Source organism: Ruegeria sp. CG4 (assembly GCF_056537185.1).
This window is the reverse complement of the sequence record NZ_JBQFRB010000001.1, coordinates 226,122-283,792: the sequence shown is the minus strand read 5'-3', so window position 1 is coordinate 283,792 and position 57,671 is coordinate 226,122. Positions and strand designations below refer to the sequence as shown.

Sequence of the window (57,671 nt, the reverse complement as noted above, 5' to 3'; positions counted from 1 at the left end):
CCTGCGTCGGCCTGGTGCTTGCCTATATCGTGCTGGGCATCCTGTTCGGTACCGGTGCCGGTATCATCGGGGCCATCTCGCAACAATTCCTGCCTGTCTGGGTGTCACTGATCATACTTTACGCCATGTCGATCGCCTTCAAGCGGCGGCTGGGTCTGTACGGCAAACTGTACGACAGCCCAATCGGCATGATCGGTTTTGGCCTTGTCATGTTCTGGGTCTTTACCGGGATCTTCGGAGCGATGGACCTGATCGTGACGCACGACCCGCTGGCGCAAGTCTCGGGTATGAAGAACAAGGTTCCCGGCACTCCGCTGCCAAACCTGGAGGAAGGCGAATTCGCCTGGTATCTGCTGGGTGGAGACAATCTGGCGCGCGATGTGTTCAGCCGGATGGTCAAGGGCGCCTGGATCGTTGTGCAGATCGCACCACTGGCCACCATGTTTGCATTCATGGTCGGGATCACGTTGGGTCTGCCGGCCGGTTACTATGGTGGACGGCTGGATACGTTTCTGTCGTTCCTCGCCAACCTGATCCTGGCCTTCCCCGTGATCCTGCTGTTCTATCTGCTGGTCACCCCGGAGATCGTCGCGACAGGAGTGCCGAACTACATGGCGGCCGTCCTGTTCCTGTTCCCGATCCTGTTCCTTGGGGTGCTGCTGAACTCACGCTATTACACGCGGCCAAAATTCCGAACGCCACTTCTGATCGGAGTATTGGGCGTTGCGATCTGGTTGTATCTGTCGCTGATTTCGACAGGCGGTTACGTGATCAACACCGATGACTATCGCATCTGGGGTCTGCCGACTTATCTGGATCTGTTCGATATTCCGGGCGGTATTCTGGTCGTGTTCGTTTCGGTGGTCTTTGTGAACTCACCAACCGTGTTCCGTATCGTCCGTGGCCTCGCGCTGGACATCAAGACACGCGACTATGTGGCGGCGGCGCAAACCCGGGGTGAAGGTCCCTGGTACATCATGCTATGGGAAATCCTGCCAAACGCGCGCGGCCCGCTGATCGTCGATTTCTGTCTGCGTATCGGCTATACCACCATCCTTCTGGGAACGTTGGGTTTCTTCGGACTGGGTTTGCCGCCTGAAAGCCCGGACTGGGGTTCGACGATCAACGAGGGGCGCAAGCTGTTGTCGATCTATCTGCACCCGGCCCTTCCGCCCGCGCTTGCGCTCTTGTCACTGGTTCTTGGTTTGAACCTGCTGGCAGATGGTTTGCGCGAAGAAAGTCTGAAGGACTGATGTGATCGAGGCCGGGGGCCCTGCCCCCGGACCCCCGGAGTATTTTCGAAAAGATGAAGATGGTCGCTTGAACAGCTTCATCAGGGAGTAGGAAACGATGAACAAACTGGCGGAATATGACGGCCCGATCCTGGAGATCGACAAGCTGTCGATTTCATTCTTCACCCGCCTGCGGGAAATACCCGCCGTAATGGATTTCTCGGTCAGTGTGCAACCGGGCGAGGCTGTGGGACTGGTGGGTGAGTCCGGTTGCGGGAAATCGACCGTTGCGCTGGGTGTCATGCAGGACCTGGGGAAGAACGGGCGTGTCGTCGGTGGTACGATCAAGTTCAAAGGCCGCGATTTATCCCAGATGACCACTGAGGAATTGCGCGACATTCGCGGCAACGAGATCGCGATGATCTATCAGGAGCCGATGGCCTCGCTGAACCCGGCAATGAAGATCGGCAAGCAGCTGATGGAAGTGCCGATGATCCACGAGGGTGTGGGCGCTGAAGAGGCCTATGCCCGTGCGCTGGAGGTGGTCACCGATGTGCGCCTGCCCGACCCTGAGCGGATGCTGAATTCATTCCCGCATCAGCTGTCAGGCGGTCAACAACAGCGGATCGTGATCGCCATGGCGCTGATGTCGAAACCAGCACTGCTGATCCTTGACGAGCCGACGACCGCACTGGACGTGACGGTCGAGGCGGCGGTCGTTGAACTGGTCAAGGATCTGGGCAAGAAATACGGCACCTCGATGTTGTTTATCTCGCACAACCTCGGTCTGGTTCTGGAAACCTGCGACCGGCTGTGCGTGATGTATTCGGGTGAGGCTGTCGAGCGCGGTTCGATCAAGGATGTGTTCGACGAGATGCAGCACCCCTATACGCAGGCGTTGTTCCGGTCGATACCGCTGCCGGGGGCGGATAAGAATTCGCGCCCGCTGGTCGCCATTCCCGGGAATTTCCCCTTGCCCCATGAGCGGCCTCCGGGATGCAACTTTGGTCCGCGCTGCGATTATTTCGAGGAAGGGCGCTGTGATGCGCAGGACATCCTGATGCAGGCGGTGCCCGGCAATGACCGGCACCACACGCGCTGTCTGAAATTTCAGGAGATCGACTGGAACGCCCCGATCACTGTGGGCGAACAGAAGGAAAAGGCCGAGATCGGCCGAACCGTTCTCAAGATGGACAACCTCAAGAAGTACTACGAGGTTGCGGCGAACGCCCTGTTCGGCGGCGGCGAGAAAAAGGTGGTGAAAGCCAACGAAACGCTGAGTTTCGAGGCGCATGAATCCGAAACGCTGGCCATTGTGGGTGAATCCGGTTGCGGCAAATCCACCTTTGCCAAGGTCCTGATGGGGCTTGAAACGGCCACCGACGGTCAGATTCTTCTGGATAACCGCAATATCGAACAGGTCCCGATCGAAGAACGTGACGCAAAGACCGTTGGCGAAGTACAGATGGTGTTCCAGAACCCGTTTGATACGCTGAACCCCTCGATGACGGTGGGGCGTCAGATCATTCGCGCTTTGGAGATCTTTGGCGTCGGCAACTCCGAGGCAGAGCGCAAGAAGCGGATGCTGGAACTGCTGGATCTGGTGAAACTGCCCCGCGCATTCGCCGACCGTATGCCGCGTCAGTTGTCGGGTGGCCAGAAGCAACGGGTCGGTATTGCCCGTGCCTTTGCCGGTGACGCGCGCATCGTTGTGGCGGACGAGCCCGTTTCCGCGCTTGATGTGTCGGTGCAGGCTGCCGTGACCGATCTGTTGATGGAAATTCAGCGCAAACAGAAGACGACGCTGCTGTTCATCAGTCACGATCTGTCGATCGTGCGCTATCTCAGCGACCGTGTGATGGTGATGTATCTGGGCCATGTGGTCGAACTTGGGACCACAGATCAGGTCTTTGCGCCACCATATCATCCATATACCGAAGCCCTGCTGAGCGCGGTGCCCATCGCGGATACGTCGATCCAGAAGGAGCACATCGTTCTGGAAGGCGATATCCCATCGGCCATGAACCCGCCGCCGGGATGCCCGTTCCAGACCCGCTGTCGGTGGAAGTCACAGGTTCCGGATGGGCTGTGCGAGCAACGCGTCCCGCCCGTCCAGACACTGGCAGACGGTCATCAGGTCAAATGTCATCTAGCCGAGGATGTCCTTGCCCGGATGGAGCCGGTCATCAAGATTGCCGCAGAATAGACAACGTGAATCTATTGACAAAGGCCGGTCGTCAGACCGGCCTTTGCTTTTTTGCGCCGCATATTTTTGGACGGCGCCCGGGATATGTTGTGAGTGGTAGCCCCGGTCAGAATTGTGCTCACCCGGTCAGGACGTTGTTTCCGAAATGCATGAATTCCTGATCCATGCCTGCGACCTCGCCGGCCTCCAGTTTCAGACCGGCACTGTCGAGCATCGTATGGCTCTTTTGCGCCTTCACCCATTCATCTGCGGACTGCAACGTTGTCAGCGTGTATGACGTCACTTCGTTCAGGTAATGGGTCGGGATGATTACCTTGGGTTTCAGCCCGGCCACGATATCATTGCCCTGATCATAACTGAGGATGTGCTGGGATCCGTCCACCGGCAGGGTGAGAACATCCACCTGCCCGATGGCATCCCAGAATTCCTGCGGCGGATTGTGGCGGTTGTCGCCCCAGATCAGGGTGCGGATCCCGCCGGTTTCGACGAGGTAGACGACCATGTCCATGTGGCCGACATTGTTCGGCGGGCAGGCCTCGGCTCCGAATTCCGCCAGCGCATTGGTCCAGTCATACCAGCCCGGCGCAACGCAGGCATGCTTGTCCGCAAACCCGGTAATCTTGAGATCGGCAAATTCAAAGTTTCCGACCATCCTGTCCAGCACCATGGTCGAAGTCGGCCGTTCGATCGCATCATGATCGAAATGCGCGTGGGTCGACATGGTTATGTCCACGGATATCTGCGGAAACTCATTGCGGAACCAAAGACCCCATGCACCGGACGGATCGTCACGCCACGGGTCGAACAGAACCGTCGCCCCGTTTGGCGATGTGATCTTGATTGCGCAGTGACCGTAATAATCAATCCCCACAGCGCCGGTCGAAGCCTGACCGGTCGAGCCCTGCAGGTCGATGACGTGGTTGTTGTTCCCGGGCTGAAGCCAGGCTTGCGATTGCGCCTGTACCGGCGATCCGGCAACCAGAGACACCCCTGCCCCCACACCTGCCGCACCAGCAGCCAGAAAGAATGATCGGCGCGACAGGCCGGGTGCCAGTGTGTCCCGTGATCCATTCATGATTGTTGGCTTCAGATCCTTGCGATCCATGTGTTGACCTCCGTGTTGGTTAGGTGCGGTACGATCCGCACCTTCACAGGCAGGCTAACAAGCAAAGGTATCCATTCTCAGACGAGAAATATCGGGGGGTAATAAGGGGGCGTTCCCCATATTCAACCTTCACGAAATCGTGAGCAGATGGCTGCGCAGGTTCTGATCGCGGCCTTCTAGGCCAAGTTTCTTGCGAATGTTGTTGCGGTGAAAATCAATAGTCGAAGTTTCGCGGCACAGAACCTTGGCTATGTCCTTGGTGGTCTTTCCCGTCATAACAAGCTGGGCGATTTCAATTTCTGTCGGTGTCATGATCGAAAACGCGTCCGACAACTTGTCAGAGATATCCGAGGTGATCTGTTTCAGATTATCCTCGGCCAGATCCAGATACGCGTGAGAGGCGTCTTCTGCGTTCAGATGATCACGCAGTTTGTGCAGATACGGAAGAACCATGGCCCGAACCTGCTCGACAATCTTCTGGTCCCGGTTTTTCCGGTCGTCGTCGAGGCTGGACAACAAAACGCGCAAGGCTGTGTTGGTCTCTCGCAGTTCTTTCGTGCGGGATTGAACCCTGTCTTCCAGTTGCGCCAGCGTCTCATTCAGTTTCGCCTCAAGCGCGCGGCGCAGATAAACCTCCTGCAACAAAGCCAAATCAGCTTCGACCATGCGGGCGAACTGGATCAATCCCTCGCGGAAAAGCAGCGCGCGGCGGTTGCGGTGGCGGTCCAGCACGCAGATCGTTCCGAATATCTCGCCGTCCGGCCACTTCAGCGGCAACCCGATATAAAAGGACATGCCGTGTTCAAGGTCTTCATTTTCGTTCCAGACCGGGTCACATGTCGCGTCCTCGACAACCAGTTCGCCGTCGCGTTCGAAGACGCCCTGACAATACAGCTTCGGGTGCAGTTGAAAGTTCATGCCGACGGGATAGGGGTTTTGCGGGTGATCGGACGTGACCAGAACCCTGTGATCGGGCGCATCCGTCTTCATGATCAGGCTGGCCGGAACATCGGCGAGCTGCGCCACAAGATCCACCAACCGCTGCCAATTGGCCATTGTACCTTGCGGGATGTCCGGGCGATTGTGTGGCATCGGATGCCTCGTTGGTGGTGGAGCTTTCCCTCTCAGGTTAGGCCGACCGTAACCCGGCGATCAAGAATCCGCCCCTCCGCAGTGCAGCGAGGACTGTTCAGCCGCCCCAGATCACCTTCACGTAGTTCTGGGTCTCCGCATAAGGCGGTATTCCACCGTGCTTTTCCACGGCCAGGGGGCCGGCGTTATACGCCGCCAGAGCCAGCGGCCAGGATTTGAACTTGCGATATTGCCACGACAGGTACCGCGCGCCACCTTCCAGATTTTGCTTTGGATCAAGCGGATCAACCCCCAGCAGATTGGCGGTCTGCGGCATGAGTTGCGCCAGCCCAAGCGCCCCCTTGTGGGACTTCGCAGTAGGGTTCCAGCCACTTTCCTGCTGCACCAGCCGCAGGAAAAGATCTTCGGGGATACTGTGCTTGCGCGCAGCGTCACGGGCCAGCGCCAGATATTGCCCCCGGTATTTGCCGGTATAACGTTTGTTGAATTTCCCCTGGGCGGATTTCGGTTTGAGCCGCTCGGACCCGCGGTACTGGGTCGCGGACCTGCTATCCAGGACTTTGGCCTGCTTTAGGAATATGTCCTTGCGGCTTTTGCTGGACAACGTCTGCGCACTGGCTGGAACCGACGCCAGCAACAGGCCCAGAACAAAGAAGCCACCAATCATAGACCGCATTTATGCTTATCCTGCTCACTCAAAACTCTGCCGGAGTATAGGTATTCCAGCCAATAATGAAAGCTTGGTAAACAAATCCTGAGAGTTTTCCCGCCGGGTGTTGTAACCATCAACTCGGTTTCAACCGGATCGCAGTCCGTATAGGGTCGCTCAGGAACACAGGCGCCAGATTCGGGCGCGATCAAGTCAGAACAGTACGGGGAAATACATGGCGGGTTCAGTCAACAAGGTCATTCTGGTCGGTAATCTTGGCCGCGATCCTGAAGTGCGAACATTCCAGAATGGCGGCAAGGTCTGCAACCTTCGCATCGCCACGTCCGAGACATGGAAGGACCGCAATACAGGTGAGCGGCGCGAACGGACCGAATGGCACACGGTTGCAATCTTCAACGAAGGTCTGGTTCGCGTGGCCGAGCAGTATTTACGCAAAGGCTCGAAAGTCTATCTTGAAGGTCAGTTGCAGACCCGCAAATGGCAGGACCAGTCTGGCCAGGACCGCTATTCGACCGAAGTTGTTCTGCAAGGGTTTGGCTCTACCCTTGTGATGTTGGATGCCCGCGGTGAAGGCGGCGGTGGTGGATATGGCGGAAGCCAGTCCGGTGGCTATGGCGGTGGTCAGGCCGGCGGAGGCTATGGCGACTCCTACGGCGGCCAGTCCAGCGCACCGGCCCCTGCATCAGGCGGAATCGACGACGACGAGATTCCGTTCTAAGCATAGCGGAGACATATCATGACATGGTCCTTCTCTCTCGGCCGGCTGCTCGGGTCCGAACTGAGGGTCCATGGCACCTTTTTCCTCTTGCTCGCCTGGATCGGGTTCGCGGCCTATACGCAGGGTGGATGGAACGCAGCCCTGCAAAACATCATCTTTGTCCTGCTGCTGTTTGCCTGTGTGGTGGCGCACGAGTTCGGGCACGCGCTTATGGCGCGGCGGTTCGGCATCAAAACCCCCGACATAACCCTTTTGCCCATCGGTGGCCTTGCCCGGCTTGAACGCATGCCGGAAAAGCCTATGCAAGAGGTCTGGGTGGCGCTGGCCGGGCCGGCGGTCAATATTGTGATCTGGTTTGTGCTGGTCACTTTTGGCGCCAGCATGCCCATTGAAACGATGGCCCAGATCGATTCGGTCCACATCGGACTTCTGAACCGGTTGGCCTATATCAATCTCCTGCTTGCTGCGTTCAACATGATCCCGGCATTTCCGATGGATGGCGGACGCGTGTTCCGGGCCCTGCTGTGTCTCAAGATGGACCGGGTCAAAGCCACCCGCGTCGCAGCAATGGGCGGGCAAGTTGTGGCGATTGGTTTGGGCTTTCTGGGCCTGAATACAGGCAACCCCATTCTGGTGCTCATAGCTGTCTTTGTTTTCATCGCGGCCAACGCGGAAAGTCAGGATGTCGCAATGCGGTCTGTGGCCCGGCGGGTATTGGCGCGCGACGCCATGATCACCGAATTTCATCCGCTTTCGCCCGACGATACGCTCGACACTGCGGCGCAGGCCGTCATTCATACCACGCAGCACGAGTTTCCGGTGATTGAAGCCGACGGAACCCTATTGGGGTTCGTGACCCGCAACCGCCTATTTGCCGCTCTTGAGGGAGATCGTCCCAGATCAGACCCTGCCACTTCGATTATGGAGACGGAGATTCCGTCGGTTCAATTGACAAGTGGCCTGGAAACCGTTCTGGACGGTCTGCACAAAGGCGCACCCGCAATTGCCGTCCGAACTGCCGGTGGGCGCATGATTGGGTATATCACACGCGAAAATATTGGTGAGCTGATGGTTCTGCGCGGTCGCTGAAAGCACCTTACAATCAGCTGATTGAAAGAGCATCCTCAAGCACGGACAGGACCGCATCGCGCGGAACATCAGAGGTCACAAAAGCCTGACCTATCCCGCGCGCCAGAATAAATCGCAATTGTCCATCAATGACCTTCTTGTCCTGCGCCATCAGATCCACCAACGCCTCGGCCCGCGGCAATTCACCGGGAATGTCAGCCAGATCCGTTTTCATCCCCATCGCCTGAAGATGCGCCCGCACCCTGCTGGGATCTTCCTGCGAGCATAGCCCCAGCCGTGAGGACAGTTCAAAAGCCAGGGCGCACCCAATAGCGACACCTTCCCCATGCAAAAGCCTGTCCGAGTATCCTGTTGCTGCCTCTAGCGCGTGACAGAATGTATGACCAAGATTCAGCAAGGCTCGATCACCCTGCTCAGTCTCGTCGCGCGCAACGATGTCGGCTTTCATCTGGACAGATCGGGTAACGGCGTGCACGCGGGACTGCATATCGCCCGACGACACCGAAGGCCCGTTCTTTTCAAGCCACTCAAAGAACGCGGCATCGCCCAACAGGCCGTATTTTACCACTTCCCCGTAGCCCGAAAGAAAATCCCGCTGTGTCATGGTGCCCAAGACCGAGGTATCCGCAAGCACCAGTGAGGGCTGGTGAAACGCGCCAATCAGGTTTTTGCCTTGGGGTGCGTTGATGCCCGTCTTTCCACCGACCGAGCTGTCGACCTGCGCCAGCAGCGAGGTCGGGATCTGCACGAACCGCACACCGCGCCGCAACACCGCAGCGGCAAATCCGGCCAGATCGCCGATGACGCCACCGCCGAGTGCGACAACGACATCGCGCCGTTCGATCTTTTCCGCCAGCAGCCATTCGACCGCACGTTCAAAATGAGGCCAGCTTTTTGTCGCCTCGCCGGCGGGCAGTGCCAGCGCGCTCATGCTGATGCCTGCAGATTGCAACCCATCGCGCAAACCATCCAGATGCAATGCGGCGACATTCTCGTCCGTCAGAACCGCCACTTTTGGCCGATGCAGCAAGGGCGCGATAAACTCACCGGACTTCGCCAACAGATCAGGTCCAATCTCAACGTCGTAAGACCGATCTCCAAGTTCCACATTTACGGTTTGATGCATTTATTTTTGTTCCAGAACGTCCGGGCGCGTCATCAAAGACTCGATTACCCGGTTCACCATATTGTCGATCGAAATTTCGCCGTCCGAAACAACGGTCAGATCAGCCTGCGCATAGACCGGCACGCGATCTTCATACAGGGCACGCAAGGTCGCGTGGGGATCAGCCGTGCGCAGCAAGGGGCGCGTGTCTTTGTGCCGGACACGGTTCCACAACACATTCAAATCGGCGCGCAGCCAGACCGACACCCCACGTTCGCTGATCATCCGTCGGTTATCCCCCGACAAAAATGCGCCACCGCCGGTCGAGAGGATGCCTTTTTCCTCATCCAGAAGACGCCCGATGACCTGGCTTTCCTTGGTCCGGAAAAAGGATTCACCATCGCGCTCAAAGATTTCCGGGATCGTCATATTCGCCGCCGATTCGATTTCGGCATCGCTGTCTAGAAAGGGCACGCCAAGCCGCGCAGCAAGGGCGCGACCCACGGCCGTCTTTCCTGCACCCATCATTCCCACCAAAACAACCGTTTTGTGCAGTGCAAAGCCTGCTGACGGGTCAACCGTGCGGGTGTTATGCTTAATTTCGCTCATTTCACCGTGAATGACGTGATCTTGTGAAAATTGCCAGTTATAACTTGGTCAAAATCAAAAATTGAGGCAGCGTTGAGCCATGGGCCGCTTGATCAAGTTCGTTATATATATCATTTGCCTGAGTTTCATCGGGCTGGTCGCCTATACCTATGTTGGCCCCTACTTCGGCGCGGACTTCTCTGCCCCGCAAAGTGAAATACGCGAACCGGTTGATTTGGATGCGAATTAAAGCAGCGGCGGTTTTGCTGGTTCTGGCTGGTACGGCGCAAGCGCAACAGGAACCTCTCTCGGCCATTGACTGGTTGACCGATCCGCCCGAAAACCTGCCAGGTACAGTTCTGCTGGAACCCCCGGTTACCCAGACCGGCATTCAGCCCGACGTCCAGGTCACACCGCTCGAGGCTTTGTCGCAACCGCTGGGCCTCGTGTCATCATCGGTCACCGGGCTGCCCGTCGATCTGTGGCAGAACAGCGATCCAGATCGTTTGGCCGAGCTGATTGCGGATGTTCCGGTCAAATACAATGCAGCCATGCAAAGGTTGCTGTTCACCCTGCTGCTATCTGAAGCGCGGGCGCCCTCGGGACCAGAAGCGGAAGAAACGCTGTTATTGGCCCGCCTGGACCGGCTGATGCAATTGGGGGCCGCTGATCCTGCCCAGTCTCTGGTTCAGCTTGCCGGACCAACCGATAGCCAAGCGCGATTTCAGCGTTGGTTTGACGCCACACTTCTGACTGGCGACGAGGACCGCAGCTGCACCGCTTTGATTGCACAGCCTTATCTGTCGACCGACTACGCTGCTCAAATCTTCTGCAAGGCGCGCCGCGGAGACTGGGTCTCGGCCGCGCTGACACTGGAAGCCGCGCATGCGTTGCAAATTCTGCCCGACGAAGATCTGGCGGTTCTTGATCGCTTCCTTAGCCCTGAACTGTTTGAAGGGGCCGCCTATCTGCCGCAGCCTGAAAACCCCGATCCGCTGAGTTTCCGGCTGTTTGAAGCCATTGGCGAACGCTTGCCCTCGGCCCCTTTGCCCCGAGCATTTGCAAACGCGGACCTGCGCGATGTTGCAGGCTGGAAAGCCCAGATCGAGGCAGCCGAACGTTTGACGAGAATCGGCGCTTTGACCCCCAATCAGTTGCTTGGCCTTTATACCGAACGCAAACCTGCGGCCTCGGGCGCGGTCTGGGATCGGGTTGCGGCTGTTCAACGGTTTGAAAGCGCGCTTGAAACCGGGAACCGCGACTCCATTGCCGAAGCCCTGCTGACGGTCTGGAACCAGATGCACGACATCGGGCTGGAAGTTCCTTTTGCCGAACTGTTTGCCGAACGGCTGTCACGGGTTACGCTGCCAGATGAAGCATCCGAAGCCTTGCGCTGGCGCATTCTGCTTTTGTCTGAATTGTACGAAGCCGCTGCAATTGACATACCGGAAACGGAACAAGGAACACAGTTTCTGGCAGCACTGGCGCAAGGTGATCCCGGTCGTGCCAAATCACCATCTCCACTTGCAGACGCCGTTGCCGAGGGGTTTGTCTGGGCCGCACCAATCCCATCCGACATCGAAACCTTGCTGGCCAATGATCAGCTGGGCGAGGCCATTCTGGAGGCCATGACCCTCTTTGCCCATGGTGCACGCGGAAATCTTGTGGACCTGACCGCTGCCATCGCCACTTTGCGCCGCGTCGGACTTGAAGATACAGCCCGTCGCGCGGCGCTTCAGTTACTGATCCTTCAAGGAGTTTGAGAATGGCATCCCCGGCCACTCAGGACTTGTGGATTTCCACCTTCTTACAGGCTCAGGCGGCCGAGCTTGGGGCGGCAACCAACACCTTGCTGGCCTATGGGCGCGATCTGAAAGATATTGCGGCCTGGCTGGAGCGCCGGTCCTCGAGTTTCGCCGACGCCGACAGGGACCGGATCGAAGCCTATCTGATTGATTGCGATGCGCAGGGGTTGTCCCGCTCGACCCGCGCGCGGCGATTATCGGCCATCAAGCAATTGTACCGGTTCGCCTTCGAGGAAGGTTGGCGCGACACCAACCCGGCCATTCAGATCAAGGGTCCCGGACGGCCCAAACGATTGCCCAAAACGCTGGATGTACCCGAGGTCGACAGGCTGCTGGACGCTGCACGCCAGACCGGACGCACTGTCGCGGATCGGGTTCGCAATACCTGCCTGATGGAGCTTCTTTACGCCACGGGAATGCGTGTGACCGAGCTGGTCTCGCTGCCGGTTTCATCGGCGCGTGGCGATCCGCGCATGCTTCTGGTTCTGGGCAAAGGCGGGAAAGAGCGGATGGTGCCCCTGTCCCCGCCTGCCCGCGATGCGTTGGCGGCATGGCTGCCCCTGCGGGACGAGGCCGAAGACCAAACGGTCGCGAAAGGTGGGCAAAGATCCCAGTTTCTGTTCCCGTCCCGGGGCAAGTCCGGCCATTTGACACGGCACAGGTTCTTTTTGCTGGTCAAGGAACTGGCGGTTCAGGGCGGTGTTTCGCCCGAAAAGGTCACACCGCACACTCTGCGCCATGCTTTTGCCACCCACCTCTTGGCCAATGGCGCAGATCTTCGGTCGATCCAGACCTTGCTGGGTCATGCGGATGTGGCGACCACGGAAATCTACACTCATGTTCTGGACGAACGCCTGTCAGAACTGGTGTTGGAGCATCACCCGCTGGCGAAAGACCCGGACAACAAGGGCTAAACCCTTGATCCGGAGGGGTGGCACCCCCATAACAATCGCAACCGCATCAACAATAAAGAACAATGGAACCCACTTCTTTACTGATCGACGGCGCTTTTTGGTTCACCACCGGCGCAATCCTATTTTTGCTTGTTCTGTCAGGCTTCTTTTCGGGATCCGAAACGGCGTTGACCGCGTCATCCCGCGGCAAGCTGCGGGTACAAGCCGACAAGGGATCACGCGGTGCGCAAAAAGCGTTGGACATTACCGACGACAATGAACGCCTGATCGGTTCGGTTCTGCTGGGCAACAATCTGGTCAATATTCTTGCCGCCTCGCTGGCAACGGCACTTTTTACGCGACTGTTCGGCGAAAGCGGTGTGGCGCTGGCAACGCTGGTGATGACCTTGTTGGTTTTGATCTTTGCCGAGGTTCTGCCAAAGACCTATGCCATCACGAACGCGGAAAAAGCAGCCGCCGCGGTGGCTCCGATCATCGGAATCGTGGTGACGGTGTTTTCCCCTGTCGTCGCGGCGGTGCGTCTGCTGGTGCGCGGCGTGTTGCGCCTGTTTGGCGTTCAGATTGACCCCAACAGCAACATCCTTGCCGTGCGCGAAGAAATCGCCGGCGCCCTGCATCTGGGTCATTCCGAAGGCGTGGTCGAAAAAGAAGACCGGGACCGTATTCTGGGCGCGCTTGATCTGGGCGATCGCGCGGTGGAAGAGATCATGCTGCATCGATCCAATATCGAAATGATCGATGCGGACGACGCGCCCGAAAAAATTCTGAAACAATGTCTGGAAAGCCCGCACACCCGCTTGCCCGTCTTCCGCGACGAGCCCGAGAACATTGTCGGCGTCGTGCACGCCAAGGACCTGTTTCGCGCCATGTATGCCCAGGTGGGCGGACACGACGGCGACACAGACCGGCTGAAGTCCTTCGACATCTCCAAGGTAGCCACCGATCCGTATTTCGTTCCCGAAACCACTACTTTGGACGATCAGATGCGGGAATTCCTGCGCATGCACAGTCATTTTGCGCTGGTTGTCGATGAATACGGCTCGCTCCGCGGCCTGATCACGCTTGAGGACATTCTTGAAGAGATCGTGGGCGAAATCGCCGATGAGTTCGATCTGGACGAAGAAATAGCGATTACGCGGACCGATGACGGGCAGTTTCTGGTCGAAGGCGCGATGACGATCCGAGACGTCAACCGCGCGATGGAATGGACCTTGCCCGACGAAGAGGCCAACACCGTCGCCGGCCTGGTCATTCACGAGGCGCAGATGATCCCGACTGTCGGACAGGTCTTTTCCTTCCACGGGTTCCGCTTTGAAGTCACCGCGCGGGAAGGCAACCGGATCACCGGGCTGAAGATCCGCCCACTCTGAAGCAGGATGCTATACCAGCCAGCCGCAGGAGTCCGGCCTCCCAACGCAATCGATTGTTTGCGTGCCCAAGCGACACCCAATGTCGTATTTGGCGTTGCATCCCCTGCCCGCCGATACAGACTGGCATAAAACCTTGTGGAGCAAATCATGAATCTCACAACCCGGGTTGCCGTGATCGGCGGCGGTGTCGTCGGATGCTCGGTCCTGTACCACCTGACCAAACTTGGGTGGTCAGATGTTATGCTGTTGGAACGGTCAGAGTTAACCAGCGGATCCACCTGGCACGCGGCCGGGGGGTTTCACACACTGAACGGCGACACCAATATGGCTGCCCTTCAGGGCTATACCATCCGCCTGTACAAAGAGCTGGAAGAGATCACCGGCATGTCCTGCGGGCTGCATCACGTGGGTGGTGTCACGCTTGCCGATAATCAGGACCGGTTTGACATGCTTCTGGCTGAACGGGCCAAACATCGGTTCATGGGACTGGACACTGAAATCGTCGGGCCCGAAGAAATCCGCAAGATTGCGCCGATCACCAACACCGAAGGCATCATCGGCGCGCTGTATGATCCGCTCGACGGGCATCTTGACCCGTCCGGTACGACCCATGCCTATGCCAAGGCGGCCCGGATGGGCGGGGCCGCGATCGAAACCCATTGCATGGTTCGGGAAACCCGGCAACGGCCTGACGGCACATGGGATGTCGTCACCGACAAGGGTACGATCCACGCCGAACATATTGTCAACGCTGGCGGCTTGTGGGCCCGCGAGGTCGGGGCGATGGCGGGTATCTATTTCCCGCTGCATCCGATGGAGCACCAATACCTCGTTACCGACTCGATCCCGCAGATCGAAGCAATCATTGACGCAGGCGGCGAACACCCGCATGTGATGGACCCCGCTGGCGAAAGCTATCTGCGGCAGGAAGGACGCGGTCTTTGCATCGGTTTCTATGAACAGCCCTGCAAGCCTTGGGCCGTGGACGGAACCCCGTGGGAGTTCGGCCACGAATTGCTGCCCGATGATTATGACAAAATCACTGACAGTATCGAATTTGCCTATAAACGCTTCCCCGTTCTGGCCGAAGCGGGCGTGAAATCCGTGATCCACGGCCCGTTCACCTTTGCACCTGACGGGAACCCTCTGGTCGGGCCGGTGCCGGGCATGCGCAACTACTGGTCAGCTTGTGGCGTGATGGCCGGGTTCAGCCAGGGCGGTGGCGTTGGCCTGACGCTGGCGCAGTGGATGATCGAAGGCGAACCCGAACGGGACGTCTTTGCCATGGACGTTGCCCGCTTTGGCGATTGGATAAGCCCCGGCTACACCCGCCCGAAGGTGATCGAAAACTATCAAAAAAGGTTCAGCGTCGCCTACCCGAACGAGGAACTGCCCGCTGCGCGTCCAAACCGAACCACACCGATGTATGACATTTTCAGCAACATGGGCGCGGTCTGGGGCCAGCAATTCGGGCTGGAAGTTCCCAACTACTTTGCTCATGGCGATGAACCGGACTACGAAACCCCGTCTTTCCGTCGTTCTGACGCATTCGAGGCCACTGGCCGCGAGGTGCGCGCGGTTCGTGAAGCCGTAGGTATCAACGAGGTTCACAACTTCGGAAAATACCGCGTCACGGGACCTGATGCCCGGGCCTGGCTGGACCGGATCATGGCGGGACGAATTCCGCAAGCCGGGCGGCTGTCCCTGTCTCCGATGCTTTCTCCCAAAGGAAAACTGATCGGTGATTTCACCATTTCCTGTCTGGGTGAAACAGAATTTCAACTGACCGCCTCTTACGGCAGCCAGGCGTTTCACATGCGTTGGTTCCGGCAGAACCAAACCGGAAATGTCGAGATTGAAAACATCAGCGATCGCCTGAACGGATTTCAGGTTGCAGGCCCCCTGGCCCGCGATGTTCTGGCAGCCTGTACGCGGGACGACGTATCAGGCCTGAAGTTCATGGATGTACGCCGCATGACGGTGGGCATGACCGACTGCATTGTTCAGAGGGTCAGCTATACCGGCGATCTGGGGTACGAGGTGTTCTGCGACCCGATGGCCCAACGACAGTTGTGGCAGACCTTGTGGCAGGCCGGTCAACCGTTTGGATTGGTGCCGTTTGGTATGCGCGCGATGATGAGCCTGCGTCTGGACAAGTTTTTCGGCTCGTGGATGCGTGAGTTTTCACCGGATTACACTGCTGCGGAAACCGGACTGGATCGGTTCATCTCATTTGCAAAAAACACTGATTTCATTGGCCGTGCGGCAGCCGAGCGCGAAAAGGAAGCCGGTGTCACACGCCAGCTTGTAGCCTTTGAAGTCGACGCGGAGGACACAGATGTAAACGCATACGAACCGATTTGGCTGGACAACGAAGTTGTCGGGTTCTGCACGTCCGGCGGGTATTCACATTATGCCGGTAAGTCCGTCGCCCTGGGGTTTCTGCCCACCGACCGTGTCCACGACGGACTTGAAGTTGAAATCGAAATACTTGGCCAGATGCGCAAGGCGCACGTGATCTCAAAACCGCTGTTCGATGCGGATGGTATGCGGATGCGGGGATGACTCGGGGCTGCAGCCTCAGCATGATGGCGGAATGACTCAAATACCCGTCATTCTTCTGGCCGCAGGGCAATCCAGCCGCATGGGCGGTGCAGACAAGCTGATGCAAGATGTCGATGGCATCCCACTGTTGCGCCGCTCAGCCCGGGCTGCGTTGGCAGTCGGGCCGGTCTTTGTTGCGCTGCCTCCCGCCCCGCATCCGCGTTACGGTGTCTTGAGGGGACTCGATGTTCATGCGGTGGAAATCCCGGATGCCGATGAAGGCATGAACGCCAGCTTACGCGGTGCCATGGCCGCAATCCCAGCCGAAGCCGAAGCCGTCATGGTTCTGCTGGCGGACCTTCCGGAACTAACAGGCAATGATCTGGAGGCGGTCGCGGCCTGTGTCACAGCTCATCCGGACAACCTAATCTGGCGTGGTGCAACAGAAAACGGAAAGCCGGGGCACCCTGTCATTTTCGACAACAAGCTTTTTTCGTTACTGAGCCAGCTCAAGGGCGATGAAGGTGCGCAATCCGTTGTGCGTGCACATTCCGACAGGGTTCATCTGCACCGTCTGCCCGGACGCAACGCGCTGCTGGATCTGGATACACCAGAAGACTGGGACGAGTGGCGCAGAACACGGCACCCGAAATAGACGCGGCCCGGTCGTTGTCGACCGGGCCGGTTGCCCAAAAGCAAGACTACCACTTTTCACCAATTCCAAAAGCGCGACCCAACCACCTTACAAGGCTATCGGGTATTACGCTGCCGAACCTAAACAAGACCCCCTCGTTAACATGCCGCTCAGCGCTTCTGGTACTGAGTAAGCCTTCAGCACCCCCTAGTGCTTCTGGCTCCCCCTCGCTTGGACAATTTCATCGTCGCTTATCCGACCCTTTCAAACAATCTAAAATTGGAAGAAACGGTTAATTTCGAGGAATTCAGGTAGTTTTTGCGCAACATCTCGCTTATTGAAGCTCAACTTTAACGCGATTACGCTCTTATGGCCAAGTTACAAACCGATGTTTTATGATTGCTTGGAGTGATCAATTACGGCAAAAAGAAAATGCGTTATACTCAGGTCTAGTCAGTAGATAATATCTCTTCACAACCTGAAAGCGATTTACTGATCCGCACAACTTTGCGCGACCCCTTTGTTTACCAAACAGATTCAATTCACCAGTTTTCATCCATTGACAGCGATTTTGGCAACAATACACCGATTCGTGAGCTGCGATCCCTTTTCACGACCGGTATCGGTTGACCTGATTGGTAACAAAGGAAGGCCCGAATGTGGCTGAATTAAGATTTCTTAATCTCGCGATCATGAAAGCCCAAACCTGAAGCGGCATCTTCTGTCTCAACGCGCGGGTGTAACCGCGTGATGTTAACAGGAGAACTAAATGAGCATCCGAAAATCCTCGCTTCTTTTGCCACGTACGTCTGGCTGGATCGGCGCCAGCGCCCTGGGCGCAACCATGCTGGCTTCGACCGCCCTGCCGTCGTTTGCGGATGAAGCCCTGGCAGACCTGGTCGAATCCGTTTCGCCATCGGTCGTGACCATTATCGCCAAACAACAGGCCGCCCCTACCCCGGTTCAGGGAAAGGAGTTTGATTTCGAAGGCCACCCGTTCGGTGAGTTCTTCAAGCGCTTCGGCATGCCTGAAGGTTTCGATGCCCCCCAACGCGGCCCGGCCCAGGGGCTGGGTTCGGGATTTGTGCTGGATGAGGACGGCTACATCGTCACCAACCACCATGTCGTAGACAATGCCGCCACGGTTACGGTCCGTCTGAGCGATGACCGAACCTTCGAAGCCGAGATCGTGGGGACAGACCCCCTGACCGATATCGCCGTTCTGAAAATCGACGCGGGCGAGGACCTGCAGGCCGTCAAGATGGGCGATAGTGAAGTAATCCGCGTCGGTGAAGACGTGGTCGCTATCGGCAATCCGTTCGGTCTGCATTCGACCGTGACCACCGGTATCGTTTCGGCCAAAGGCCGCAACATCTCGCAAGGGCCATATGCTGAATTCATCCAGACGGACGCGGCCATCAACAAAGGCAACTCGGGCGGCCCGCTGTTCAACATGGAAGGCGAAGTCATCGGCGTGAACTCGGCCATCTACTCACCCAGCGGCGGCTCGGTCGGTCTGGGCTTTGCCGTAACCTCGAATATCGTCGAACACATCACCGCCGACCTTTTGGATGATGGTCAGGTAAGCCGCGGCTGGTTGGGTGTCTCGATCCAGAACGTAAGCCCCGAACTCGCGGCCGCATTGGGGATCGATTCGTCAGCAGGCGCACTTGTGTCGGATGTCGTACCCGGCAGCCCCGCGGAAGGCGCCCTGCAGCAGGGCGACGTGATCCTCAGCTTCAATGACCAGAGCGTCGATTCCAGCAGCGAGCTTCCGCTTCTTGTCGGCACGACCAAGGTCGGCACGGACAGCACGCTGACCGTGTTGCGCGACGGCAAGGAAGAACAGGTCAAACTGACCATCGGACAGCATCAGTCCGCATCGGCGGAACCCGACAAGGCGGTTGACCAGACCCTGTCCGGTACGTCCCTTGGTGTGACAGTTGCCCCGCTGACAGATGCCGCGCGGGCCGAAATGGGTGTTGACCAATCCGTCGAAGGTGTCGTTGTGACCGACATGTCGCCGGACAGCCCGGCTGAAAAAGCAGGGCTTCGGCGCGGCGATGTCATCGTCAAACTGGGCGGTCAGGACACGGTCACTCCGGAGGCCCTGAAGGCGGCGCTGGACAGCGAAAAGACTGATCCTGCGCTGGTTCTGATCAATCGCGGTGGCAACCAGATCTTCGTCGCGGTCGAAATCGCCTGATCTGAGACATGCGCGTGCCACGTGATGGGGAAATTTGGCGCGCGCCTCGCCGGCGGGTCTGAATTGTCCGCAGCCTGCCGGCACTGCCGGGTGTGCCTGGTCGCACCCGGCATGTGCTTTATCTGAAATTTGTGTTTAAATCCCGGCAGAAAGGAACCTCGATCATGAGCAGACGCCTTCTGATCGTCGAAGATGACGAAGAGACGCGGGACTTTATCGCCAAGGGGTTTGGCGAAGAAGGATATGTTGTCGAAACTGCGGCCGATGGCCGTGAGGGGCTGTATCACGCAACCGACGGAGGATTTGACGCTGTCGTCCTTGACCGGATGTTGCCGGGTCTTGACGGGCTGTCACTGATCAAATCCATGCGCGCCGCCGGGTTGAAGACCCCCGTTCTGATGCTGACCGCCATGAGCGCTGTTGACGAGCGCGTCAAAGGCTTGCGCGCCGGTGCCGACGATTATCTGGTCAAGCCATTCTCGTTTCAGGAACTGCATGCTAGGATTGAGGCCCTGTTGCGCCGCCCTCAGGAAGCCGAAGAAAACCCGACCCTGAACTGCCGGGACCTTGAAATGGACCTGTTGACCCGCAAAGTCACGCGCGACGGTCGTGAAATTTCCCTGACCCCGCGCGAGTTCCAGATCCTGGAATTCTTCCTGCGCCGCAAGAACCGCGTGGTGTCCCGCACCATGCTGTTGGAAGGCGTGTGGGATTATCACTTTGATCCCAACACCAATGTCGTCGATGTCCATATCTCGAAACTCCGCCGTCAGTTGGATGAAGGCGACGCCCAGCCCCTGATTGAAACTGTCCGGGGGGCCGGTTACATGATCTCTGATGGCTAACCTGCGACTATCCCTGCGAAATTCCCGTACACGGCTTGTTTTGGCCAGCATGATCCTCAGCACATTGCTGACTGCGACTGTTCTGGGACTGGTCTATTTGACGGCAAACAGAACGATCGAAGGCGAAACCCGGTCTGTCGTAACCGCCGAGTTGACCGGACTGGCGGATGAATACGACAGACGCGGCATGATCGGATTGATTTCAGCCATCGATCGCCGCCTTGCGAACGCCGCCGAACGCGACGCTTTGTATTTGTTGACGGACAGGTTTGGAACACCTCTTGCCGGTAATCTCGCACAATGGCCCGACGATGTGACTGCAGGAAGCGGCTGGGTCGATCTTCAGGTGCGGCAAACCGAATCCAATCAGTTTGTTCCGATTTCGGCGGCATCGGTCCGGCTGCCCGGCGGTGAAAGGCTTCTGGTTGGACGGGACGCGTCCGCCAGACAGCAATTCGACCGCGTTCTGTTTCAATCAGTGGCGCTGGCCCTGGCCATTGCACTGGTCCTGAGCCTGCTGACCGGATGGTTGTTAACCCGGCTGGTGTTTTCCCGTCTCAAGGATGTTGCGGACACCGCGGACAACATCGTGTCCGGCGACCTGAGCCGCCGCATTCCTATTCGCGGCACGGGGGATGAATTCGATCAGGTCGCAGGCACCCTGAACAACATGCTGGACCGGATCGAAGAACTGATCAGCAACCTGCGCACGACATCAAACTCGATTGCCCATGATTTGCGGTCGCCCCTTTCGCGGCTTCGGCAAAGGATCGAAGCCTTGACCGATCCCGGCAAGAGTGATCTGGACCGAGAAGTCGACATTGCCCGCGCGACCGGTGAAATCGACCACGTTTTGCGGGTATTGGGTCAGTTGACCGAAATTTCACGCGCCGAGGCCGGTCTGGGCCGGGAACAGTTCGAACCAGTTGACCTGCAACAGTTGGTGAGCGACGTGGTGGACCTGTACGAGCCTGTCGCGGCGGACCAGAGTATCCGACTTGTAGTATCCGGCGAAGCAAAGCCCATTCAGGGGCATCGACCGCTTCTGTCCCAAGCTTTGTCAAACTTACTCGAAAACGCTATGAGATACGCGCCCGAAGGGTCTGAAATAACGATAAACCTGTCCGGAATAAAGGATTACGTTCTTCTTAGCGTCAGAGACCAGGGTCCCGGTGTTCCGCCCGAGGACCTGCCCCGTTTGCAACTGCCATTCGTCACGCTTGATCCCGCGCGCACCGAGCGCAATTCCGGGCTGGGTCTGGCGCTGGTCGCGGCAATTTCGCACATGCATGGGGGCAAATTCTCGGCACGTAATTGCAATCCGGGGCTTGAAGCAACACTGACGCTGGCGCGAAAGGGTTAATCGGGAATCCCGCCAATCGCCATCATCTTGTTTTTATAACGCTTATCCCCGGTCACATCTGTACCGAACCAGCTTGGCGGCCTGAACCCTTCTGCTTCGGCTTCCGATGTGAACTCGACCTCGACCAGAGACAAGGGCGCAAGATCGCCCAGAAACACGTCCAGCTCAAACACCCGACCATCCGGCAGCTCCCCGGTATAGCGCTCTTTTTCGACCCTGCGGCCCTCGGTCTCGGGCCAGAAGGTGTTGAATTGTTCGGGTGTGATTTCAGCCTCTCTTTCCACACGCACCATTGCACCCTTTCCCTTCAGTGTCAGGTAATGAACGTCGTTCTTCTGACGCAACCGCAGTTCGGTGGAATCGTCTGGCGCAGTCAGATAGCCCTGCCGCACCAAGGCCTTGCGCGTTTCTGTCAGATCAGGCCGTTCAGCCACCAGAAACTTACGTTCGATTTCCGTGCTCATGTCAGGGCCTCCAACTCGTCAAACAGCGCCTTGTAGGCCCGGCTTGCCACGCTCGAGCCCGCATAAACGCTGACGGGCGCACGGTGCTTACCCATGCGTTCAATATCGGCTGCGAAGGGTATGACCGTTTTCATGAACCTCTTGCGATACAGCTTTCGCATTCCATCCATCGTTTCCAGATGAAGGGTCTTGCGCCGTTGCACCATGGAAAAGAAGGCCTTGAGCTTCTTTTTGGGCAGTTTTTGCTGTTCAAAAAAACCGATCAGCTGATCGAATGTCCGTTCCGACAAGGTCGTCGGAATGACTGGAACCACAATCTGATCGGCAGCCTTGAATACGTTCTCGGACAATGTCGAAAAGTTTGGCGGACAGTCCAGAATGACCACATCATAGTCACTGCCCGCCGCAACCAGGGCTTTCTTCAACCGGGATCTTCTGTTTTTCATTCGTGACAGGAAAACATCGAAATCGCGATAGGTCAGGTTGGCAGGCAGGACGTCCAACCGGTCAAAGTCGCTGGCGCGGATCGATTTGGTAAACCGTTCCACATCCTCGAAGAATCGCGCTTCAGTCAGCTTTTTTGACGGCTTTACCCGCAGGTAGAATCCTGACGCCCCTTGGGAATCCAGATCACACAGCAGCACGTTTTGACCCGAACGCGCATAAGCATAGGCAAGATTGACCGAGGTCGCGGTTTTCCCCACACCACCTTTGTTGCTGTAACAGGCAATGGTTTTCAATCCTCAGTCCCCCTTATGATGAAACAAGCTGCGGAAAAGATGCCGGATGTCCGGGCTGTCAAAATGGTTGAAATTGGCGATCACACGATCCCGTTCGGATTTTTGCCGCTGATCAAGCACCGAAATCAGCCCACCAGCGGCCAAGGCCATTTGGGCATCCACCCGGCCTTGTGTGTTCGACTGTTTAGTCACAAACCCTAGCAGCGCGTCCTGCTGGACTGAACAGTCATTGAAACGCCCCAGATTATCTTGCAACTTTTTCAATGGCTTGATGATCGACTTGAATGCCTTTGCATCAAACAGCGGTGCAAAGAATTCCATAAGATACCTGAGTTTCTTACAGTCGATCCTGAGATCGTGGACCGCTTTATTCGGGGTCATGGGGGATATACGCCGCGCCCTTTTGCAAACCTTGCGGTAGCGTTTCCAGATCAGGGCGCAGGCATATTGATAAGCGCCGCGTTCGGCGTTGGGCCCGGGTTGCAAAGACTGGGGAGCTGCAAGCAGCGCCGCAAGGTCATCCATCTGCTTTTGATAGGCTGCACTGCGGAACCGACGGGACATGCTTGAAAGATTCTGCGCACGTTCTGTCTGGAATTGCCGAAACATGGCCTCGGCACCATCATGAAGATTGGGCGGTATCAAGCTGAAATATATATCCTTTTCCAAAAGATATACATCCGAGTCCCGCAAACGACCGGTCGGGGCCATAAGGTCGGAAAATTGCCGCTTGAGGGCATTCGTATGCGCAGGTGAAAAGACCCCTTTGAACAGGCTGAGAACCGAGCGGACACGCCGCAACGAAACGCGGTAATCGTGAAGAAACTCGGTATCAATGTCGGCAATAACACCCGCTTCGTTCCGCCGCGCAACAGCCAGAAAGGTGCGCATCAGATCCACGGCAACCTCGATTGAAGGCTCTTCTTTTCCCAAAAGTACGATAGGTTTGGATTGATACGGGGGCGTTTCAGGGAACAGGATGGGGTAAACGACATCAAGACCGCCTTCGTCCCCGGCCATTTCCTGCAATGCTGCGCAGATCGTTTCATAGGCGGGTTCATATCCGCGCAGGGAACGAACTCGCACCAGGGTCGCCTGCCTGTTTTCGGATTTCAGTGAAATCAGTTCGCCGCGCACTCGCGTCTTTTCCAAATTGTCAACTGCGGCAAATTCCTGGATTTCCAAATCTCCTGCACCAAGGTTCATCAATGCACGCAGCTTTGGAAATCCGTTCAATGCATCACGTACCGGACCGTCCGATAGATCCTGAACGAACTTTCCCGTGCCTGTGCCCTTCTGAACCGGAAATCCTGCATTGCCCTGCAAAAGCCGCAGTGTTTCGCCGACCTCCAGCAAGATCGACCCTGCCGACCTGAGCGATTGATCGTGGCAATCCAGCCAGTTGAAGGACTGCGGCGAATTCCCACCTTCAACCCGTAAGGCCAGCCCTTTCAGGCCCTTGTCGAACGCAAGCGGGTCAAATTTCCCTTCAACAACGTACACTCCGGCCAGTTGCACCATCAGGGTCGGTCCTTGAGAGGTACGCGGGGCTCATCGGTCAAAAAAGTTTCCATGATTTCTGGCACGCTCACCCTTCTTCGACCGCCCGGCTTTCGCGATATTGTAAACGGCCACCGATTGTTACCGGTTTCCTTGCTTTTCCAATATCAGAGACTGCACGGCAATATGACACCATGAAACCGTAGCTTGGGTTGTCAGGCAAGCATTGCGTCTGAGTTATCCTTCGGGCCAGCGACACTCCATCAACCGGATGACAGCATCACGGCGTCCAGATAAGACTTGGGCATGTCAGATCCTGTTTCATCCATCCGCAACCTCGGCCCTGCCTTTGAACAGGCATGCGCACGCGCTGGAATTCATTCGGCGCAGGAGTTGCGCGAACTGGGGGCCGACGCGGCGTATGCCCGGCTGCTTCACGCAGGGTCACGACCGCATTTCATTGGCTACTATGTACTTGTCATGGGATTGCAGGGCCGCCCCTGGAACGATTGCAAAGGCGAGGAAAAGAAAGCGCTGCGTCAAAGGTTCGATGCGATCAAGGCCAATACAAAGACCGCCCCGCAATCGAAGTTGGTTTCGGACCTCGACGCCATTGGAGTGCGCATCACGTCGAATGACCTCAAGCCAGTTTGAACAAAAAAACCGCCCCCGAAACCGGAGGCGGCCTAATCTGTTCACCAAAGTGGTGGCTTAACCAACCAGTTCGATGCCCGAGAAGAAGTAAGCGATTTCAACCGCTGCTGTCTCAGGTGCGTCCGAACCGTGGACCGAGTTTTCGCCAACCGATTCAGCGAACTCGGCGCGGATGGTGCCAGCTGCTGCGTCTGCAGGGTTGGTTGCGCCCATGACTTCACGGTTCTTTGCAATGGCGCCTTCGCCTTCCAGAACCTGAACGACGACCGGAGCCGACGACATGAATTCGCACAGTTCGTCATAGAACGGACGCTCGGCATGTACTTCGTAGAACTTGCCGGCTTGTTCCTTGGTCATGTGGATGCGCTTTTGCGCAACGATGCGCAGGCCGGCTTCTTCGAACTTGGCGTTGATCTTGCCAGTCAGGTTGCGGCGGGTTGCATCGGGTTTGATGATCGAGAATGTGCGTTCCAGTGCCATGTCGGCCTCTCCTTACTATATGACGCGGACCCGCGCCGAAATCCATCGCGCGCCGCCTAGCATGGTCTGTCCCTTAAGAAAAGCACTATGATGATTTGCGGATCAGATCGTGTCGGGCAACGGGTCGCGCTGGTCGATCCAGCGCACATAGAGCACGGCAAGAAGGCCCGCGAAACTGCTGACGCCCATCATCCCCAGCACGATGAAGGGTGCGTTTCCAGGGGTGACCAGCACCCCGGTGGCCGAAGTCAGGATTGCGCCCAAGGCCACTGTCATAGCGCCCGAAAGACCTGCTGCGCTGCCTGCAAGCTGGGGCCGCACTGACATCAAACCAGCGGTCGCGTTGGCCACGGTCAGCCCGTTCCCAAACCCGACAAACACGGCGGAACCAAAGAAGGACCAGACAGTCCCCACACCCCCTGCAAAGGTCATCAAGCCGATCAAGGGGCCGACCGAAGCGATCACTCGCCCTGCAAGAATCAGGGTGCTCAGTCTTGTGCGGGCTGCAAGCCGTCCGGTCAAAAAGCTTCCGGCCATGAACCCCATCGTGATGATCCCGATTCCAAGCCCCAGCAAGGCCGGGTTCAGATCGAACCACGTGGCCGCAATAAGCGGCGCACCGGTAATAAAGGCGTAGAACCCGCCGATGGAAAAGGCGGCACAGAATGAATACCCCCAGAACCGTCGCGAGTTGAACAGCAGCGGATAGAGCTTCATCTGGGCGGTGAAGGTTGCGGTTGTGTTGGTATTGGTCTCGCCCAGATCGACCCAGACCAGCGCCAGAAGTCCTGTTCCCATCAGGAAATACAGAACAAATCCGGCCCGCCAGCCGAACAACATCTCAAGCACTCCGCCCAGCATCGGGCCAAGCATTGGCGCCAGTGCCATGGCCATCGAGACATAACCCAGTTTGCTGGCGGCCTCATTGGGAGGATGCATGTCGCGGATGGCGGCGCGCGCCAGAACCTGCCCCGCGATAACAGCGCCCTGCAACATACGGAAACCCAGAAACACCCAGATCGATTGGGCCATGGCGCAGCCGATCGAGGCGATGACGAAAAGTCCCATGCAGCTCAGCAATACCGGCCTGCGACCGAACCTGTCGGACAAAGGCCCCATGATCAGTTGCAAAACCGCAGACAGCGCCAGGTACCCTGCAACAGACAGGTTCACGAGACCGTAATCTGCCTGCAAGTCCTCGCCGATATGCGGCAGAGACGGCAGAAACATGTTCAGCGACAGAACCGACAACGCAGTGATCAGGACCAGCGTGATCAGGGATGGAGGCGTTCGCGCGGGTCTCATTCAACAATCCGTTCCGGGTGAAAACATGTCAGCGCTATCACATTGATCCCGTGCTGAACATGTCAAGCTGCTGGCGGCCAAATTCACCCTCTGTTATGAGCGGCTCATGTTACGGATTGAAGACATAACCTACGCGGTAGAAGGCCGTCCCCTGTTCGACGGGGCCAGCGCAACAATTCCTGACGGCCACAAGGTGGGTCTTGTCGGGCGCAATGGCACCGGCAAGACCACCCTTTTCCGCCTCATCCGTGGGGAACTGGCGCTGGAATCGGGAAACATCAAGCTGCCCAGCCGCGCGCGGATTGGCGGGGTGGCGCAAGAGGTCCCCTCCTCCGATGTTTCGCTGATCAATACGGTTCTGGCCGCCGACACCGAACGCAGCGCGCTGTTGGCCGAGGCCGACGCTGCCACCGACCCGGCGCGGATTGCCGATATCCAGACTCGTCTGGCCGACATCGACGCCTGGTCGGCCGAGGCGCGCGCGGCTTCGATCCTGAAAGGACTGGGTTTTGACGATGAAGACCAGTTGCGGCCCTGTTCGGATTTCTCAGGCGGGTGGCGGATGCGCGTTGCACTGGCGGCGGTGCTGTTTTCGCAACCCGATCTGCTGCTGCTGGACGAACCGACCAACTATCTGGACCTCGAAGGTGCGCTGTGGCTGGAAAGTTATCTGGCGAAATATCCGCATACGGTCATCATCATCAGTCACGACCGGGGTCTGCTGAACCGCGCGGTGGGATCGATCCTTCATCTGGAAGACCGCAAGCTGACCTATTACGCGGTGTCCTATGACAAATTCGCCGAGCGTCGCGCCGAGCGGCTGGCGCAGGCTGAATCCGAGAACGCCAAGGCCAAGGCGCGCATCGCCCATCTGCAAAGCTTTGTGGACCGGTTCCGGTACAAGGCCTCTAAAGCCGTTCAGGCCCAATCGCGCCTGAAAATGATCGAACGCATCCAACTGGTTTCGACCCCGCAAGAAGCCGCGCTACGCGCATTCTCCTTTCCTGAACCCGAGGAGCTATCTCCTCCGATCATCCAGATCGAAGGCGGCGTGACGGGCTATGGTGAGACCGAGGTTCTGCGACGTCTGAACCTGCGCATCGACCAGGACGACCGCATTGCGCTGTTGGGCAAGAACGGTCAGGGGAAATCGACCCTGTCCAAGCTGCTGTCCGACCGCCTGCCCCTGATGGCCGGCAAAATGACCCGCAGCAACAAGTTGCGGATCGGCTATTTCGCCCAGCATCAGGTGGATGAGCTTTATGTTGATGAAACGCCGCTGGATCACTTGCGCCGCCTGCGCCCAAACGAGGCGCCGGGCAAGTGGCGGTCTCGTCTGGCCGGATTCGGTTTGAACGCCGATCAGGCCGAGACCGAGGTGGGCCGCCTCTCGGGTGGACAGAAGGCCCGCCTGTCGCTGCTGATCGCAACGATCGACGCGCCGCATATGCTGATCCTCGACGAGCCGACAAACCATTTGGACATCGAAAGTCGCGAGGCGCTGGTCGAGGCGCTGACTGCATATTCCGGCGCGGTTGTTCTGGTCAGCCACGACATGCATTTGCTGTCGCTGGTCGCAGATCGGCTTTGGCTGGTATCGGACGGCACGGTCAAGCCCTTTGACGGCGACCTTGAAGCTTATCGCGCCATGCTGCTGGCCCGAGAAAAACCACTCAAGGAAAAGCCGCAAGCGGCCAAACCCAAACGCCCGTCGCGCGAGGCGATGCTGGCCCTGCGCGCTGATCTGCGCAAATGTGAGGACCGGATCGAGAAGTTGAGCGACATGCATGAGAAGCTGTCGGCCAAACTGGCGGACCCCGCGCTGTATGAAGACGACCGGATCAACGATCTGGAATCCTGGAACCGTAAATTTGCCGAAGTTGTCGAAGCCATGCAAAAGGCCGAGACCTTGTGGGTTGCGGCCGCCGAACGACTGGAACAAGCGGAATCCGCATGACCCAACCCGTCAAGGACACCAATGCCATGATTTCCGGCATGCGCCCCGTTTTGCAGCCTGGTGCGTTTGCCTTTGTGGTCTGGCCTGACAACAAACCCTGGCCTGACGGAACACGTGCAAGCTGCGTCGAGGCGGAGGGGTTGTCCCTGATCGTCCCGATTGACAGCGCGCCACAAGACACGGTCCCAATGCACTGCATCACATTGCAGGTTCATTCCTCGCTGGAGGGCGTAGGCCTTACCGCCGCCGTATCTGGTGCTTTGGCGCGGCATGGAATACCTGCAAACATGGTCGCGGGATATCACCACGACCACATCTATGTCCCCGCAGCGCAGTCGCAAGACGCCTTGCGTGTCCTGCAAGACCTGCAACGGAGCAGCAAACAGTGATAGACAGCGCATTCCTGATTACCGCGTTCACGACGCTATTCGTGGTGCTCGACCCGCCTGCGCAAACACCGATCTTTGTGGCGCTGACCCAGGGCATGGATTGGAACACGCGCCGCTCGATCGCAATCCGCGCGTGTCTGACGGCGGGCGTCATTCTGGCCATGTTTGCCGCCTTTGGCGAAGCGCTTCTGGGGTTTGTCGGTATCTCGATGGAGGCATTCCGGGTCGCAGGTGGCGTCCTGCTGTTCCTGACAGCGCTCGACATGCTGTTTGAACGCCGAACAAAACGGCGTGAAACCAGCGCCGAGGAAGAAGAACACCCCGATCCGTCAGTCTTTCCGCTGGGCATTCCTTTGATTGCAGGCCCGGGCGCGATTGCAACGATGATTTTGCTGGCGGGTCAGCAGCCCGGCATACAGGGGCTGGCCGTCGTCATCGGTGTGATGCTGGTCGTGCTGGCGATGGTGTTCGTGATGTATCTGACATCCGGCGCTGTGGCCCGTATTCTGGGCAAAACCGGGCTGAACGTACTGACCCGCCTGCTGGGCATGTTGCTGGCAGCATTGTCGGTTCAGTTCATCTTGGATGGCCTTAAGGCCTTTGGATTTGCGTCCTGAATCCCCATATATCACTCAGGTAATATTGTTGGGATAACGGTATGGATGGCGACAGCATTGCACGTTTGGCGTATCTGAGCCTGCTCGGCGCAGCGGTGGTGGCCTGGTTCATCTCTCAGAACCGGCAATCGCTGAACAAGACCCTGCAACAGATGATGGCCTGGGTGTTCATCTTTATTGGCGTGATAGCTGTGGTGGGTCTGTGGGAAGACATCCGTTCAACCGTGGGCCCTTCGGCGCAGATGTCCGTAACCGGCGACACGGTTGAGGTTCCCCGGTCTTATGACGGGCACTATTACCTGCCAGTTCTGGTGAACGGAGAGCCGATTACATTTCTCGTCGATACCGGAGCCAGTCAGATTGTCCTGAGTTCCGCAGACGCAAGGCGCGTCGGCATTGATCCGGATCAGTTGAACTATTTTGGCCGCGCCGCCACCGCGAACGGAGAAGTCCGGACAGCGCCCGTACGTCTGGACAGCCTCGAGCTTGGCCCGATCGTAGACCGCAACATCTCGGCCTGGATCAACGAAGGCGAGCTGCATCAGTCCCTTCTGGGCATGGATTATCTGCATCGTTTCTCGAACATCCAGTTTGCCGATGGCCGTCTGATCCTGTCTCGTTAAATAGCTTCCGGGATCACATCCGATCTTGAGAACAAAATGGGAACATGCTAACCTGACGGCATGTCTGCACACCTTCTTGGCCGCAAACCCGCGCGCGAGGCGCCGGGGATAAAACTGCACCCTCAGATCACCCTGCAACTGGCCCGCGTGCACGAGGCCTGCGGCCCTGCCCGACGCAGCTTTGCCATGTGGCTGGCGGGTCAGGCACAGGGGCCGGTGCTGTGGATTTCCCCCGCGTGGGAGCCCGGCCAGCTGAACCCTGACGGGATGATGCCTTTTGCCGACCCCGCGCGTTTCCTGTTCGTCCGCCCCAACCGCGCCGAAGACCTGCTGTGGTGCATGGAAGAGGCGTTGCGCAGCGGGGCCATCCCGCTGATCATTGGCGACCTGCCCGGTGCGCCCGGGCTGACACCGGTACGACGGATGCATCTGGCCGCAGAACAGGGCGGCGCGATGGGGCGGGCACCGCTCGGGCTGCTGCTGACACCCGGCGATGGCGGCGCGCAAGGTGTCGAGACGCGCTGGCACATGGCGGCGAACCACAAGGTCGAGGCCCGGTCCTGGACTCTGACCCGCCGCCGCGCCCGCGCCCTGCCCCCGGTCAGCTGGCAAGCCACCCAGACCAAACCGCGCGCGGGCCTGCACCTGCACCGGACCGAAGCGCAGGATGTTCCGGCCTGATCGGGCCATTCACGAAGGATGTGATTGGCCAAACACAAAGCCGGGCTCTAGCTGAGGGTCAGAGCTAACCAATCCACCTCAGGGCCCCGATGTTAACCAGACAAGTCAATTTCCAATGCAAATACGGCACCGCATGACGCGCCTGACCCGACGCGACGTCTTGGCCGGTCTGGCCGCAGCAGCCCTGCCGCACCCGGCACAGGCGGCCCTGCGCCCTTACGAACTTGTTCCAGACGGAACCACAGTCAGCTTTACATTCGACCTGGCCGGAATCCTGCAATCCGGCACCATGCCGATCCGGTCGGCCAGCATTGCCCTTTACCTGTCAGACCTTGCCAACAGCAAGGTCGATGTCCTGATGGATGTTGCCAAGGCGCGAACCCGAATGCCCATTGCAAAAGGACCGGTGCTGAGCGCGAGTGTGCTGGACGCCAGCACCTATCCGACCATCCGTTTCAGATCGACCCGCATTCAACTTGGCCAAAGTGGCCGAATCTCAGACGGCGCGCAAATTACCGGCGATCTGACCCTGCGCGGCATCACACGTCCGATCACACTGCAGGCCGCGCTGTACCGTCAGCGCGGCACTGCGACCCAAGACCTGAACGAATTGTCGATCCGCCTGCGCGGCGCCCTGAACCGGCACGATTTTGGCGCGTCGGGCTATGCCGATCTGGTGCAGGACACAGTGGGGCTGGACATTCGTGCCGAAATCAAAGGTAAAGACTGAAGGGATTTGACAAAAACGACTCCGCAAGGTCGATAACGTGCGTGAAATCCCGGCCCGGACAGTCAAGTTGAGAACATCATGCGTACACTCATTTCCTTTGCGGCCCTGTTTCTTTCCGTCATTTTACTACAACTGTCGACAGGCGGCGTGGGTCCACTGGACGCAATTTCCGGTCTGACGCTCAACTTTACCACCGAGCAGATCGGTATGCTGGGTTCGGCCCATTTCCTGGGCTTTTTCGTAGGATGCTGGTGGGCTCCGCGTCTGATGGGCAACGTCGGCCATTCCCGCGCTTTTGCCGTGTGCACCGCGCTGGGGGCCATGGGGCTGATCGGACACACACTGACTGAAAATCCATATATCTGGGCCGCGTTGCGCGTAGCCTCGGGCACATGCGTTGCGGGAAGCTATACGGTGATCGAGGCATGGTTGAACGCCAAGGTCACGAACGAGACACGCGGGCGCGCCATGGGCACTTATCGTATCGTGGATATGGGGGCGTCCCTAAGCGCTCAGCTGATCATCGCGGTCCTGCCGCCTGCCTCTTATGTCTCGTACAATTTGCTGGCCATCCTGTGCTGCGCCGCGTTGCTGCCGCTGACGTTGACCCGGGCCAGCCAGCCCAAAACACCCGACGCGCCGCGACTACGACCAAAACTGGCCTGGAGCAGCTCTCCATTGGCGGTGGCGGGCGTTATTGTGGCCGCGCTGAGTTCTGCATCGTTCAGGATGGTCGGCCCGGTATACGGGCAAGAAGTGGGTCTGGGCGTGGATCAGATCGCGTTCTTCCTGGCCTCGTTCGTGCTTGGCGGGGCGTTGGCGCAATACCCGATGGGATGGCTTGCGGACAAATACGACAGACGCTGGGTACTGATCTGGTTGTCCTTCGCGGCGGTGCTCAGTTGTGGGGTAACGATGGCGGCTAGTGACACAGGCACGGTAGGTGTCATGCTGGCTGCAGGACTGTTCGGCTTCACGACATTCCCGATCTTTTCGGTGTCATCCGCACACGCCAACGATTTTGCCACAACCGAACAGCGGGTCGAACTTTCTGCGGCCCTGATGTTCTGGTACGCCCTTGGCGCAATCGCCTCGCCCTATGTCTCGTCAACACTGATCCAAGAATTCGGTCCCGGAGCGTTGTTTGCCTTTGTCGCGCTGGGCCATGTGTTCTTGATCGGGTTTGGCCTGGCTCGGATGAGATCGCGGCCAACGCCGGAAGAACGGACCAATTATGTCTATGCCCCCCGCACCTCGTTCACGGTCGGCCGTCTGCTGAAACGGTCGCGTGAAGGTCGATAAAACAAGGGCCGGGAAAGTCCCGGCCCGGGCTCGACAGTGTTCGGCCTGCGCCTTTTCACGACGTGCTGCGGCATAGTTGGTTGTTCAAGCAGTCGTGTGAAGAACTAAGCCCCGGATGCTACTCCGATGGCGGAGAAGACGGGATCATTTCATCCAGAATTGAACCTGCCTCATATCCCAGCAGATCAACCTCCATTCGCCTCGGATCTCCGAAAGCCCAGGCGCCTACGTGACGTTGCATTCTCTCATAGCCGACGAAATCGGCCATCGCCTTGTTGCCATGTGCATTTTCCGCAAACATGACCTGGCCCGCCGCAACTTTCCGCGGCATCACCCGCTCCAGATACAGTTCCACGACATTGATCCCCGTAACATTGGACCCGCCGTGATGAACGACATACATTTTGTCCCAGTCTTCTTTACTGACGGCGGCACGCGCATCTGACACGGCCTTGTGTAACGTGGACAGCTCGGCCCGAGCCGCTTGGCGCATGTTGGCCGCCCAAACCGGACGCATCTCGTTGATCGCGTTTGCTACGTCCTGCCGCGTGAGGGTACCGTGCTTGACCGCCCCGCTGGTGAAGGTGCGCGCGGCCTCAAGCATCTGTCGTTGTCGGGAAATCTCGTTTTCAGGCAGGTCAAGACCCTCCAACGACGGCAACAACGTGTCGATTTCTTGCGCAATGGCTGCAAAGTCCTTTTTCCACCTTGCATCAGCGTCATCTTCCTCGGGCCAGGGGGTGACGGCACCGATGATCCCTAAAAGAACGTGGGATGTGGACTTGAATATTAGATAGTTTGGCGCGCCCCTGGGAAAGGACACCTGACCATTCTCGGACAGGATCGTAACATCCCGCGCGATCACCATGACCGGTCGGGTCTGAGACGTTAGTGCATCCTGGCCACGGCGAAAAACCGACAGCATCGCCTTGTCAAAGCTTTCAATTGCATCCATGGCTTTGCTTTGGTCAGCCTGAACGCTCGGCGTGGCGAATGCTGTCAGACACAGAATGGCGGACACCTGTATCAGGCGATGAACCCCGAATAGCTTCATTTCAAACCCCCGTTAACAATTTGCGCGACCATCATACATGGTCCGAGACCACCGCGCGAAGGCCACATTGCTTCTGCACTTACGCGTCTTTTCGGGCGTCTATCGGTGTAACCGGTCTTTTGCTGGCGAGATTCATACTGTAGACGGGCGCGCAGACAGATACGCGGAAACGGAAAATGGCTCGGATTCTCATCACCTCGGCGATCCCTTACATCAATGGGATCAAGCACCTCGGCAATTTGATCGGCTCGCAATTGCCTGCTGATCTTTACGCACGCTACCAGCGTGGCCGGGGGAATGAGGTCATGTTCCTTTGCGCCACCGATGAACACGGGACACCGGCCGAACTGGCTGCCGCCAAGGCAGGAAAACCGGTCGCGGAATATTGCGCCGAGATGTACGGCATTCAGGCCGATATCGCCAAGCGGTTTGGCCTGAGCTTCGATTACTTCGGACGCTCGTCCAGCGAGCAGAACAAGAAATTGACGCAGCATTTTGCAGGCAAACTGGATGACGCCGGGCTGATCCGCGAAGTCAGCGAGAAACAGGTCTATTCCAACGCCGACAAACGGTTCCTGCCCGACCGCTACATCGAGGGCACCTGCCCCAACTGTGGCTACGAGCGCGCGCGCGGTGACCAGTGCGAGAACTGCACCAAGCAGTTGGACCCGACCGACCTGATCGAGCCGCGCTCGGCGATATCCGGCTCGACCGATCTGGAAGTGCGCGAAACCAAACACCTGTATCTGCGTCAATCAGCGATGAAAGACCAGTTGGATGCATGGATCGACAGCAAGACAGACTGGCCGATCCTGACCACATCGATTGCCAAAAAGTGGCTGCATGACGGCGACGGCCTGCAAGACCGGGGTATCACCCGCGATCTGGAATGGGGCGTTCCGGTCAAGAAAGGCGAACAGGACTGGCCGGGAATGGAGGGCAAGGTCTTCTATGTCTGGTTCGACGCGCCGATTGAATACATCGCCTGCGCCAAAGAATGGGCAGATGCGAACGGCAGGACCGACGCCGATTGGGAACGCTGGTGGCGTACCGACAAGGGTGCAGATGATGTCCGTTACGTTCAGTTCATGGGCAAGGACAACGTGCCCTTCCACACACTGTCCTTCCCGGCCACCATTCTGGGATCGGGCGAGCCTTGGAAGATGGTGGACCATCTGAAATCCTTCAACTACCTAAACTACGATGGTGGACAGTTCTCGACCTCTCAGGGGCGTGGCGTGTTCATGGATCAGGCGCTGGAGATCCTGCCTGCCGATTACTGGCGCTGGTGGTTGCTGAGCCATGCGCCCGAAAGCAGCGACAGTGAGTTCACCTGGGAAAACTTCCAACAATCCGTGAACAAGGACCTGGCCGATGTGCTGGGCAACTTTGTCAGCCGGATCACCAAGTTCTGCCGCTCGAAATTCGGCGAGGCCGTGCCGGAAGGCGGTGCCTTCGGCGACCGGGAACAGGCGCTGATTGACGAGCTCACCAAACGTGTTCGCGCTTATGAAGGTCACATGGAGGCGATGGATGTCCGCAAATCCGCGCAAGAACTGCGGGCCATTTGGGTTGCGGGCAATGAATATCTGCAAGCCGCCGCCCCTTGGTCGACCTTCAAGGAAGACCCTGAACAGGCCGCCGCGCAGGTCCGGCTAGGCCTGAACCTGATCCGGCTTTATGCAGTTCTAAGCGCTCCGTTCATCCCCGACACCTCGGCCCGGATGTTGAGCGCGATGAACACGCTGGACACCGGCTGGCCCGACGATGTCGCCGACGCGCTCAACGCCCTGCCCGCCGGTCACGCGTTCACAGTGCCCGAGGTTTTGTTCGCCAAGATCACCGACGAACAACGCGAAGACTGGCAAACGCGGTTTGCCGGAACGCGCACCTGACCGAACATTCATGTGAAATACCAAAACGGGGGCCGCTTGAGCCCCCGTTTTTGTTTGGGCACCGACCTAAATGTACCAATCGGCGGAGAAATCTCTGCATGCATAGTGGAAGGGAACACATTCAAGACACTTGAGATATTGTCTTAAAGCGGCCATCCTGCCACGTAATTCCGCCGACTCAAAAAGGCACACATGCCATCGCGGCGCCTAATCCATAGATTGAACGAGGCTCTTTCCATGTCCCTTGCAGCAAAGCACCCGATTTTCCGTAGCAGCGGAGCAGTCAGGACACTTGGCAAGTATTTTGCCGTTCTGGCCTGTCTGGGCATGGTACAACCTGCACTGGCACAGGAACAAAGCGACGCGCCGCCGCCCAAGGTTTCCATCGCGGCCGCCTATTCCGAGGAAATCACTGACGAGGCCGTGTTCATCGGGCGCGCCGAAGCCATCGACAAGGTAGATATTGTCGCCCGGGTCAGCGGGTTTCTCGACAGCCAGAATGTCGAGGACGGGGCGTCCGTGACCCAGGGCGACCTGCTGTTCACTATTGAACCCGACCTGTATCAGGCCACTCTGGAGGCTCGCAAAGCCGATCTGGATCGGGCCGAGGCCAATCTGGAACTGGCCAAGGTCGATCTGGCGCGTAAGGAGGAATTGTACAAGCGCGACGCCACGCCGGAATCGGAACGCGATATTGCCCGCGCCAACGAACTGGTCGCCGAGGCCGAGGTGAAAGCGGCCAATGCCGCCATTCAACAGGCAGAACTGGACCTAAGCTATACTGAAATTCATGCGCCCTTCACGGGCCGGATCGGACGGGTATCCACCAGTGTCGGCGACGTCGTCGGCCCGACCAATCCGCCACTTGTCAATCTGGTCAGCGAAGCGCCGATCTATGTCAATTTCTCGCTGAATGAAAAACAGTTCACCACGGTTCTGCAGGCCGTCGATGAAAACGCCTCATCCCTGGCCGAAAGCAACAAAAGCCCGGTGGTCAGGGTGACGCTGCCCAATGGCACAGAGCTGGACGAAACCGGCGAGATCGTATTTGTCGACAACCGCATTGACCCGCTGACCGGCGCCATCACCGTGCGGGCCCAGTTCGACAACGAAAGCCGCCTGATCCTCGACGGAGCTTTCCTGAATGTTCATATCGAGGCTCTGGAGCCGACCTTGCGGGTTCTGGTCCCTCAGGCTGCGCTGCAACGCGATCAGCGCGGCGAATTCGTTCTGGTCGTCAACGACAAACAGATGGTCGAACAACGCTATATCACCACCGGCGATACATTCGGCACCGCCATCATCGTGCTTGACGGGCTGCGCGAGGGAGAAAGCGTCATCGTCGAAGGGCTGCAAAGGGTTCGCCCGGGTGTCGCGGTGGATGCGGTTGTCGCATCCGAGCAGCCGGGAGAATAACGGATGTTCTCAGCCCTGTTCATCAGCCGGCCCAAGCTGGCGCTTGTCATCTCGCTTGTTCTGACGATCATGGGCGGCATCGGCTACCTTGTCCTGCCGGTCGCCCAGTTCCCTGACATCACGCCACCTGTCGTCAGCGTCACGACGACCTATACAGGCGCGAACGCTGAAACCGTTGAAAACACCGTGGCCGCCCCGATCGAGGCGCAGGTCAACGGTGTGGACGACATGATCTACATGACGTCCACCTCATCCGATAACGGATCGTATTCGCTGAACATTACGTTTGAAGTGGGCACCGACCCTGACATCGCTTCGGTCAACGTGCAAAACCGCGTGGCGCAGGCCATGTCGTCATTGCCGACCGAAGTGACTGCATCCGGCGTGGTTACACAGAAAGCATCGACAAACATGTTGCTGCTTGTGACGCTGACATCGCCCAATGGCACTTATGACAGCGTCTTCCTGTCGAACTATGCCTCAATTAACCTGAAGGACGCGCTGGCGCGTGTGCAGGGTGTAGGTAAGGCGGATGTTCTGACCAATCTGGAATACGCCATGCGGATCTGGATGGATCCCGACAAGATGGCTGCGCTGTCCATTACGCCCGGCGATGTGATCAACGCCATCCGCGAACAGAATATCGAAGTTTCGGCAGGTTCAATCGGGTCGCCGCCCGTGCCGGAAGGACAAACATTCCAGTACACGATCAAGACCAAGGGGCGCCTGACATCGGCTGCCGAATTCGGCGAAATTGTCATTCGGACCGGTGATGCGGGCTCGATCGTTCGGGTCCGGGATATCGCGCGGGTCGAACTTGGGGCCCAGTTCTACTCGGCTTCGGGGTATTTCCAATCTGTACCGGCCACCGTGCTTGGCATTTATCAGGCACCCGGAGCAAACGCGCTGGCCGTGTCCGAGCGTGTGCAGGCGGAACTCGAACGATTGTCTCGCGCCTTCCCGACAGATGTCGAATATCAGGTGCCGTTCAACACCACCGATTTTGTCCAGCAATCGCTGAACGATGTGGTCTCGACCCTGATCCTGACCTTCATTCTGGTGATCTCGGTTGTGTTCGTTTTTCTTGGCAGTTGGCGCGCAACGATTATCCCGGCTGTGGCGATTCCCGTGTCCCTGATCGGGACGTTCGCCTTTCTGCTGCTTTTCGGGATGTCGCTGAACACGATCTCTCTGTTTGCTTTGGTGTTGGCCATCGGGATCGTTGTGGACGACGCCATCGTTGTCGTTGAAAATGTCGAACGGATCATCGCGGACGAGGGCCTGCCCCCGGCCGAGGCGACCCGCAAGGCGATGGGTCAGATCACCGGACCGGTCATCGCGACCACTCTGGTTCTGCTGGCCGTCTTTGTGCCTGTGACATTCATGCCGGGTATCTCGGGGCGATTGTATTCACAGTTTGCTGTCACGATCTCGACCGCGGTGGTGATTTCGTCGATCAACGCGCTGACGCTTTCGCCCGCTTTGTGCGGCCTTGTGCTGAAGGAACGCTCTGGCCCGCCCAAAGGCCTGCTTGCCGTGTTTGAGAAGTTCATTGGCACGGTACGCGGCGGGTATGTCGCCATTGTGCGCAAACTTCTGATCCTGCCGGTCATCGCGCTGGGTGTCATCGTTGCTCTTGCCATGGGTACCGGCACGATCATGTCGAACACGTCCAGCGGCTTTATCCCGCTCGAAGACAACGGCTATCTGTTTGTCGACGTTCAATTGCCGGACGCCGCCACGTTGGAACGGACCGAAGCCGTCACGCGCCGCGTGGATGCGCAGATACAGGAAATCCCCGGTGTCGCAAGCACGGTTCTGGTCAACGGTTTCTCTCTGCTGAACGGAACGATCACCAACGGCGCTGCGATCTTCGTAAACCTCGACAATTGGGATGATCGGCAAGAGGACGACCTGAGCGCAAATGCCATCCTTGCCAAAGTTCTGGCAATCGCAAACGGCGAGTCCGCTGCATCGATCGTGGCGTTCAACCCACCGCCCATTCAGGGTCTTGGCATGTCCGCCGGTGTCGAGATGGAGGTTCAGCAGACCGGTGGGGGTACGCCCCAGGATCTGGCCTCGGCGGTAGGATCGTTCGTGTACGCAGCCAATCAGCGCCCGGAAATCGGTCAGGCCTATACCACTTTCCGCGCGAATGTCCCGCAGCTGTTTGTCGATCTGGACCGCGAGAAGGCCAAGACGCTGCAAGTGTCCGTGGCCGAGATCTTTCAGACCATGCAGGCGCAGTTGGGGTCGTACTATGTCAACGACTTCAACCTGTTTGGCCGGGTCTATCGCGTGATGATCCAGGCGGACGGCACCTATCGCGACAATGTCGAAGACATCTCCAACCTGTATGTGCGGTCCACCAAGGGTGAGATGGTGCCACTCGGCACTTTGATCGACGTCGAGAACGTGCTGGGGCCGGTCCTGCTGAAACGTCACAACCTGTTCCGATCCGCTACCGTGACAGCAGTACCCGCACCGGGGCTGTCCAGCGGCGACGCGATCACTGTGATGACCGAGGAATCGGCAAACGCCCTGCCCCCCGGTTACGCCTTCGAATGGACCGGGACCGCGCAGCAACAATTGGCGTCGGGCAGTCTGGTTATAGTGATCCTGGGACTGGCGATCCTGTTCGGCTACCTGTTCCTTGTCGGACAATATGAAAGCTGGACTTTGCCTGTCTCGATCCTGCTGTCTGTTATCGTCGCCCTGTTCGGCGCCGTCGCTGCAGTGGCCATCGTGGGAAGTGACATCAATCTTTACACGCAGATCGGGATGATCATGCTTGTGGGGCTTGCCTCGAAGAACGGCATTCTGATTGTCGAATTCGCGATGGAACAACGCGCCAATGGCCTGTCGATCCGAGACGCGGCGGCCGAGGCCGCATTCCAGCGTTTCCGCGCAGTTATGATGACCGCACTTTCGTTCCTGCTAGGCGTTGTGCCATTGCTTGCAGCCAATGGCGCGGGCGCGGCCAGCCAGAAGGCCATCGGCGTGGCTGTATTTGGCGGAATGCTGGCGGCAACGCTGGTCGGCGTCATTCTTGTGCCTGTCCTGTACGCTCTGATGCAAAGCCTGCGGGAATGGGTCAAGGGCACCCGGAATGATCCGGCTCCACCGAAAGAGACTGCATAAAACAGAACAAAGAAGCCCCGCGTTTTCCGCGGGGCTTTTTTCTGTCCATCAGGCGGATACGGCTACGCCTGATCGTTTCCGCTCATCCATCCACTGCTGAATGCGCGCGATCTGTTCACTGCTCAGGCGCAGACCCAATTTGTTCCGCCGCCAAATTGCATCCTCGGCATTACGCGCGAATTCCCGGTCCATCAGCCACGCCAGTTCACGAGCCGTCAACGAAGCTCCAAACCCCTCCCCCAGATCTTCTGCGTTTTGGGCCTCGCCCAGCATCAGGCGCGCTTCGGTTCCATAGGCCCGGATCAGACGGCGCGCCCATTTTTCGTCCAGAAAACCGTAATCCGATCGTAAGCCTTGAACCAGATCCTCTACCCCGTCGACCGGAAAATCACCCCCCGGCAACGCGACACCAGCGGTCCACGGCTCGGACAGAGCCGGGAAATGTTCGGCAACCTTTTCCATCGCGCTTTCGGCCAGCCGGCGATAGGTCGTGATTTTTCCGCCGAAGACATTCAGAACAGGCGCACCGCCCTGTGCATCGACCTTTAGCGTATAATCCCGCGTCGCGGCCGTAGCACTGCTGGCCCCGTCATCATAAAGCGGGCGTACGCCGGAATAGGTCCATACGACATCCTCGCGCGATACGGGTTGATCAAAGTACTTCGAGGCGAAGGCACACAGATAGTCCTGCTCGTCCTCGGTGCAGACCGGCAGCTGGGACGGATCAGGATGATCCTGATCGGTGGTTCCGATCAAGGTGAAATCCTGCTCATAAGGAATTGCGAAAATGATCCGGCCGTCTTCGCCCTGAAAGAAATAGCATTTGTCGTGATCGTACAGCCTGCGCGTCACGATATGGCTGCCGCGAACCAACCGCACGCCATCGCGCGAATTCATGCGGATCCTGGTCTGAATAATGTCGCCGACCCAGGGGCCGCCGGCATTGATCAGCATCTTTGCACAAATGACACGTTGGGTTCCGCTATCCCGGTCTCGAACCGTTACATGCCACAGCCCGTCAACGCGATCTGCTGACATGACTTCGGTGCGAACCATGATCTCGGCGCCGCGTGCCTGCGCATCGCGGGCGTTCAGGACGACTAGGCGCGAATCCTCGATCCAGCAGTCGGAATACTCATAGGCGGTTTCGAATTTACCCTTCAAAGGCCTGCCTTCCGGCACTGATCGCAGGTTCAGCGACGATGTGCCCGGCAGGATTTTGCGCCCGCCGAGATGGTCATAGAGAAATAGACCCAACCGGATCAGCCAGGCCGGACGCCTGCCCCGCATCCACGGCATCACTGTGCTGAGCAGTCGCGAAGTCGGCGTTTCCGCGTCAAATCGCATGTCCTTGTGATAGGGCAGCACAAAGCGCATTGGCCAACTGATATGCGGCATGGCCCGCAGCAGGGTTTCGCGTTCGATCAAGGCCTCTCGGACTAGGCGAAACTCGAAGTATTCGAGATACCGCAACCCTCCGTGAAACAGCTTTGTCGATGCCGACGACGTGGCCGAGGCCAGATCGTTCATTTCAGCCAGGCTAACCGAAAGACCCCGCCCCGCGGCGTCCCGGGCGATTCCACATCCGTTGATCCCCCCGCCGATGATGAAAAGGTCGGTGATCGGGTTTTCCTGCGCTTCCATAGCTGGTCGATTCTCTGTCTGGAAAAACTATGCGCATTAACCGTAACCGCCTTCGCTTCGTCAATTATAATTTTCGTTTTCTTTCGTTTTTACGAAATTTACATCGCGAATTGGCTTAACAATCCATTCCTCTTGAAATGACCGGAAAAAAGAACAAAAACGAATACACCTTAGAACACAGGAGTTTGCATGTCTCTTTCCTTTCGTCAGTCCGACATACTGGAAATCGCTCGCCAACAAGGGCGAGTGACTGTCGAAGGGCTGGCGGAACAGTTCAGCGTGACGGTGCAGACCATTCGCAGGGATCTGGCGGAACTGGCTGACATGGGGAAACTCGACCGGGTCCACGGCGGCGCCGTTTTGCACTCGGGCGTTTCAAATATCGGCTACGAAGACCGCCGGGGCCTGAATGAAGAGGCCAAGTACCGTATTGGCGAAATATGCGCAGCCAGCATTCCCGACGGGGCATCGGTATTCATGAACATCGGAACCTCGACCGAAGCCGTCGCCCGGCATCTGCTGGACCACAAGAACCTGATGGTCGTTACCAACAACATGAATGTTGCCAACATACTGGTTGAAAACCCCGAATGTAGGGTCGTGGTGGCGGGTGGAGTCCTGCGCCGCTCTGACGGCGGCCTGATCGGAGATTTGACGGCCTCGACCATCCGGCAGTTCAAGGTCGATTACGCGATCATCGGATGTTCGGCACTGGATGCCGATGGAGATCTTCTGGATTTCGACTTTCAGGAGGTTCAGGTCAGCCAGACGATCATCGCACAGGCACGGCAGACGTTTCTTGTGGCGGATCAGTCCAAGTTTCAACGCACCGCCCCGGCGCGAATCGCATCGCTGGCCGATATCGGGATGTTCTTCACGGACCACGCTTTGCCACATGATCTGGACGCTAAATGTGAGGAATGGGAGACTCAGGTGAAGCTCTGCCTTTAACCTGCGGTGCGGATTACATTTCTGCCGGTTTCATTGCCCCATTCCTTGCCACATATCCAATCGCCTGCCAGTATCGGGACAATTTACGGTTGTTCTTGCCTTTGGGGTCACTTGATTTGGGCCTGATCCCGCCGGGCAGAGACAATTCGATTGACGTACCGGGCACCTACGCCTGAGGATGGGGTACCTTCCCAAAATGGAGGCACGAGCATGGGGTTACTGGGTCAGCCGCTGGAATTTTATGACTACCTGACATTTGTCGCGCTGATATTGCTGCTTGCGGCGGTCATGGGCTTGTTCCTGTTCATCATGGGGTTGCCCGGTCGCATCGCGATCAAGCGCAATCACCCGCATGCCGAGGCCGTCAAGATCATGGGCTGGATGGGTTTTTTGGCCATCGTTCCCTGGGTTCACGCCTTTATCTGGGCTTTCCACGACGGTGTAACCGTTGATTTTCGCCGCGGACCAGATGAAGAAAAAGATGCCATCCGGAATGAAATAAAACGGTTGGGCGGCGTCGTGAAACCGGAATACCGCGACGCGCTTGATACAGACGACGCGCAGAAAAGCTAAGGCCAAAGGAAGTCAAAACACATGTTCGTCGCCCTTGGCATCACGCTGTTTTACATCATTTTCGTCTGGTTCATTTTCTTCAAGGCGCAATGGCTGAAATTCAATATCGTCTGGGGCATCGTCTCGTTCTGGGTTGGCGCACATTTGCTGCTGATCTTTCTGGTCGCCTTGCGGTTTTTTCAGCCATTCTCGATCGACAGTCATGTTGTCAGGTCAACTATCCAGATTGTTCCCCGTTTGACGCAACCAACGGTGTTGACCGAGGTTCTGGTTGAACCCAACACCGAGGTCAAAAAGGGCGACCCGCTTTATCGTTTTGACGATACGGTGTTCTCGCTTGCGGTGGACAACGCGACAGCCCAGCTTGTTGCCGCTGAGCAGAATGCGAAAATTCTTGAACAGGATGTCATAGCCGCGTCCGAGGCAATTGAGCGTGCAAATGCGCAGTTGGCCTATGCGAAGACGCAACAGGCCCGATACGAGAATCTTGTTCCTGCGGGCGGCGCCCGTCAGGATGAGCTTGACCGATGGAACGAGCAGGTCACTGAGGATCAGGCACAGGTGCACGAAGCCGAAGCCAATCTTGAAAAAGCAAAACTGGCGCAAGCCTCGCAGATTGATGGCGTCAATACCGGTATCCTGCAGGCCCAGTCACAGTTGGACGAAGCCAAGTACTTCCTTGATAACACGACGATCTATGCGCCCGAAGACGGCATGATCGTTTCCCAGCAGGCCCGACCTGGCCTGGTTGTCGGGGATATCCGTCTGGGTGCAATCGCAAGCTTTGTAACAAAGGACAATCCCTATGTCCTGGCCACCTACCGTCAACAGAACCTGAAATTCGTCGAACCCGGTCAGCCGGTTGAGGTGGCGCTGGACCTGTATCCCGGCGAAATCCTGACCGGCAAGGTCGAGGCGATCTGGTGGGCCACCCGGCAAGGTCAATACCTGCCTTCAGGCCGCCTGCCCGGCTTTGAGCTGCCCAAATTACCCGGACGGATCGCCGTGCAGATTTCGGTCGATATCCCTGAGGGGCACACCTTCCCTGCGGGCGGTCACGCGGCAGTGGCGATTTATACCGGTCAGGGCAAGAGCTTCGAGTTTCTCAGGCGCATCAACATCCGCCTTTATTCCTTCGCCAACTTCATCCGACCGCTGGATATTTGAGGACGCGCATCATGATACGGGCCAGAACCTTCCGCAGATTGATGGGCAGCGCGCTTTGTGTCGTGACCTTTGCAGCCTGCACTCCGGTTGGCCCGGACTTTGTGCGCCCGAACTCTCCGGTCGTCAAACAATGGATCGAAGTGAACAATCCCAACACGGGGCAAAGCGGACTGACCTCGCGCAGCGCGCCCGTGGTAAAATGGTGGGAAACTTTCAACGACCCCACCCTGAACAGACTGATCGCCGAGGCCTACGCGCAAAACCTGACCTTGCAGGTGGCCGGGGCGCGCGTGCTGCAGGCGCGGGCGCAGTTGGGCATCGCGTTTGGTGAGCTTTATCCGCAATCGCAGGCAGTCGGTGCCTCGCTTGAAAGGCGGCAGATCAGCGACAACCTCAATCCAGTGTCCGATATCAACCGCATCATCCCGCTGGACACGGAGTTCTCGACTTCGCAGGTAGGGTTCGACGCGCAATGGGAACTGGATGTCTGGGGCGCGCAGCGGCGCGGCGTTCAGGCTGCACGGTCCAATCTGGCGTTGCAGGTTGCCAACTATGACGATGCCCTTGTGACGCTGACAGGTGACGTTGCCGCCCTTTACGTCAATATCCGCGCCCTGCAGGAATCCCTGGTCGTTGCACAGGAGAATATCCGACTTCAGCAGGAATCTGCGGATCTGACGCAGCTGCGGTTCAACAACGGCGTCACGACCGAGTTGGATGTACAGGAATCCACCGCCTTGCTGAACAATACAAAAGCGCTGGTTCCTGAACTGCAAAGCGACTTGCAGCAAGCCAAGAATGCGTTGGCCGTCTTGCTGGGGCAGCCGCCATCGCGCTTGACCAGCCTGCTTGGAAATTCTGGCCGCATCCCCTCGGCACGGTCCAATGTCGCGGTCGGTGTCCCTGCCGAATTGTTGCGCCGTCGCCCGGATGTGCGGGCCGCTGAACTGGCAGCGGCAACGCAATCCGCGCAGGTCGGGATTGCGATGGCCGATCTTTATCCGCAGTTCATCCTTTCGGGTTCAATCGGTCTGCAGGCATCGGGCGGGCGCGACCTGTTCAACGCCAACAGCACCACCGGGCTGGCCAGCGCGGGTGTCGTCTGGAACGTACTCAACTATGGTCGGATCAAGAATAACGTGCGGGCGCAAGACGCCGCGTATCAGGCCCTGATCGCCAACTATCAGAACACGGTCCTGACCGCCTATTCCGAAGTTGAAAGCGCCATGGTCGCCTATGCGCAGGCCCGCAAGCAGGTCGAATTCTATCAGAACAGCGTTACGGCCTCGCGCCGGGCCGCCGAGATTGCAATCAGCCAATACCGTGATGGCATCGCCAGCTATTCGCGGATTTTAAACACGCAAACCGCCCTGTTGCGGTCGCAAGCCAACCTGATCAGCGCACGTCAACAAGTGTCCAGCAATCTGGTCGCCGTTTACAAAGGTTTGGGCGGTGGATGGCAGATCCGGCAGAATCAGGAGTTCTTGCCCGGTACCGTTCTGGCCGAAATGGCATACCGCACCGACTGGGGTGATCTGCTGGAAAAGACCCCGACCGGTGTCAGCCTGAACTAGGTTCTATTTTGTCAGCCCCCGCAACCCGCCAGAGATCAGAATATTCACCTCGTAGAGGATGCGTGGCGCCGCCAGCCCGCCGGGGCTTGCCAGATAGTTCGGGCTCCACTCGGGGTCGAATTTCTGTTTGAACGCGCGCAGGCCTTCGAAGTGATAGAACTGCTCGCCGTGTTCGTAAACAAACCCCCCGATCCGGTTCCAGAGCGAAGCCAGTTGCCGGTTCTCGATCCCTGAGAACGGCGCAGCTCCGAGAGAGAACCAGTGGAACCCCTGCTCGGACCCCCACACCATCATCTCGGCAAACAGCGCATCCATGACAAAACTGGCGCTGTCAGGCTCATAACGCATCAGGTCCAACGACAGTTCAGACTTGTTCCCGCCCTGAAACAGATTGGCGAAGGCCACGATCCTGCCCGTCTCGGCATTGCGCAGAACGGCGTGATCGAAATACGAAAGATACTCGTCGTCGAAACCTCCCAAGGCAAAGCCCTTCTCTTCGCCTGCCTTACCGGCCAGCCAGTGATCCGAGATTTCACGCAACTCCGGCAAGACCGGTTTCAGGTCCTCCTTCGGAATGATCTCGAACACATAGCCATCACGTACGGCCCTGTTCTTGGCCTGACGAAACCGTTTGCGCGATTTGCCGTCCAGCGAAAACCCTTGCAGCGGAACCCGAGCGACCTCGCCGATTTTCAGGATCGAAAGGCCCAGATCCAGAAAGGTTGGCAAGTATTTGGTCGAAACACTGTAGAAAGCACATAGCTTGCCTTCGCGGTCCGCCCGTTCTCGCAATTGCCAGATCAGTTGTTGACCCGCGGTCTCATCGCCCACAGGCTCGCCCTTGGTGATCAGCGCGTTTCCGGTGTCGGAATAGGCAAGAAACGCGGTTTCATCCGGCGAGATCAGGAACTGCTTGTCGCCAGTCAATGAAATCTGGGCTTCGGTGTCCTCGCTTTGCAACGCAAGCCGTTCCACCGCCTCCGGTATTTCGGTTCGCACCGGAACCGGGATTTCGCGCCCGAACAGGGAATTGACAGCCACCACCCCAAGGATAACCGCAACCACCAGACTGGACCTGAGAAAACGCGAGGCATCGCCGTTCCAGGCGAACTCCCACCACAGGGCGTTTTGATATTCAACGTGCGAATACGCGAACAAACCGATCCAAAAAATCACCGCCATCAGTGCCAGCACACTGACCAGCCATGGAATATTCAAACGGAAAACCGACGCGCCGCTGACCCGGTAAAACGCGCCGCGAAACACTGCAAGAACGGCAATGGTCACCACCATACTCAGCGCTTCATGGATATCCAGGCCGCGGGTGAGCGAAGCGATGAATCCGGCCACCATCAGTACCATCGCGACGACCCAGGCGCGATAGAGCTTACGGAACAAGCCGCGTGATACGAGGATCAGCAGAACCCCAACCACGCTGCCCGCCAGATGTGAGGCTTCGACGAACGAAAGCGGCAATACCTCGCGCAACGCGCCGAGGCTTTGGGAATTGGACGGCAGCGCGCCGGACACCAGTAATACAACTCCAGCCACTGCAGAAACGCCAGCTGCAACCATTGGAACAATCGGGCGAAAAGCGCGGTAGACCCAACTGGCTGCTCCGCCAATCCTGTCGCGCTGTGTCAGCGCATAGGCCACTGCAATGGACAGGCTGGCGATGACGAAGGGCAAAAACGTGTAAACCACGCGATACAGCAACAAGGCTGCGATCACATCCGATCGGCCAGAGGCGCCGAGACCCGCGATCAGTGTAGCCTCGAACACACCGATCCCGCCGGGTGCGTGGCTGAGGATACCGACGGCAATTGCCGCCACATAGATGGCAAAGAAATACGGAAACCCGACGCCCAGATCGTCTGGCATCAGAACATACAGAGTCATTGATGCGCCAAACAGATCCCCTACTGCCGCCAGCGTCAAAAGGCTGGCCAGCTTTCCTCCGGGCAGGTTGAAGCCAAACCCACCATACGCCAGACGGCGCCCGCCGCTGGCAAGCCAGACAAACAGAGCCGCCAACCCGGCCAGCAGGCACAGGCCGATTACGGTTTCGGTCGTTTCACTGATCGGAAGAACCTGAGATATCCCGTCCGGATGCAACGTCAGCAAGATGCCAAGGATCAGGACCATACCCATCCAGAAGGCCACCCACGAGGTCGCGATAACCCCGGCCACACGGGCCAGATCCAACCCAAGCGACGCATAGATCCGATACCGGATCGCGGTTCCCGTGATGTAGGAAAACCCCAGACAGTTTGACACAGCATAGCCACTGGCCCCGGCCATTCCGGCGACCGGCAGCGGAACCTTGTCTTCCGCCAAGCTTTTGACCGCAAACACATCGTAAAAGGACAGCGACAGAAAACTGAATGCGGTCCAGCACAGCGCGAAAAACATGAGCTTCCAGGACGTACCCGCAATATCGGTCTGAACGTCGGACCATTTCACATGCGAAGACAACTCGTGCAGGACGGTCAGCGCAATGATCGTGATAAGGATCGGAACCGCGATACGAACCCAGGGTCTTTCCAGCATGGCCGCAGCCTTCTCGGCCATCCGCAAAACCCGGGAATCGTCACTTGTTTCCTGTACGGTCATCACGACATTCCCTGCTTCAAACCAATCGCGTATTCGGAACTAAAGCCGCTAAAGCCTGCCCGATCGCCCAGGCGGAGTTTGGCACAATTTCCTTACCATTCAAAGCGCTACAGGCAGCAAGTTCGCCACCCGGTCAGACGCGCCCCTTCCGCGTTGAAAGCAAGAGGTTGGTTTCGGACCGCGTGATCCCTTCCATCCGCCGGATCTGAAACAGAACCTCGTCCAGTTCCGCCAGCGTTTCGGCCCCGATCTCGGCAATCAGGTCCCAGCTGCCATTGGTCGTATGAACCGCTCTTACCTGTCGCATGGCGGCGATCCTTGCCATGGTCCGCTCGGTTCCCCGGCCTTCGATTTCCAGCATCATCAGTCCCCGAACCGGGCTTTGCGCAACATCGCGCCGCGTCAGAACGGTAAAGCCGACGATCTCTCCGGACTGTTTCAGGCGATGCAGTCGACTGCGGACGGTTGTTCGCGTCACGCCCAGAATCTGCGCCAGTTCCGACAGCGAGGCGCGCGCATCCCGGTGCAATGCGTTCAGCAGCTTGCTATCCAAATCGTCCATCGTCGCTTACCAGTTTGTGTATCGGGGTTTCTTTTTGAGCACTTTGCTATCTTCCGGGATGCCGTGTTGAAAGGTTAGACAAACACATGGCTAATGAAAACATAATACTTGTCGGCGCCCCAATGGACGCCGGAAAACGTCGGCAGGGATGCCGCATGGGTCCTGATGCCTATCGCGTCGCGGGTTTGCAGAAGGCCCTGTTGGATCTGGGCCACAACGTGTCGGACCTCGGTGATGTCCGCCCGGACGACGTCGCAACCGCCGAGCATCCTCACCTGTTCGCCTTGCCCGAATGTGTCGGTTGGACCCAGGCGCTGGGCCGTGCGGCGCAAGAAAGCGCCCGCCAAGGTTTGCCCATCTTCATGGGGGGTGATCACGCGCTTTCGATGGGTACGGTCGCAGGAATGGCAACCCACGCGCACAGCATCGGACAGCCCCTCTTTGTTCTGTGGCTGGATGCCCATAGCGACTTTCACACGCCCGACAGCACCGGCAGCGGCAATTTGCACGGCACCCCGGTCGCCTATTTCACCGGTCGCCAGGGGTTTGACGCTTTTCCGCCACTCACGGCACCTGTGCCCACCAACCGTGTCGGCATGATCGGCCTGCGCTCGGTCGATCCGGCGGAACGGGCCGCGCTGGAACAGGACCGCGCCATGCTGGCCGATATGCGCAGCATTGACGAAAATGGCATCAAAGCACCGCTGATGGCCTTTCTAGACCGCGTCCGCGCAGAAAACGGTATCCTGCACGTCTCGCTGGACGTCGACTTTCTTGACCCCGCCATCGCACCTGCCGTGGGCACCACCGTTCCCGGCGGCGCGACCGAACGGGAAGCGCATCTGGTGATGGAACTACTGCATGAAAGCGGCCTCGTCCGCTCACTGGATCTGGTGGAGTTGAACCCGTTTCTGGATGAACGCGGCCGAACCGCAAAACTTATGGTCGATCTGGCCGCCTCGTTACTCGGTCGCCGCATCTTCGATCGTCCAACCCGGAGTTTCTGATGCAGTCGCTTCAAGCCCCTTCGGCCGTCGTGATGATCCGGCCGCATGCATTTGCCTCGAACCCGGAAACGCACGGGGACAATGCGTTCCAGACACTTGCCAGCCGTTCGGCGACCGCAACCTCATCTGCGGCGCGCGATGAACATGATCAGGCAGTCGCGCAACTGCGGGCCGCAGGTGTCAGGGTTCACGTCTTTGACGATCACGGAGAACTGGACACACCCGACAGTGTGTTCCCGAACAACTGGTTTTCGACCCATCCCGGTGGGCATGTCGCGATCTATCCGATGTACGTTCCCTCAAGGCGGCGCGAACGCCGTTCCGACGTCATCGAGATGCTGAAACAGGAATACCGGGTTCAGGACGTGATCGACTATTCCGGACTGGAACAGGACAAGCTGGCGCTGGAAGGCACCGGCGCGATGGTCCTGGATCACATTGGTCGGGTTGCTTACACGGTAAAATCAAACCGCGCAGACCCCGTTCTGCTCGAACGGTTCTGCACTCACTTCAACTATGAGCCTATCGTTTTCGAAGCGAAAGATGCCCAAGGGCGCGATGTCTATCACACCAACGTTCTGATGGGTATCGGCACCGAATACGCGCTGATCTGCCTGGACATGATCACCGACCCCGAGCGACGCGCGACAGTCAAAGCCAGGCTGGAGGAAACCGGTCGTGCAGTCATCGACCTGACCCACGATCAGATCGCGGAATTCGCGGGCAACGCCATTGAGCTGGCTGGCCAAGACGGTCTGGTCCTGGCTTTGTCCAGCCGGGCGCTGGAAGCGCTGACGCCCGAACAGATTTCCATAATCGAAGCCAGTGCAAAACCACTGCCGCTTTCGGTTCCCACAATTGAAACAGCGGGTGGATCCGTGCGCTGCATGATCGCAGGCATTCACCTGTCCCGCCGATAGGAGACCCCGATGCAACCTTCTGACAAGGCGCTTGTGCCCTTTGTTTCCGTCGACAACATGATGCGCCTCGTCCATCATATCGGCCTTGAAAAGATGATCACGCAGATTGCCGCGCAGATCGAATCTGATTTCAAGCGATGGGAAAGCTTCGACAAAACGCCCCGAATCCCCGCCCATTCCCCCCATGGCGTGATTGAATTGATGCCAACTTCGGATGGTGAGGCATACGGTTTCAAGTATGTGAACGGGCATCCAAAAAACACGTCCGAGGGTCTGCAGACCGTGACCGCGTTCGGGTTGCTGGCGGATGTCTACACGGGCTATCCCACCCTCTTGACTGAAATGACCATGCTGACGGCCCTGAGAACGGCAGCAACCTCTGCCTTGGTCGGCAGCTATCTGGCACCGAAATCCGCAACGACGATGGCCATGATCGGCAATGGCGCTCAATCCGAGTTCCAGTGCCTGGCGTTTAAGGCAATGTGCGGCATCGACACTGTGCGGCTGTATGACACCGACGCGAATGCAACGGCCAAATGCGCGGCAAACCTGCAAGGCAAGGGTCTGACTGTTGTTTCCTGCAAAACGGCAGAAGACGCCATCGAAGGCGCTCAGATCATCACGACGTGCACAGCCGACAAGAAATACGCCACGATTCTGACGGACAACATGGTCGGTCCCGGCGTTCACATAAACGCAATCGGCGGTGATTGCCCGGGCAAGACCGAGTTGCACAAGGACATCCTGCTGCGTTCGGAGATATTTGTTGAATACCCCGAACAAACGCGGGTCGAAGGCGAAGTTCAGGCCCTGGACTCAGACCACCCCGTGACTGAAATCTGGCAGGTGATGACAGGCCAGGCCAAGGGGCGCACGGATGAACGGGCGATTACACTTTTCGACAGTGTCGGTTTTGCGATCGAGGATTTTTCCGCCCTTCGTTACATCAAACGCGCCATCGAAGGGACAGACTTCTTCGAGCCTCTGGACATGCTGGCAGACCCCGACGATCCACGTGACCTCTATGGCATGTTGATGCGCGCCGAAACCTGAAACCAGCTGGGAATTTCAATGGTCAAGGGGGCTCTGCCCCCGCCGCCCTTCGGGCGACTCCCCCGGGATATTTTTGGCCAGATGAACAAGGGATCCGCTCTCCGACCATTGGTCCGGAGAGCTTCACCTGGCGCGGTCATCGGCATCCCTGCCTGTACCGCCAATCCCGTATCCGACAATTTGATTAAAGATCCGTTACTTCATCTGGCCAAAAATATCCCGGAGCGCGAGGCAGAGCCTCGCAAAAACCCAGGTCAACCAGCCAGGGACGGCAGATAGAGTACGATACCCGGAAAGGCCACAAGCAGAGCGATGGTTAAGGCGTCGGCCACAAAAAACGGTGTCACGCCTTTGAAGACATCCTGAACACTGAGATCAGGACGCACCCCCGCCACAACAAAGCAATTCAGCCCGATTGGCGGCGTGATCAGGCAAAATTCGGCCATTTTGACCACCAGAATTCCAAACCAGATCGCACACATCGGGCCGGACATTCCAAAAGCACTCTCGGCAGCGCTGACAGCTTCGCCGCCGTTCAGTGCCATTACCGCAGGGTATACAACAGGCAATGTCAACAACAGCATGCCGATCGCGTCCATGAACATGCCAAGCACGGCATAGGCCAACAGGATGCAGATCAGGATCAGCATGGGCGACAATTCAAGCGACGTGATCCAGTCGGAGAACGCTCCGGGTAGATCGGCGAAACCCAGAAAACGGACGTAGATCAGAACGCCCCAGATGATCGAAAAAATCATCGCCGTCAGCTTGGCGGTTTCCAGCAGCGCCGACTTCAATTCACCCCAGCGCATGCCGTGATAAAGGGCAAAGCAGAACACGATAAAGGCTCCGATTGCCCCACCCTCGGTCGGCGTGCCCCAGGCTTTTTCGCCAAATGGGTTGTAGACAAAACAGATAATGATCAGGATCACCGCGACGATTGGCATTGCCCCGGGCAGCGATGCGAAACGCTGCTTCCAGGTAAAGCCTGTTACCGGCGGGCCGACTGATTTGAACACAACGGCGATACCGACAATCAGGCCCCCATAGATGACCGCTGAGAACGCGCCGGGAATAAACCCGGCCAGCAAAAGCTTGCCAACGTCCTGTTCAACGATGATCGCATAGATCACAAGGATGGCGGACGGTGGGATCAAGGAAGCCAATGTCCCGCCGGCGGCGACAACGCCTGCTGCAAATCGCTTGTTGTACCCGACCTCCAGCATCTCGGGGATTGCGACCCGGGCGAATACGGCAGACGTGGCGACAGACGCGCCCGAAACGGCGGCAAAGCCTGCGGTGGCAAACACGGTCGACACCGCCAAGCCACCCGGAACCCAGGCAATCCAGCGTTTTGCCGCCTCGAACAAGGCGCGGGTCAGCCCGGCATAGTAGGCCAGATAGCCGATGAGTATGAATGTCGGGATCAGGCTGAGCGTGTGCGAGGCCACCTTGGAATGCGGCACCTGTCCGGCCGTTTTCACTGCCACCGTTAGCGCCTTGCCAAAGCGGTCGGGGTCATATCCGAACTTGGCCCAGAAAATCCATACCAGCCCAACAAGCCCTGCCAGCCCCGCCGCAAAGGCGACGCGCATTCCTGTGACCACCAAAAACAGAAGGCCGCCTGTGACCCACAATCCGATTTCAATCGTGTCCATGAGTCAGCCTTGTCCTTCGAACTGATCGGCCTCGGCAGCTGCTTGTGCGGCCGCGTCCTGGATAAGAGGCACAGCGACCGGGTGATCCAGCCCCAGAACAAACGCGCGCCCATATCCCCAGATCTGCAAAACTAGACGCAGGCACAGAACGGAGAACGCCACCGGAGCCAACAGTTTGGCCGGCCACAGAGGGATACCAATGTCGATGGAACTGTCCCTGCTCCACATCGGCGCGGCAAAATCGAACGACCGCTCGAAATGGGACCAGCTGCCCCAGACAAGGGCCATCATCAGGACGAGGATCAAGACGACGGAAATCATCTCGAAGAACCAAAGCGCCCGGCCGCGAAGACGCGCGATGACGATGTCCATGCGAATATGCCCGCCATCTCGCTGCACGTAGGAAACGCCCAGGAATGCGATCAGTGGCATCGCCTGTTCAATCCAGTCGACATAGCCCGGCAATGGCGCGTTAAGCGCATTCCGGCCGCTCACCGACACAACGGCAAGAACCATCAGTGAGAAAACCGCCAGACCGCTGATCAGGGCCAGCAGTCTTTCTGCCCGAAGAAGATGCTGGTCCAGACGGCTGAGACGGCTGCCATCCTCCAGCACGGTGGCCTGTCCCGCCATCCTGCTTTTTCCTTGTGGTTGAAGAGAACCGGACGCCCGGTGGCATCCGGTTCATAACATCAGTTTCCGCCGCGTTGCTGCTGCAGTGTCGACTGAACAAGATCGTACAGGTCCTGCGCAGGCAGACCCTGGTCGGTCATGTCGGCAATCCACTGTTCGCGGATCGGATCGGCCGCCTTGGCGCGGAACTCCTGAAGGACGGCATCGTCAATCATAACTTTCTGAACGCCTTTTTCCTCAAGAACACCGTCCCACTTTTCTAGCAGGGCCCCGTAATTGGCCAGATAATGATCGATCGCCTCGTCAATCGAACTGTCCAGTGCTTCGCGATGTTCTGCCGGAAGCGCCTCATAGGCGTCGATGTTCACCACGACCGGGCAGTTTACGGTGCCAGGGTTCAGGTTGGCCGTCCACCAGTCGGCTTCGTTGATGGTGCCGAAGGACAGGTGGGCGTGCTGGGCAAATGCCACAGTATCGACAACGCCGGATTCCATCGCGTTGAACGCTTCGGTGGCGGGCACTGATGTTGGCACGCCCCCTACGGCTTCAAACGCTTTGCCCAACCCACCGGTCGCGCGCACGCGCATACCATCAAAAGCGGCAAGAGTGTCGCGCGGCTCGCCCGTGCCGACAAGGTTATACTGCGGCATGGGCGACGTCATGATGATCCGGGCGTTCCACTGTGCCATTTCTTCTTTGACGGCCGGGTGGTCATAAACCGCGTGGCTGACCGCCACTTCCTCGTCCAGATTGTTCACGCCCAGAAACGGAAGTTCGAGAACGGTGATCGCCCGGTTCTTGTCCCTATGGTAGCCCGCACAGAACTGCGCCATTTCAAATGCGCCGATCTCGATCCCATCCAGGTTTTCCCTGGGTTTTGACAAACCGCCATAGCTGACGTTGATTGTGAACTCGCCGCCGGTCTTTTCGGCAACCAGTTCGGACAGCTTTTCAACATGCTCTGTAAATGCGCGGCGCTTGCCCCAGACCGAGGCGTTCCATTCGGTCGCAACGGCTTCGCCTGCAAAGGCCACGCCAATGGCCGCGACGGCGGCGGCGCTTAACATCCTGTTCATAGTGATCTCTCCCTGTGATGCGCCCCTTGGTCAGAGCGCTTGGACATAAAGCTAGCGCCAACATCCGGATGTGCCAACCCCGCAGACGCTGATGAGTTGCCGCCTTCAGGGCGCGACCTGCCGGTACAATCGAAAGAAGAATTGGGAATCCAAAAGGCATCCGGGAAATTTCGGAAAACTGCAGTTCGAAAACAGTTACACGGTAGGCATTGTTATTTTTACATTTTTTTTATCTTTTTCATATTTTTTTACATTTTTTAACCAGATAGCGAAATTTGTTTACAAACAAATCGTGGAACTACGGCAATTTATTTATTTGTTTTCAGAACCCCGTATATTCGCAATCGGGAGGAAACGGGTCGACATTGCCTGTTTGACGGGCAAAATCGGTTCATCAATATCCAGTCCTAGAGGGAGGAGCCTCAGTATGACAACCGCTGCCCAGGCAGATGCCAAAACATATCCGCCATCCGCAGAAATCGTGTCCCGTGCGCATATCGATGCTGACAAATACGCGGCAATGTATGAAGCCTCTGTCAGTGATCCTGATGTCTTCTGGGATGAACAGGGCAAGCGCGTCGACTGGATCAAGCCTTATACTCAGGTCAAGGATGTGGACTACAGCTTGGGCTCGGTGAAGATCAACTGGTATGCCGATGGCACGCTGAATGTTTCGGCAAACTGTCTGGACCGTCACCTGGCGACACGCGGCGATCAAACCGCGATCATTTGGGAGCCGGATGATCCAAACGACGCAGCGCAGCACATCACCTATGCCGAGTTGCACCGCCGCACCTGCTGGATGGCCAACATTCTGGAATCAATGGGCGTGCGCAAGGGCGACCGGGTCGTGATCTATCTGCCGATGATCCCCGAAGCCGCCTATGCCATGCTGGCCTGCGCCCGGATTGGGGCGATCCATTCGATTGTTTTCGCAGGTTTTTCCCCGGACGCCCTGGCAGCGCGGGTCAATGGCTGCGACGCCAAGGTCCTGATCACTGCCGACGAAGCCCCGCGCGGTGGCCGCAAGACGCCACTGAAATCGAATGCCGATGCGGCTTTGCTGCACTGCAAGGACACCGTGAAATGTCTGGTGGTCAAGCGGACCGGTGGCCAAACCACATGGGTGGACGGACGTGACCACGACTACAACGAAATGGCGCTTGAAGCGGATGACTACTGCGCGCCCGCCGAGATGAGCGCGGAAGACCCGCTGTTCATCCTTTATACCTCTGGCTCAACCGGTCAGCCCAAAGGCGTGGTGCATACCACCGGCGGCTATCTGGTCTATGCAGCCATGACGCATGAGATCACTTTCGATTATCACGATGGTGACGTGTACTGGTGCACTGCAGACGTGGGTTGGGTCACGGGCCACAGCTATATCGTCTACGGCCCACTGGCCAACGGAGCGACCACGCTGATGTTCGAGGGTGTGCCGACATTTCCGGACGCCTCGCGGTTCTGGCAGGTCTGCGAAAAGCACAAGGTGAACCAGTTCTACACCGCGCCGACCGCAATCCGTGCCCTGATGGGACAAGGCAATGAATTCGTCGACAAATGTGACCTGAGCGACCTGCGCGTTCTGGGCACAGTGGGCGAGCCCATCAACCCCGAAGCCTGGAACTGGTACAACGAAGTTGTCGGCAAAGGGAAATGCCCTATCGTTGATACCTGGTGGCAGACCGAAACCGGCGGCCACTTGATGACCCCCCTGCCCGGCGCACACGCGATGAAACCCGGCTCGGCCATGAAACCGTTCTTCGGCATTGTGCCGGTGGTTCTGGACCCGCAATCCGGTGTTGA

Annotated in this window: 49 protein-coding genes (2 of these 49 cut by a window edge); 32 read left to right on the top strand and 17 right to left on the bottom strand. The window is 58.0% G+C overall.

All coding sequences use genetic code 11. The annotated features are described in order from the left end of the window. Positions 1–1,253: the 3' portion of an ABC transporter permease gene (locus tag ACR0J2_RS01375; protein WP_170806227.1), read on the top strand. The gene continues 211 nt to the left of window position 1, outside the view; only the last 1,253 of its 1,464 coding nucleotides appear in the window; the start codon falls outside the window, past its left edge; it ends in the stop codon at positions 1,251–1,253. A gap of 97 nt (positions 1,254–1,350) precedes the next feature. Next, positions 1,351–3,438 carry a dipeptide ABC transporter ATP-binding protein gene (locus ACR0J2_RS01370; RefSeq protein ID WP_480811467.1) on the top strand — a complete coding sequence of 696 codons (2,088 nt, stop codon included), beginning with the start codon at positions 1,351–1,353 and terminating at the stop codon, positions 3,436–3,438. Between the two features lie 118 nt (positions 3,439–3,556). Here ACR0J2_RS01370 and ACR0J2_RS01365 read toward each other — a convergent pair whose 3' ends face one another. From ACR0J2_RS01365 to ACR0J2_RS01355, 3 genes are all read right to left on the bottom strand, one after another. Next, positions 3,557–4,543 carry an MBL fold metallo-hydrolase gene (locus ACR0J2_RS01365; RefSeq protein WP_480811466.1) on the bottom strand — a complete coding sequence of 329 codons (987 nt, stop codon included), beginning with the start codon at positions 4,541–4,543 and terminating at the stop codon, positions 3,557–3,559. A gap of 129 nt (positions 4,544–4,672) precedes the next feature. Continuing rightward, positions 4,673–5,635: a LuxR C-terminal-related transcriptional regulator gene (locus ACR0J2_RS01360; protein WP_480811465.1), complete on the bottom strand. Its 963-nt coding sequence runs from the start codon at positions 5,633–5,635 to the stop codon at positions 4,673–4,675. Between the two features lie 97 nt (positions 5,636–5,732). Then, positions 5,733–6,311: a lytic transglycosylase domain-containing protein gene (locus ACR0J2_RS01355; protein WP_170616321.1), complete on the bottom strand. Its 579-nt coding sequence runs from the start codon at positions 6,309–6,311 to the stop codon at positions 5,733–5,735. A gap of 208 nt (positions 6,312–6,519) precedes the next feature. On the opposite strand from ACR0J2_RS01355, the gene ssb reads away from it, so the two are divergent. Then, a complete protein-coding gene (ssb, locus tag ACR0J2_RS01350; RefSeq protein ID WP_480526070.1) occupies positions 6,520–7,023 on the top strand; it encodes a single-stranded DNA-binding protein in 504 nt (167 codons plus the stop codon). 18 nt (positions 7,024–7,041) lie between these two features. Continuing rightward, positions 7,042–8,112 carry a site-2 protease family protein gene (locus tag ACR0J2_RS01345; RefSeq protein WP_480811464.1) on the top strand — a complete coding sequence of 357 codons (1,071 nt, stop codon included), beginning with the start codon at positions 7,042–7,044 and terminating at the stop codon, positions 8,110–8,112. Between the two features lie 13 nt (positions 8,113–8,125). Here the strand turns inward: ACR0J2_RS01345 and aroB are convergent, their stop codons facing one another. Both aroB and ACR0J2_RS01335 read right to left on the bottom strand, forming a co-directional pair. Beyond that, positions 8,126–9,238, bottom strand: a complete 1,113-nt coding sequence (gene aroB / locus ACR0J2_RS01340) for a 3-dehydroquinate synthase (protein ID WP_480811463.1) — start codon at positions 9,236–9,238, stop codon at positions 8,126–8,128. Further along, the gene (locus tag ACR0J2_RS01335) at positions 9,239–9,826 is read right to left on the bottom strand and encodes a shikimate kinase (protein ID WP_170676786.1); all 588 of its coding nucleotides are present in this window, start codon (positions 9,824–9,826) and stop codon (positions 9,239–9,241) included. A gap of 79 nt (positions 9,827–9,905) precedes the next feature. Here ACR0J2_RS01335 and ACR0J2_RS01330 point away from each other — a divergent pair, with 79 nt between their 5' ends. The 9 genes from ACR0J2_RS01330 (at position 9,906) to ACR0J2_RS01290 (ending at position 21,486) form a co-directional block, all read left to right on the top strand. Continuing rightward, positions 9,906–10,055: a hypothetical protein gene (locus tag ACR0J2_RS01330; RefSeq protein ID WP_170619029.1), complete on the top strand. Its 150-nt coding sequence runs from the start codon at positions 9,906–9,908 to the stop codon at positions 10,053–10,055. Beyond that, positions 10,045–11,568 carry a hypothetical protein gene (locus tag ACR0J2_RS01325; RefSeq protein WP_480811462.1) on the top strand — a complete coding sequence of 508 codons (1,524 nt, stop codon included), beginning with the start codon at positions 10,045–10,047 and terminating at the stop codon, positions 11,566–11,568. The genes ACR0J2_RS01330 and ACR0J2_RS01325 overlap by 11 nt, the downstream gene beginning before the upstream one ends. Before the next feature lie 2 nt (positions 11,569–11,570). After that, on the top strand, positions 11,571–12,524 hold the full coding sequence (locus ACR0J2_RS01320) for a site-specific tyrosine recombinase XerD (RefSeq protein WP_480811461.1): 954 nt from the start codon (positions 11,571–11,573) through the stop codon (positions 12,522–12,524). Positions 12,525–12,586: 62 nt separating this feature from the next. Next, positions 12,587–13,894 (top strand): HlyC/CorC family transporter, encoded by a 1,308-nt coding sequence (locus tag ACR0J2_RS01315; RefSeq protein ID WP_480811460.1) that lies wholly within the window; start codon positions 12,587–12,589, stop codon positions 13,892–13,894. Between the two features lie 147 nt (positions 13,895–14,041). After that, positions 14,042–16,459, top strand: coding sequence for a GcvT family protein (locus ACR0J2_RS01310; protein WP_480811459.1), 2,418 nt, complete (start codon positions 14,042–14,044; stop codon positions 16,457–16,459). 31 nt (positions 16,460–16,490) lie between these two features. Then, positions 16,491–17,093 carry a nucleotidyltransferase family protein gene (locus tag ACR0J2_RS01305; protein WP_480811458.1) on the top strand — a complete coding sequence of 201 codons (603 nt, stop codon included), beginning with the start codon at positions 16,491–16,493 and terminating at the stop codon, positions 17,091–17,093. A 748-nt stretch (positions 17,094–17,841) separates the two neighbouring features. Further along, positions 17,842–19,278, top strand: a complete 1,437-nt coding sequence (locus tag ACR0J2_RS01300) for a DegQ family serine endoprotease (RefSeq protein ID WP_480811457.1) — start codon at positions 17,842–17,844, stop codon at positions 19,276–19,278. Positions 19,279–19,442: 164 nt separating this feature from the next. Continuing rightward, positions 19,443–20,123, top strand: a complete 681-nt coding sequence (locus tag ACR0J2_RS01295) for a response regulator transcription factor (protein WP_170616300.1) — start codon at positions 19,443–19,445, stop codon at positions 20,121–20,123. Beyond that, positions 20,116–21,486 (top strand): sensor histidine kinase, encoded by a 1,371-nt coding sequence (locus tag ACR0J2_RS01290; protein ID WP_480811456.1) that lies wholly within the window; start codon positions 20,116–20,118, stop codon positions 21,484–21,486. Before ACR0J2_RS01295 ends, ACR0J2_RS01290 begins: the two co-directional genes overlap by 8 nt. On the opposite strand, the gene ACR0J2_RS01285 is transcribed toward ACR0J2_RS01290, so the two are convergent. The 3 genes from ACR0J2_RS01285 to ACR0J2_RS01275 are packed head-to-tail and all read right to left on the bottom strand — an operon-like array spanning position 21,483 to position 24,211. Further along, the gene (locus ACR0J2_RS01285; RefSeq protein WP_480811455.1) at positions 21,483–21,950 is read right to left on the bottom strand and encodes a CYTH domain-containing protein; all 468 of its coding nucleotides are present in this window, start codon (positions 21,948–21,950) and stop codon (positions 21,483–21,485) included. The two genes, ACR0J2_RS01290 and ACR0J2_RS01285, sit on opposite strands and share 4 nt — an antisense overlap. Continuing rightward, positions 21,947–22,690 carry a ParA family protein gene (locus ACR0J2_RS01280; protein ID WP_480811454.1) on the bottom strand — a complete coding sequence of 248 codons (744 nt, stop codon included), beginning with the start codon at positions 22,688–22,690 and terminating at the stop codon, positions 21,947–21,949. Before ACR0J2_RS01280 ends, ACR0J2_RS01285 begins: the two co-directional genes overlap by 4 nt. A gap of 3 nt (positions 22,691–22,693) precedes the next feature. Further along, positions 22,694–24,211, bottom strand: coding sequence for a CHAD domain-containing protein (locus ACR0J2_RS01275; RefSeq protein WP_480811453.1), 1,518 nt, complete (start codon positions 24,209–24,211; stop codon positions 22,694–22,696). Positions 24,212–24,496: 285 nt separating this feature from the next. On the opposite strand from ACR0J2_RS01275, the gene ACR0J2_RS01270 reads away from it, so the two are divergent. Further along, positions 24,497–24,844: a TfoX/Sxy family protein gene (locus ACR0J2_RS01270; RefSeq protein ID WP_170616287.1), complete on the top strand. Its 348-nt coding sequence runs from the start codon at positions 24,497–24,499 to the stop codon at positions 24,842–24,844. A gap of 57 nt (positions 24,845–24,901) precedes the next feature. Here ACR0J2_RS01270 and ndk read toward each other — a convergent pair whose 3' ends face one another. Continuing rightward, positions 24,902–25,324 carry a nucleoside-diphosphate kinase gene (ndk, locus tag ACR0J2_RS01265; RefSeq protein ID WP_155143779.1) on the bottom strand — a complete coding sequence of 141 codons (423 nt, stop codon included), beginning with the start codon at positions 25,322–25,324 and terminating at the stop codon, positions 24,902–24,904. A gap of 102 nt (positions 25,325–25,426) precedes the next feature. Next, a complete protein-coding gene (locus tag ACR0J2_RS01260) occupies positions 25,427–26,629 on the bottom strand; it encodes a multidrug effflux MFS transporter (RefSeq protein ID WP_480811452.1) in 1,203 nt (400 codons plus the stop codon). A gap of 106 nt (positions 26,630–26,735) precedes the next feature. On the opposite strand from ACR0J2_RS01260, the gene ACR0J2_RS01255 reads away from it, so the two are divergent. From ACR0J2_RS01255 to ACR0J2_RS01225, 7 genes are all read left to right on the top strand, one after another. Then, on the top strand, positions 26,736–28,586 hold the full coding sequence (locus ACR0J2_RS01255; protein WP_480811451.1) for an ABC-F family ATP-binding cassette domain-containing protein: 1,851 nt from the start codon (positions 26,736–26,738) through the stop codon (positions 28,584–28,586). Next, positions 28,583–28,975, top strand: a complete 393-nt coding sequence (locus ACR0J2_RS01250; protein WP_170824572.1) for an ACT domain-containing protein — start codon at positions 28,583–28,585, stop codon at positions 28,973–28,975. Before ACR0J2_RS01255 ends, ACR0J2_RS01250 begins: the two co-directional genes overlap by 4 nt. Then, positions 28,972–29,592, top strand: a complete 621-nt coding sequence (locus ACR0J2_RS01245; RefSeq protein WP_170616279.1) for a MarC family protein — start codon at positions 28,972–28,974, stop codon at positions 29,590–29,592. The genes ACR0J2_RS01250 and ACR0J2_RS01245 overlap by 4 nt, the downstream gene beginning before the upstream one ends. A 41-nt stretch (positions 29,593–29,633) precedes the next feature. After that, the gene (locus tag ACR0J2_RS01240; RefSeq protein ID WP_321253383.1) at positions 29,634–30,215 is read left to right on the top strand and encodes a retropepsin-like aspartic protease family protein; all 582 of its coding nucleotides are present in this window, start codon (positions 29,634–29,636) and stop codon (positions 30,213–30,215) included. Positions 30,216–30,275: 60 nt separating this feature from the next. Further along, positions 30,276–30,896 carry an ImuA family protein gene (locus ACR0J2_RS01235; protein WP_480811450.1) on the top strand — a complete coding sequence of 207 codons (621 nt, stop codon included), beginning with the start codon at positions 30,276–30,278 and terminating at the stop codon, positions 30,894–30,896. A gap of 133 nt (positions 30,897–31,029) precedes the next feature. Beyond that, positions 31,030–31,626, top strand: coding sequence for a YceI family protein (locus ACR0J2_RS01230; protein WP_480811449.1), 597 nt, complete (start codon positions 31,030–31,032; stop codon positions 31,624–31,626). Between the two features lie 78 nt (positions 31,627–31,704). Then, a complete protein-coding gene (locus ACR0J2_RS01225) occupies positions 31,705–32,928 on the top strand; it encodes an MFS transporter (protein ID WP_170616260.1) in 1,224 nt (407 codons plus the stop codon). Positions 32,929–33,046: 118 nt separating this feature from the next. Here ACR0J2_RS01225 and ACR0J2_RS01220 read toward each other — a convergent pair whose 3' ends face one another. Then, positions 33,047–33,982, bottom strand: a complete 936-nt coding sequence (locus ACR0J2_RS01220) for a hypothetical protein (RefSeq protein ID WP_170676751.1) — start codon at positions 33,980–33,982, stop codon at positions 33,047–33,049. Positions 33,983–34,158: 176 nt separating this feature from the next. Between ACR0J2_RS01220 and metG the strand changes: the two genes are divergently transcribed. From metG to ACR0J2_RS01205, 3 genes are all read left to right on the top strand, one after another. Beyond that, the gene (gene metG, locus ACR0J2_RS01215; protein WP_480811448.1) at positions 34,159–35,877 is read left to right on the top strand and encodes a methionine--tRNA ligase; all 1,719 of its coding nucleotides are present in this window, start codon (positions 34,159–34,161) and stop codon (positions 35,875–35,877) included. 237 nt (positions 35,878–36,114) lie between these two features. Beyond that, a complete protein-coding gene (locus tag ACR0J2_RS01210; protein ID WP_170616254.1) occupies positions 36,115–37,293 on the top strand; it encodes an efflux RND transporter periplasmic adaptor subunit in 1,179 nt (392 codons plus the stop codon). A gap of 3 nt (positions 37,294–37,296) precedes the next feature. Continuing rightward, complete coding sequence (locus tag ACR0J2_RS01205) at positions 37,297–40,434, top strand: efflux RND transporter permease subunit (protein ID WP_170616252.1); 3,138 nt, start codon at positions 37,297–37,299, stop codon at positions 40,432–40,434. 48 nt (positions 40,435–40,482) lie between these two features. On the opposite strand, the gene glpD is transcribed toward ACR0J2_RS01205, so the two are convergent. Then, entirely contained in the window at positions 40,483–42,078 is a 1,596-nt protein-coding gene (gene glpD / locus ACR0J2_RS01200) for a glycerol-3-phosphate dehydrogenase (protein WP_480811447.1), read from the bottom strand. Positions 42,079–42,267: 189 nt separating this feature from the next. On the opposite strand from glpD, the gene ACR0J2_RS01195 reads away from it, so the two are divergent. The 4 genes from ACR0J2_RS01195 (at position 42,268) to ACR0J2_RS01180 (ending at position 46,343) form a co-directional block, all read left to right on the top strand. Continuing rightward, entirely contained in the window at positions 42,268–43,029 is a 762-nt protein-coding gene (locus ACR0J2_RS01195; RefSeq protein WP_480811446.1) for a DeoR/GlpR family DNA-binding transcription regulator, read from the top strand. A 210-nt stretch (positions 43,030–43,239) separates the two neighbouring features. Further along, a complete protein-coding gene (locus ACR0J2_RS01190) occupies positions 43,240–43,602 on the top strand; it encodes a DUF3302 domain-containing protein (RefSeq protein ID WP_170616246.1) in 363 nt (120 codons plus the stop codon). Between the two features lie 21 nt (positions 43,603–43,623). Further along, positions 43,624–44,769: an HlyD family secretion protein gene (locus ACR0J2_RS01185; protein ID WP_170616245.1), complete on the top strand. Its 1,146-nt coding sequence runs from the start codon at positions 43,624–43,626 to the stop codon at positions 44,767–44,769. A gap of 11 nt (positions 44,770–44,780) precedes the next feature. Continuing rightward, positions 44,781–46,343: an efflux transporter outer membrane subunit gene (locus ACR0J2_RS01180; RefSeq protein WP_480811445.1), complete on the top strand. Its 1,563-nt coding sequence runs from the start codon at positions 44,781–44,783 to the stop codon at positions 46,341–46,343. Positions 46,344–46,346: 3 nt separating this feature from the next. On the opposite strand, the gene mprF is transcribed toward ACR0J2_RS01180, so the two are convergent. Continuing rightward, complete coding sequence (gene mprF / locus ACR0J2_RS01175) at positions 46,347–48,956, bottom strand: bifunctional lysylphosphatidylglycerol flippase/synthetase MprF (RefSeq protein WP_480811444.1); 2,610 nt, start codon at positions 48,954–48,956, stop codon at positions 46,347–46,349. 133 nt (positions 48,957–49,089) lie between these two features. Continuing rightward, positions 49,090–49,518 (bottom strand): Lrp/AsnC family transcriptional regulator, encoded by a 429-nt coding sequence (locus tag ACR0J2_RS01170; RefSeq protein ID WP_170676737.1) that lies wholly within the window; start codon positions 49,516–49,518, stop codon positions 49,090–49,092. 86 nt (positions 49,519–49,604) lie between these two features. Between ACR0J2_RS01170 and rocF the strand changes: the two genes are divergently transcribed. From rocF to ACR0J2_RS01155, 3 genes are read left to right on the top strand one after another with little or no spacing between them, the layout of a single operon-like run. Further along, positions 49,605–50,525 (top strand): arginase, encoded by a 921-nt coding sequence (gene rocF / locus ACR0J2_RS01165; protein ID WP_480526021.1) that lies wholly within the window; start codon positions 49,605–49,607, stop codon positions 50,523–50,525. After that, on the top strand, positions 50,525–51,445 hold the full coding sequence (gene ctlX, locus ACR0J2_RS01160) for a citrulline utilization hydrolase CtlX (protein ID WP_170806199.1): 921 nt from the start codon (positions 50,525–50,527) through the stop codon (positions 51,443–51,445). Before rocF ends, ctlX begins: the two co-directional genes overlap by 1 nt. 9 nt (positions 51,446–51,454) lie before the next feature. Next, positions 51,455–52,498 (top strand): ornithine cyclodeaminase, encoded by a 1,044-nt coding sequence (locus ACR0J2_RS01155; protein WP_480811443.1) that lies wholly within the window; start codon positions 51,455–51,457, stop codon positions 52,496–52,498. A gap of 254 nt (positions 52,499–52,752) precedes the next feature. On the opposite strand, the gene ACR0J2_RS01150 is transcribed toward ACR0J2_RS01155, so the two are convergent. From ACR0J2_RS01150 to ACR0J2_RS01140, 3 genes are read right to left on the bottom strand one after another with little or no spacing between them, the layout of a single operon-like run. Continuing rightward, complete coding sequence (locus ACR0J2_RS01150) at positions 52,753–54,156, bottom strand: TRAP transporter large permease (protein ID WP_480811442.1); 1,404 nt, start codon at positions 54,154–54,156, stop codon at positions 52,753–52,755. 3 nt (positions 54,157–54,159) lie between these two features. Beyond that, the gene (locus ACR0J2_RS01145; protein ID WP_170806196.1) at positions 54,160–54,789 is read right to left on the bottom strand and encodes a TRAP transporter small permease subunit; all 630 of its coding nucleotides are present in this window, start codon (positions 54,787–54,789) and stop codon (positions 54,160–54,162) included. 59 nt (positions 54,790–54,848) lie between these two features. Beyond that, a complete protein-coding gene (locus tag ACR0J2_RS01140; protein ID WP_170616225.1) occupies positions 54,849–55,865 on the bottom strand; it encodes a C4-dicarboxylate TRAP transporter substrate-binding protein in 1,017 nt (338 codons plus the stop codon). A 427-nt stretch (positions 55,866–56,292) separates the two neighbouring features. Between ACR0J2_RS01140 and acs the strand changes: the two genes are divergently transcribed. Continuing rightward, positions 56,293–57,671 carry the 5' portion of an acetate--CoA ligase gene (gene acs / locus ACR0J2_RS01135; RefSeq protein ID WP_480811441.1) on the top strand. 586 nt of this gene lie beyond the right edge of the window, so only the first 1,379 of its 1,965 coding nucleotides appear in the window; the start codon lies at positions 56,293–56,295; its stop codon lies off the right edge, out of view.

Coding starts and splice junctions, on each gene's coding strand:
- ACR0J2_RS01370 (WP_480811467.1), top strand. CDS start 1,351: ATGAACAAACTGGCGGAATATGACGGCCCGATCCTGGAGATCGACAAG.
- ACR0J2_RS01365 (WP_480811466.1), bottom strand. CDS start 4,543: ATGGATCGCAAGGATCTGAAGCCAACAATCATGAATGGATCACGGGAC.
- ACR0J2_RS01360 (WP_480811465.1), bottom strand. CDS start 5,635: ATGCCACACAATCGCCCGGACATCCCGCAAGGTACAATGGCCAATTGG.
- ACR0J2_RS01355 (WP_170616321.1), bottom strand. CDS start 6,311: ATGCGGTCTATGATTGGTGGCTTCTTTGTTCTGGGCCTGTTGCTGGCG.
- ssb (WP_480526070.1), top strand. CDS start 6,520: ATGGCGGGTTCAGTCAACAAGGTCATTCTGGTCGGTAATCTTGGCCGC.
- ACR0J2_RS01345 (WP_480811464.1), top strand. CDS start 7,042: ATGACATGGTCCTTCTCTCTCGGCCGGCTGCTCGGGTCCGAACTGAGG.
- aroB (WP_480811463.1), bottom strand. CDS start 9,238: ATGCATCAAACCGTAAATGTGGAACTTGGAGATCGGTCTTACGACGTT.
- ACR0J2_RS01335 (WP_170676786.1), bottom strand. CDS start 9,826: ATGAGCGAAATTAAGCATAACACCCGCACGGTTGACCCGTCAGCAGGC.
- ACR0J2_RS01330 (WP_170619029.1), top strand. CDS start 9,906: ATGGGCCGCTTGATCAAGTTCGTTATATATATCATTTGCCTGAGTTTC.
- ACR0J2_RS01325 (WP_480811462.1), top strand. CDS start 10,045: ATGCGAATTAAAGCAGCGGCGGTTTTGCTGGTTCTGGCTGGTACGGCG.
- ACR0J2_RS01320 (WP_480811461.1), top strand. CDS start 11,571: ATGGCATCCCCGGCCACTCAGGACTTGTGGATTTCCACCTTCTTACAG.
- ACR0J2_RS01315 (WP_480811460.1), top strand. CDS start 12,587: ATGGAACCCACTTCTTTACTGATCGACGGCGCTTTTTGGTTCACCACC.
- ACR0J2_RS01310 (WP_480811459.1), top strand. CDS start 14,042: ATGAATCTCACAACCCGGGTTGCCGTGATCGGCGGCGGTGTCGTCGGA.
- ACR0J2_RS01305 (WP_480811458.1), top strand. CDS start 16,491: ATGACTCAAATACCCGTCATTCTTCTGGCCGCAGGGCAATCCAGCCGC.
- ACR0J2_RS01300 (WP_480811457.1), top strand. CDS start 17,842: ATGAGCATCCGAAAATCCTCGCTTCTTTTGCCACGTACGTCTGGCTGG.
- ACR0J2_RS01295 (WP_170616300.1), top strand. CDS start 19,443: ATGAGCAGACGCCTTCTGATCGTCGAAGATGACGAAGAGACGCGGGAC.
- ACR0J2_RS01290 (WP_480811456.1), top strand. CDS start 20,116: ATGGCTAACCTGCGACTATCCCTGCGAAATTCCCGTACACGGCTTGTT.
- ACR0J2_RS01285 (WP_480811455.1), bottom strand. CDS start 21,950: ATGAGCACGGAAATCGAACGTAAGTTTCTGGTGGCTGAACGGCCTGAT.
- ACR0J2_RS01275 (WP_480811453.1), bottom strand. CDS start 24,211: ATGGTGCAACTGGCCGGAGTGTACGTTGTTGAAGGGAAATTTGACCCG.
- ACR0J2_RS01270 (WP_170616287.1), top strand. CDS start 24,497: ATGTCAGATCCTGTTTCATCCATCCGCAACCTCGGCCCTGCCTTTGAA.
- ndk (WP_155143779.1), bottom strand. CDS start 25,324: ATGGCACTGGAACGCACATTCTCGATCATCAAACCCGATGCAACCCGC.
- ACR0J2_RS01260 (WP_480811452.1), bottom strand. CDS start 26,629: ATGAGACCCGCGCGAACGCCTCCATCCCTGATCACGCTGGTCCTGATC.
- ACR0J2_RS01255 (WP_480811451.1), top strand. CDS start 26,736: ATGTTACGGATTGAAGACATAACCTACGCGGTAGAAGGCCGTCCCCTG.
- ACR0J2_RS01250 (WP_170824572.1), top strand. CDS start 28,583: ATGACCCAACCCGTCAAGGACACCAATGCCATGATTTCCGGCATGCGC.
- ACR0J2_RS01240 (WP_321253383.1), top strand. CDS start 29,634: ATGGATGGCGACAGCATTGCACGTTTGGCGTATCTGAGCCTGCTCGGC.
- ACR0J2_RS01235 (WP_480811450.1), top strand. CDS start 30,276: ATGTCTGCACACCTTCTTGGCCGCAAACCCGCGCGCGAGGCGCCGGGG.
- ACR0J2_RS01230 (WP_480811449.1), top strand. CDS start 31,030: ATGACGCGCCTGACCCGACGCGACGTCTTGGCCGGTCTGGCCGCAGCA.
- ACR0J2_RS01225 (WP_170616260.1), top strand. CDS start 31,705: ATGCGTACACTCATTTCCTTTGCGGCCCTGTTTCTTTCCGTCATTTTA.
- ACR0J2_RS01220 (WP_170676751.1), bottom strand. CDS start 33,982: ATGAAGCTATTCGGGGTTCATCGCCTGATACAGGTGTCCGCCATTCTG.
- metG (WP_480811448.1), top strand. CDS start 34,159: ATGGCTCGGATTCTCATCACCTCGGCGATCCCTTACATCAATGGGATC.
- ACR0J2_RS01210 (WP_170616254.1), top strand. CDS start 36,115: ATGTCCCTTGCAGCAAAGCACCCGATTTTCCGTAGCAGCGGAGCAGTC.
- ACR0J2_RS01205 (WP_170616252.1), top strand. CDS start 37,297: ATGTTCTCAGCCCTGTTCATCAGCCGGCCCAAGCTGGCGCTTGTCATC.
- glpD (WP_480811447.1), bottom strand. CDS start 42,078: ATGGAAGCGCAGGAAAACCCGATCACCGACCTTTTCATCATCGGCGGG.
- ACR0J2_RS01195 (WP_480811446.1), top strand. CDS start 42,268: ATGTCTCTTTCCTTTCGTCAGTCCGACATACTGGAAATCGCTCGCCAA.
- ACR0J2_RS01190 (WP_170616246.1), top strand. CDS start 43,240: ATGGGGTTACTGGGTCAGCCGCTGGAATTTTATGACTACCTGACATTT.
- ACR0J2_RS01185 (WP_170616245.1), top strand. CDS start 43,624: ATGTTCGTCGCCCTTGGCATCACGCTGTTTTACATCATTTTCGTCTGG.
- ACR0J2_RS01180 (WP_480811445.1), top strand. CDS start 44,781: ATGATACGGGCCAGAACCTTCCGCAGATTGATGGGCAGCGCGCTTTGT.
- mprF (WP_480811444.1), bottom strand. CDS start 48,956: ATGACCGTACAGGAAACAAGTGACGATTCCCGGGTTTTGCGGATGGCC.
- ACR0J2_RS01170 (WP_170676737.1), bottom strand. CDS start 49,518: ATGGACGATTTGGATAGCAAGCTGCTGAACGCATTGCACCGGGATGCG.
- rocF (WP_480526021.1), top strand. CDS start 49,605: ATGGCTAATGAAAACATAATACTTGTCGGCGCCCCAATGGACGCCGGA.
- ctlX (WP_170806199.1), top strand. CDS start 50,525: ATGCAGTCGCTTCAAGCCCCTTCGGCCGTCGTGATGATCCGGCCGCAT.
- ACR0J2_RS01155 (WP_480811443.1), top strand. CDS start 51,455: ATGCAACCTTCTGACAAGGCGCTTGTGCCCTTTGTTTCCGTCGACAAC.
- ACR0J2_RS01150 (WP_480811442.1), bottom strand. CDS start 54,156: ATGGACACGATTGAAATCGGATTGTGGGTCACAGGCGGCCTTCTGTTT.
- ACR0J2_RS01145 (WP_170806196.1), bottom strand. CDS start 54,789: ATGGCGGGACAGGCCACCGTGCTGGAGGATGGCAGCCGTCTCAGCCGT.
- ACR0J2_RS01140 (WP_170616225.1), bottom strand. CDS start 55,865: ATGAACAGGATGTTAAGCGCCGCCGCCGTCGCGGCCATTGGCGTGGCC.